Raw genomic sequence first — 56,985 nt, 5'->3', positions numbered from 1 at the left:
TAGTTTTCGATATAAGGTGCTTCGATCAATCTGTAATAGCTTAGCGGCCTGAGATATATTGGAGTTGCACCTGGTTAAGGCTTCAACAATCCTGTCTTTTTCCGAGTCAATGTCAGTGAGGTTTGTTACGTCATTGTTTACTAGGTCAAATTCGTTTCCCTCTAAATATTTTCCAATTTCATAGTCGGTGATGGCTTTTTCTTTCGCTATCACTGTAAGTCTTTCAATAAAATGGCCCAGCTCCCTGACATTTCCCGGCCACTGATATTCTTTGAGCTTTTCGAAACCTGATGGAGTGATAGTAATTTCTTTATTGTGTTGTGCAGAATAGGACGATAAGAAATGCTGGCAAAGGTCATTCACGTCAGTTTTTCTTTTCCGTAAAGAAGGTATATTTACAGTTAAAACTTTCAATCTATATAACAGGTCCTCTCTAAATTCCCCTTCGTTAATTAGTTTTCGTAAATTTTTATTAGTAGCTGCAATAATTCGTACATCAATAGGCAAGTACTTATTATCCCCCAGGCGCATGACCTGCTTTTCTTGAAGAACGCGGAGCAATCGACTTTGCCCGTACTGATCCATTTCAGAGATTTCATCAAGAAAGATCGTTCCCTGGTGAGCCATTTCAAACAAACCAGGCTTTCCTTTTTTGGAAGCTCCGGTAAAAGCCCCTTCTACATAACCAAACAGTTCACTTTCTAGCAAGTTTGGAGGCAGAGCAGCACAGTTTATGGCGACAAAAGGGCCGTTCTTTCGTGAGCTGCTATTATGAATACTTTGTGCAAATAACTCTTTTCCGGTCCCCGTTTCCCCTGAAATTAATACAGTAGTATCCACTGCAGCTATTTCTTTGGCAATTCTCTTTGTTTCTTTTATTTCCTTTGAACTTCCTATGATATCGGAAAAAACATACTTTGCATCAAGCTTTCTTTTTGTCACTTGATTTCTAATCTTTGCTTCCAGTTCTTGAACTTGCGTGATGTCCTGAAAGGTAATCATTGCCCCAACAATATGGTTATCTACAATAATCGGTGCCATATTGCACGTTATCCAGATATTTCTAAACTGGATTACCTGTCCGATGGATTCAGTCCCATTCGATAAACACTCATCAACATCATCTAGAAAGTTTAGGGAGCTATCAATTTCTTTTCCAAGGACGTTTTCTGAGGAAATATGTAGTAGGCGCTCTGCAGTAGGGTTAAATACGTTGACGATTTTCTTGCGATCGACACTGATAATTCCTTGTACTGAATAATCAATTAAGGCTTTAAACTTTTGGGAGCGTTCTTTTTCTATTTTTCTGGCCAGCAATATTTTTTCAGCTTCCAACAAAGCTGATTGAATGGAATAGTCGCCGGAAGTAATACGAATGGTCTTGAACCCTTGTTTTTCTGCCAAAATAGTAGATTTAATACCTCCCACGACGATATCAACATCGTTAGCAGGTATATTTTTAATCTTTAAGGGGATATCCTCTGGTTTTTCTATTGGATAGATAGACAATTTTATATCTAAAATGTCGGAGAGAATTTCAATGTCAAAAACCATATTTTGAAAGGCTAATATCGCCACTTTGGGTGTAAAGCTATTAGATAGTTGTTTTGCTTCATGAAAAACCTGGGCTAAATCCTGCCCTGTTATGGGCACTTCTACGACAGGTACATTGATGTTCATTTCTTTTAGTAAGCTTGCGGTTCCTCCTCTGCAAACAATTACGTCTGTTTCTTCGTGTTGAAGTTTCCTGGCAAGTCGGACTGCTCTATTTAGTCTGGCTAAGTATATAGTAGTCTTTTTTTCGATCCCAAGTTCACGGATAATTTTCCTCCCTTGAATATATAGATGCTTATCCGGTGCAATAAAAGCGATTTTCCCCACCCGAATGGCTCCCTTCCTAAAATTAGAATCATGCAACAATTGTAGCACATATTCCTACAATCGTTGTGGTGAGATAGTGGGGGCCGTTTTAAGAGGCCGATATAGCAGAGTTTCAAAGAATTGAAACTTGGCATAGTATTTGCATTATATCTAACTACACAATTTGAGCAGGGTTGTGAATGAAAAAATCTTGATAAGAGGTGCTGGTATGGCAGAAAGAAACAATAAGTTTCCGAAAGGAATTTTAGGGTTTCCTGTAACCCCTTTCAGAGAACGTCGATATGTGGATTTTCCTGCCTTGGAAAGAAACATTGAATTCTTAATTGACGAAAAAGTTTCGGCTGTTTTCGTGGCCTGCGGTGCTGGTGAATTTCAGTCCATAACAGAAGAAGAGTACTGTAACATGGTGGAATTGGCAGTGAAGACAGCCAAAGGAAGAGTGCCTGTGTACACAGGGGTAGGGGGGAACATCGAATTAGCATTAGATCATGCTAAGGTTTCAGAAGAATTGGGAGCGGATGGATATTTAATTCTTCCCCCATATTTAATTGATGGAGAACAGGAAGGCATGTACCAATACTATGAAACCATTATCAGTAGTACAAGCCTAAATGCCATCATGTACCAAAGAAATAACGCTGTCGCGAATTTGGATACGGTTACAAAGCTAGCTGAACTTCCACAGCTCGTTGGCTTGAAAGATGGGGTTGGCAATATGGAGCTGAATATTGAACTGACCCAGCACTTAGGGAACCGCCTCGAATGGATGAATGGCATGCCGCTCGCAGAAGTGACGATGCAGGCGTATTATCCCTTAGGATTTGACTCGTATTCATCTGCGATATCCAATTACATCCCGCACATTTCACGGTTGTACTTTGATTCCTTGGTAAAAGGTGATACGAAACAGGTTAATGCCTTGTACAAAGAAGTCATTCTTCCAATCAATGAGATCAGAAAACAAAAGAAAGGATATGCTGTTTCCTTAATCAAAGCAGGGATGGACATTGTTGGTTTTCCAGTAGGACAAAGTGTCAGGCCGCCAGTGATTCCTGTAGAAACAGAACATTACCAGCAATTAAAGAAGATTATTAACAAAGCCCTAGAGAAATATCCTAAAGAAGAACACCAGGGGCTCGTTTAAGAGTTACTATCATTAGTACTGTTTCTTTCATCTTGCAGTAAAAGCAACAAAAAAAGCTAAAAAGGAGACGATATTTATGTCTGAAAATATACACTCAACAGAAGCCCCTTTATATATAAAAGTAAACGATAAAGATAACGTGGCAATTATAGTGAATTCAGGCGGCTTGCGTGAAGGGGCATCTTTTTCCTGTGGTCTTGTATTAAAAGAATATGTCCCTGAAGGTCACAAAGTAGCCTTATCGAACTTAAATGAAGGGGAACCTATCATTCGGTACGGGGAAGTGATTGGTTATGCTGGGCAAATGATTGAAAAGGGAAGCTGGATCCAGGAATCACTCGTGGTGATGGCAACACCACCCAAGCTCGATGAGCTGCCTATATCCAACAATGTGCCAGACCCTATGGAGAAGCTTGAAGGATATACTTTTGAAGGGTATAGAAACGAAGATGGGTCAGTTGGGACAAAAAATGTGCTAGGAATTACGACCAGTGTCCAATGTGTAACTGGAGTGTTAAATTATGCTGTAAAGCGAGTGAAGGAAGAGATTCTTCCAACATACTCCAACGTCCATGATGTCGTCCCTTTAAACCATAACTATGGCTGCGGGGTTGCTATCAATGCACCTGAAGCAGACATTCCCATTCGAACGGTTCAAAACATTGCTATACACCCGAATTTTGGAGGAGAAGTTTTAGTTGTAGGTTTAGGATGCGAAAAACTTGCCCCAAACAGAATAACTCCAAATAGCAGCACTGATGATATCGTTTCTTTACAGGATCAAGCAGGATTTACCAATATGGTACAGACCATAATGGAAATGGCAGAAGAGCGTTTAGAGAAGTTAAATCAACGTAAACGAGTCACTTGCCCAGTATCAGATTTAGTTATTGGAATGCAATGCGGTGGAAGCGATGCATTTTCAGGTGTCACAGCAAATCCGGCTCTTGGATATGCTTCCGATTTGTTAGTCCGGGCGGGAGCTACTGTTCTATTTTCAGAAGTGACCGAAGTGCGCGATGCTGTTCACTTATTAACGCCTCGGGCGGCCAATAAAGAAGTAGGAGAAACATTGATAAAAGAAATGAAATGGTATGACGACTACTTGCAAAGAGGAGAATCAGATCGCAGTGCTAATCCATCACCCGGTAATAAGTTAGGTGGGCTTACCAACGTAGTGGAAAAATCACTTGGTTCGATCGCAAAATCAGGAAGCAGTCCTATCGTTGATGTGTTGTCCCCAGGTGAAAAAGCTACAAAAAAGGGATTAAATTTTGCTGCTACACCAGCGAGCGACTTTGTGTGTGGAACGCTCCAATTAGCTTCAGGAATGCATTTGCAGGTCTTTACAACAGGACGGGGAACGCCTTACGGTTTATCCATGGCACCTGTAATAAAAGTATCTACTCGAAATTCCTTAAAGGAGCAATGGAACGATTTAATGGATGTGAATGCAGGGACAATTGCTACGGGAGAGGCGACAATTGAAGAAGTAGGATGGGAAATTTTTAATCTCATCATCGATATTGCCAGCGGCCGCAAAGAAACATGGGCTGACCACTGGGGGATACACAATGATCTAGCATTGTTTAATCCAGCACCCGTTACTTGACTCATGTATTACTAAATTAAAACATTCATATAAGATAAAGAGAAAGGGGGGCTAAATTAGTACCCCTCTTTCTTCTGGTATAGGGATTATAAGTAGTAATTTTTAAAAATTACTACTTTATTAATTTTCCTCGTGGCTTTTTACTGAAGAAGTGAAACATATGTTGAAGGGGAAGGTAGTCTATGAAGAGCGTTCTACTGATGCAGAAACCGAATGGGCTTAAGTTGGTCATCTGTCCGGTGCAAAAAGTTGACATAAGATCAATTTTTGGAGCATATACTGTAGGTTTAGGATGGAAACTTTCATGGTTAAGCAGAATTGTCCAACGTCGTTCGATATAATAAATGTTTATTTAGTTCAGTACTCGGTCACAAAGAACCAACCGCTCGTAGAAAACTTTTTTGATAATGATTTTCATTTTCACTAACGTTCTCGTTCTCTTTTCTGCTATGATAAAACAGATAAAGGGGAGGAGATAAAAATGTTAAAAAGGTTTATCCGTTACTATAAGCCTTATAGAAAACTATTTACGGTTACCTTTATCTGTGCCATTTTAGTAGCTTTGCTTGAGCTGGCCTTTCCGCTAATTGTAAATTATGTCGTTGACACTCTGCTTCCTGGTGGTAATTTGTCAGTGATTTTGTGGGCCAGTGCAGCATTGTTTTTCATCTACATATTAAACTCGGGTGCTCATTATCTTGTCACCTATTGGGGACATCGCCTTGGTATTAATATTGAAACTGATATGCGTGCAGAATTGTTCGAGCATGTGCAGAAGTTATCGTTTACTTACCATGATAACAATAAAACCGGCCATCTTCTCTCAAACTTGACCAATGATCTCTTTGAGATTGGAGAGGTAGCTCATCATGGGCCTGAAGATATTTTCATTGCTCTAATGACACTTATTGGCTCTTTTTCTGTCATGCTTTATATCAATATAGAGCTTGCACTGCTGACATTTCTTGTCGTGCCGTTTCTCTTTTTCATTGTTGTGTATTGCAACCGGAAAATGTCTCGGGCAATGAAGTCTATGTTTGTCCGTATGGCAGACTTTAACGCCCGGGTGGAAGATACAATCGGAGGGATTCGTCTTGTTCAGGCTTTCGCCAATGAAAGGCATGAGCAAAAGCTGTTTGAAAAAGATAACTTGAAATTTAAGGAAGTCAAAGTCTTGTCCTATCGTATTATGGGAATCAACAATTCACTCAGCTATATGATGATGCGGATCATGACTCTGTTCGTTCTGTTGTGCGGCGCCTATTTTATTGTACAAGGAACTCTTTCGATTGGAGATTTCATGGCGTTTATACTACTGACGAACGTCTTTTTTCGTCCGATTGAAAAAATTAATGCCATTATTGAAAGTTATCCGAAAGGTTATTCCGGGTTCAAGCGGTTTCTCTCCTTAATGGACACTGAGCCGGATATACAAAACCATCCACACGCAAAGACGATGGAACAGGCCCATGGTGATATTACGTATGAAAACGTCGGCTTCGGTTATGATGAAAATCGTCCTATTTTGAGCGACATTGACCTTTCGATTCAAGCAGGAGAGACCGTTGCCTTTGTCGGTCCTTCTGGAGCGGGGAAAACAACGCTCTGCAGCCTGCTTCCGCGTTTCTATGAAATTCAGGAAGGCGGTATCCGGGTAGATGGAGTGGATATTCGTGATATCGAAATTTCTTCCCTTCGCCGGCAGATCGGAATTGTCCAGCAGGATGTATTTATGTTTTCCGGAACCCTCCGTGAAAACATCCGGTATGGGAAACTTGATGCCGAAGACTGGGAAGTATGGGAGGCTGCCCGGCGGGCGGAGCTTGAAAGCTTCATTCAGAGTCTGCCGGATGGGCTTGATACTGTTGTCGGCGAACGAGGAGTAAAGCTGTCTGGGGGGCAAAAACAGCGATTATCGATCGCACGGATGTTTTTAAAAAACCCGCCGATTTTAATTCTTGATGAAGCCACATCAGCACTTGATACAGAAACGGAAGCTTCGATTCAGCGCTCTCTATACGAACTGGCCGAAGGACGGACCACACTTGTTATTGCACACCGTCTTGCTACCATACGCCATGCAGACCGTATTATTGTCGTAACTGAGAAAGGAATCGAAGAACAGGGAACGCATGACGAGCTGCTCCTTTTAAACGGCCATTATGCTGGCCTGCATAAGGCACAGCATGTCTTTGCGTAAAGGGAGGCTTACCAGGAAGAAAAAGCCAGTTTACTAAAGTCTGGTGGGCGAAATGTATATATAGCGTAGTAGAAGATAGATTGACATACTGTAGGAAAAGAACTAAACTAAGAATGATTTTTTAAACTTTTGAATAGTTTTATAGTTTTTGTTGTCGATTTTTTAAGTGAATAGTGTACGGAAATAGGTGCAAGAGACGACCAGAGTCGTTGAATCTGCTTAAAAGGGAAGTCGGTTAGAATCCGGCACGGACCCGCCACTGTACTGGGTGTCAGCTATGATGTTGACTCCTTTCAGAAATACCACTGGGCACTTTGCCTGGGAAGGTTTGAAAGGGAGTACCCTAAGTCAGGAGACCTGCCTATTTCAACATCACTGTTAGACCTACGGGAGGATAGGGAGGTGGTTAGTATGCGTCAGTACGGCGTTTGTTGAGAACGTGTGACTCTTAACGAAACTGTGCTCAATGTTGAAGACAAGCATTTCTAACCCCTGTGTCGGGGATAGAAGTGCTTTTTTTGTTTAATAAGGGGGAATTTTATGAGAAAACATTTGACTTTCTTTTTTATAGTAATTAGTTTGCTGTTATTAGCGGCTTGCCAGAACACGACGGCAGAAGATAATAGATTCACAGTAGCATTTCCTTGGAGCCCTGCAAATTTGGATCCTCATGGGAGTGAGAACTGGGAAGTTATGCGAGCTGGAATTGCGGAAACACTTGTTGGTTTAGATGAAAATCTTGAACCGTTACCGTGGCTGGCAAAAGAATGGAAACAAGAAGACGACAATACGTGGATCTTCGATTTGCAGGAAAATGTCACTTTTCATAATGGAAAGGAAATGAATGCAGAACACGTGAAGGCTTCACTGGAACATTCCCTTGAAGTAAACCAGAGAGCGGCTGACTTGCTTCAACTAGAAACCATTGAAATCGTGGATGAATATACACTGAAGATGGTGACAAACGAGCCGAATGCTGCTTTAATTCCCCACTTGGCAGACCCCTCAACAATCATCGCTGATGTTTCTGTCGAGGGAGATGAAGCTTCTTTTCCTACGCTTACTGGCGCATTCAAGGTAAAAGAGTTTAACATCGATGAGTCATTGATTGTTGAGCGTTTTGATGAGTACTGGGGCGAACATGCAAAATTACCCGAAATAGAAATTCGTTATATTTCAGAGGGAGAAACGCGCTTAATGGCTTTACAATCCGGAGAAGTGGATGCAGCTGCCGATATTCCAATGGATAACATTCCTGTGCTGGAGAATGATTCAGCAATAGAAGTACATACCGCGCCATCGCTCCGAACTCATATGCTGCTTTATAACATGGAGTCTCCGTTCTTTAAAGAATTGCTTCACCGAAAGGCCGTAGAAGCATCCATTCCAAAAGAAGAGATTGTAAGGTCCGTTATGATGGACCAGGGTACAGTGGCCTATAGCCCATTTTCTGATGTATTGCTGTTTGGCGAGGTAGGAGTTGAGGAAGAAACAATACCTGTAAAAGATCTAATGGAGGAATCAGGTTGGTCAAAGAATGAAGAATCTGGCTTGTGGGAAAAAGATGGAGAGCCTGTGGAATTGACAATGCTCACTTTCCCACAACGGCCTGAACTAACGGTTATGGGTGAAATTATCCAAAGCGAACTGTTGAACGAGGGGATTACAGTTCATCTAAGACAGGTGGAAAACATTGATGAAGCTCTTACTACAGAAGAATGGGATTTCAGCATGTACAGCATGTTGACTGCTCACACAGGTGACCCTCAGTATTTCCTGAACATTTTTTACCACTCATCCAGCCCGTCCAACGTAAGCAGCTATAAATCAGATGAGATGGACCAAATGATTGAGAATCTTAATCGTACGACAGACATTGAAGAACGTCACGATTTGGCTGTGCAAATGCAGGAGAAGTTGAATGAGGATCTTCCACAGTCTTTTATTGTTTATCCAGAGACAGTTTTTGCGGCCAAAAGTGGTGTAGAAGGGTTTATACCGCACCCGATTGAATACTATTACATTCATTCTTCAATTGAAATGGAGTCATGAGATTTATTACCTTTTTAGGAGAACGGCTGGTTCATCTTTTGATTGTTGTGATGACAGTATCAACGCTGACGTTTCTTTTGTTGAGATTCACACCTGGCGACCCTGCTTACATTTTACTTCATACCAATGACATGCCTGTATCAGAAACAGCATTGCATGCATTAAGAGAGGAACTCGGGTTGACAAAGCCTTTATGGGTACAGTATAGCCAATGGCTCCTAGATGCTCTTACATGGCAATGGGGAGACTCGTACGTGTCACAGAACCCGGTTCTGACGGAGTTGCTTAGCAGATTCCCCGCAACATTAGAATTGGCGGTAGGAGGCTTGTTGGTTGCGCTGGTCGTTACGTTAGGGCTCGGAATGCTGACTGCTGTTTTTTCAAGCGGCTGGATAGAGTGGATGGGAAGAACGATGGCTCTTTTCGGAGCTGCCATTCCTTCCTTCTGGCTTGCTTTACTGATGATTTATTTTTTTTCTGTGAAACTTGGTTGGTTTCCAACGATGGGAAGAGGGGGATGGGAGCACCTCGTCTTGCCGTCTTTTACGCTTGGATTGGGGATTGGGGCAGTGTATGCCCGGGTACTTCGAAAAAACATGCTGGAAATGTTGGACCAAAATTTCATCAAAGCTTCAAAAGCTCGAGGTTTATCAACAACACGTATTCACGTGACACAAGTATTACGACATGCGAGTATGCCTGTGGTGACGATGCTTGGAACAAGTTTTGCCTTCATGGTAGGAGGAAGTATCATCGTTGAAAGGATTTTTGACTGGCCAGGGCTCGGAAACTATATCATTCAAGCCATCAATGCGAGAGATTACCCAGTAATCCAGGGATATGTTATTTTTGCTTCAGTTTTGTTTGTTACTATTCATATTCTAGTAGATTTAATCTTTTTTCTGATTGATCCGCGTCTACGAACATAGCAAGGGGGATACAGGATGCTTTATCAATGGCGAATGCCAGACCTTAAGGGCAGCACGTGGGTCGGGGTCACTGGGATTATTTTCATCTTATTAGCTGGCCTGTTTGCACCTGGTATCGCTCCTCACGATCCTCTTGCGGTGGATACGACAAATCGCTTGATGTCACCTAACCTGGCCTACCCGTTTGGAACAGATCATCTTGGGCGTTGCGTGCTTTCCCGCATTATTTATGGAATACGCGTAACAGTCATTGCTTCTTTTTGTATCATGTTTTTCACGATCACCGTCAGTTTGCCCATTGCACTTGTGACAGGCTACATACGAGGGAAGACGGATCATATGTTTATGCGGTTGATAGATGGTATTTTAGCAGTGCCTGATTTTGTGTTAACTCTTGCAATTATTGGGATGCTGGGACCAAGTTTGATGAATATGGTTATTGCCATTGTAATGGTGCGATGGGCTGAATATGTTCGCTTTATCCGCAGCTTGGTACTAAAAGAAGAAAGAGAAGATTACATCCTGTATTCACGTATGATGGGGAACTCTCTTTTGCGCGTCCTTTTCCGCTACATCCTGCCTCAAATCAGCTCTAGAGTACTTGTGTTTGCTGCTCTTGATTTAGGTCGAATCGTGCTTCTGGTTGCAGGGCTTTCATTTTTAGGGGTCGGTGTTCAGCCGCCGATTCCTGAGTGGGGTGTGATGCTGAAGGATGCAACCGCCTACTTTCAGGTAGCACCTCACCTCATGATTTTTCCAGGAATAGCAGTTGTGTTGTTTGTTCTTATCTGCCAACTTTTTAGTGATCGGTTTAGTGAATCAGGGATGAAAGAGGGGTAGTTAACGTATGTCTGATAGCCATGAACTTCTGCGAGTAAACAATGTGGAGGTTTCACATTATAAAAATGGGAGTTTCCAACCTCTAGTGAGGGAGATATCTTTTCAAGTCCGCACTGGCGAGCTAGTTGCACTTACAGGACCAAGCGGGTGCGGAAAAAGCTTGACTGCACAATCGATCGTCGGCCTTCTTGGGAAAGAGTTGAGAGTGACGGAAGGAGAGATCATATATCAGCAGAATAATGTAGTATCATTTAGTGAAAAACAGTGGCAGAAACTACGACGGTGTGAAATTTCGCTTTTAATACAGGATTCACTAAATGCTCTTAATCCACTGCGCACTATTAAACAACAAATGGTGGAAACTCTCAACCAAAATCGCAACTGGAAGAAAAAAGACCTCATACGCCGACTTCATACACTTCTTAAGGAAGTGGGGTTTACCCAACCAGATTATATATTACGAGCCTACCCATTTGAGTTAAGCGGAGGGATGAGACAACGTGTTCTTTTGGCCATGATGCTTAGTTTAGAGCCGAAACTTCTGATTGCAGATGAACCGACTACAGCGCTTGATGCTATTAACCGTGAAAAGATACTCACACTTATGAAAAAGCTGCAGCAAGACTACTCATTAGCTATTTTGCTGATTTCCCATGATCGAAAGAGTGTAAAGAGATATGCTGATCGTGTCATTGAAATGTGTTCAGGAGAGGTTGCTTTATGAGTCTGTTGGAACTTGATCAAGTGACGAAGGAATACCCGCTTTCGGGAAAAAAACGATTCTGGGAGAGGGGAGAACGATTTGACGCAGTCAAACAAGTATCCCTCCAATTGAATAGAGGAGAATCGCTGGGGATTGTCGGGGAAAACGGCAGCGGTAAAAGCACTCTGGCAAAGCTTATTATGAATCTAGAACCTGTAACGGCAGGCGATATACGCCTGGGGGGCTATTCTATTCAACAGATGAAAGATAGAAATGTGTTTAAACATATCCAGCTCGTTCTGCAGGATTCTCACTCCGTCCTTCATCCGAAAATGAGTATTCGAGAAATCATTCAAGAGCCTCTTTATAATTTTTACCCTAAGGATAAGAAGCAATGGGAATCAAAGTGGTTCTATTTTGCAGAAATGGTTGGCATCTCTAAAGATCTGCTGAACCGGTATCCTCATGAGTTAAGCGGAGGACAAAAGCAAAGGGTGTGCATCGCACGGTCCCTAGCTGTTCAACCTGATATTATCATTTTCGATGAATCCCTTGCCAGTATCGATCCAAGAGCCAGGCAATTCATTTTAAACAGCCTGGCTTGTATTCAGAAAACAGAGAAGGTGGCCTATGTGTTCATCACTCATGATTTAGAAACGATAAAAGGGGTTTGTCATCGAACAGCAGTCATGTATCAAGGGGAAATTGTCGATATCTTCGAAAGGTGGAACGTCAGTGAGCTGAATCATCCTTACTCTAGATTGCTGCTGGAAACCGTGGAAGTTGCAGAGTCCGTTTGAAATGCCTAACTCGGAATAAAGCGGAGTACTGGCAGCATTCTTCCAGAGCCAGGTTTTAAAGCCAAGAATCACTTATTCAATCATTCATTCTGTATGCGTTTTTAGAAATACGACAAGATAAGCTCTTTTCGTCAAAACTTACATTATGATATAGCTATATAGACCTTTTGCTGCAAAGTATGATAATACTAAAACAACCATGGCTTCTTACGGGCCATGGTTGTTTTATAGTAATCACATTAAAACTTAGCTTGGTATTTGCTGATCTCCCAATCATGAACCGTAGTCCGGAAATCATTCCATTCATCATGTTTTAACTGTAAATATTCGTTGAAAACATGCTCACCTAATGTATTTTTGCCGATTTCTCCTTCTTCTAGGGCAAGAAGGGCAGATTCAAGGTTTGTTGGCAAGTTGTCAATCCCTCGCTCTGAAAGTTCCTGTTCAGTCATGCTGAAAATATCGTCAACGGTTTCTTCCCCTGGGCTGAGCTCTTGCTCGACTCCGTCTAAACCAGCAGAGGCTACCACTGCAAAAGCAAGATACGGGTTTGCTGAAGGGTCCGGGCAACGGATTTCTACCCGTGTTCCAGCTCCGCGGGTTGCAGGGATGCGTACAAGGGCAGAGCGATTGGAAGCAGACCAGGCGATATAGCAAGGCGCTTCATAACCAGGAACAAGTCGCTTATAAGAGTTTACAAGAGGGTTAGTGATAGCCGCGAAATTTTTTACATTATGGATTAATCCGCCAATGAATTGATAAGCCGTTTCAGAGAGCCCTTGCTCAGCTTGAGCATCATAAAATGCATTTTCGCTCTTTTCTATATCAAAGAGAGAGAGGTTTATATGCATTCCGTTTCCGTTTGCCCCGCCAATTGGCTTTGGCATAAAGGATGCATGATAACCAAACTGCTTAGCAACTGTTTTTACCACCCATTTGTATGTAGTTGCTGCATCTGCTGAGCCAAGAGCATCAGCATATTTAAAGTTAATTTCGTGCTGTCCTTCAGCTACTTCATGATGAGAAGCTTCAATTGTAAAATCCATTTGTTTTAGTGTACGATAAATTTGAAGACGTACTTTTTCTCCCTCATCAAAAGGGGAAGGCTCAAAATAGCCGCCAACGTCCTGGGTCTGCATTGTTGGAAGTCCTCTTTCGTCAGTTTCAAACAGGAAGAACTCCAATTCCGGCCCGACACTGATCGAGTAACCACTATCAGCAGCTCGTTCTACTGTTTTTTTTAATACATTTCTTGGGTCTCCCTCAAAATCAGATCCGTCCGGATTCGTGATGCTGCACAAAAAGCGTGCTTCTGAATATCCTTCCTGTTCCGACCATGGTAACACCGCAAAGGTATTTAAGTCAGGCTGCAAATAAAGGTCAGATTTATTTATCGTAGAAAAACCAGTGATTGATGAGCCATCAAACATTGTTTTTCCTTCTACTACGTCATCAATTTTTTCCGCAGTTACTGTTACGTTTTTTAAAGACCCTTCGATATCCACAAATTGCAAGTGCAAAAGATCTACATTTTTCTTTTCAATTGTCTCTTTAATTGCTGCTACTGTTGGTTCTTGTGTTAAAACAATACTCATTTTATAACACTATCCTTTCACATATAATGTAAACTTAATTAACATCGGCTGTTATATGTAATCTTAAAGACTATGGAAAGTGTTTGCAATGACATTGTAAGATAATCTAACATAGGTTTTTCATTTTAGTTGGTTCAGGCTGCCTGGGGAAAGAATGTTTCGTGAGAAAGAAAGGGTCCATGAAAGTCGCCCGGTGATGTTCAGCAAGGGGATTCTCCCCTCGTCCATTTCGTCAACTGGGATATTACAAATAACTGTTCCTGGCTCCTGGCTTTCAAGAGGATATAGTATAAAAACTGATTGTTTGGGAAGAGCTGTAGGCAGGAGGTGGCGTATATGTTCCAAGTCATTAATGGTGAAGTGTATTTACATGGCGGGTCCTTAAAAAAAGGACCAGAAAGGCCTGATGTCACAGGAAAGCAGATCTTACCTGTCTTTTGTCTGGAGGCAGGAAAGCATGAATATATAGAAGTGGTTGACTTACCAGACCAAATTGGTTTTGAGTGGATTTATCCTGCCGACAGCACAACCATTCAAAAAGCAGATTCTTTATACTTTTATAAAAAAGCGAGAAGTTTATACGTGGTGTATGAAGAAACTTTCCGCAAAAAGGATTGGGATGGACCGATTAATATTTCACAGACTGTCCAGGAAGTATCAGAGCAGGTGCAGCATTCGGGTGAATTCCAAATGCTTATGCTGGATATTGATGAAGAAGATGATGAGACGTTATTAATCTTTCACACCATTCTTAAAGGAGAAGGGAACCTTATGAGAATTCGGGAAATGGTAGATAAAAGGATACAAAAAATGTTCTTTAAAGCGGAACGGAAAATAGCCATGCAGGTTATTGAAAAAGAAGAGAATACAGGTTGAAGAGACAGGGGAAACCTGTCTTTTTTCATTGAGAAACGTAATAACTGTTTCTTTTAACGAACGACTGTTTACTGGATCATGATAGCCATTTTTTACAATGGTGCGAGGAAGTCCTAGATAACACAGCTTAGTGTTAACCATAAAAAACCCCCTTGGAATCCAAGGGGTTGAGTAGTTTATGTATGGTGTCCCGTACTGGTCTCGAACCAGTGACCTCCACCCTGTCAAGGTGGCGCTCTCCCAACTGAGCTAACGGAACGTGTTAGGAATATCTGTGACTATTATAATTTACAATGTTCCTTAATTGTTGTCAATATGTAATAACTTTTTCATAAGAAAAAAGAAGAGGTGTGTATAATATCTATTTAGAAGAACGAAACACATTCCGAAAAGAAAGGCGTGATTTCATGAAAACGGCGTATACCAATGCTGTCATTATAAATGGTGAAGGAACAGTGGAGGGAAAAGATACACTAATTGTTAATGGAGAAATGGTCCAGGGTATAATTTCATCAGCAGAAATTCCTGCTGACTATGAAAGAGTTGATCTGAACGGACGTTACATAACACCAGGCTTAATAGATGTACATACACACCTGGGAGTGCATGAAGAAGGAGTAGGAAAGCCGGGAGCGGACTTTAATGAAACAAGCGATCCTGTGACACCGGCGGTGCGTGCTATCGATGGGATTAATCCGTTAGAAGAAGGGTTTGAGCAGGCAAGACAAAGCGGTGTGACCACTGTGCAGGTGATGCCCGGAAGTGCCAATGTCATTGGCGGTGAGATGTGTACGTTAAAGACGGCAGGAACGATTGTAGATAAAATGGTCATCCAAAGTCCTTCCGGAATGAAAGCTGCGTTTGGGGAAAACCCAAAAACTGTCTATGGCTCCCATGGCAAAAAGCCTGTAACACGAATGGGAATTGCTGCAGCCTTCAGAGAAGCATTTATTCAGGCGGATAATTATATTCGCAAACAGGATAAAAGTGAAGTAAGGGAGCGCAACCTTGGGATGGAGCAGCTGGCAAAAGTCCTCAAGAAAGAAATCCCTCTTCGGGTTCATGCTCATAGGGCAGATGATATTGTCACAGTACTCCGTTTAGCAAAGGAATTTGATATTAGCCTTACTCTTGAGCACTGTACTGATGGCCACAAGATTGCTGACTATATTGCCGAGCATGAAGTAATGGTATCTGTCGGTCCGACAATGTCTTCAAAATCAAAAGTGGAACTTGCAGATAAAGGCTGGCATACGTTATCTGAGCTTGATAAACATGGTATCTGCTATTCTATTACAACGGACCATCCAGTTGTAAACATCGAATATTTGATTACTTCAGCGGCCAAAGCAGCGGGAACAGGCCTCTCTGAAGAAAAAGTGTTTCAAAGCATCACAACAAATGCGGCAAGACACCTTGGAATTGAAGATCGGGTAGGTTCACTTGAGGCTGGGAAGGATGCAGACTTTGTTATTTGGAGCAATCATCCTTTTCATTACATGAGTCAGGTAGAAGCGACCTTCATTAATGGAGAAAAAGTGTATCAGCGAACCTAAAAAAAAGAATACTTACTTATTTTAAATTCAAAAAATATATGATGTTCCGCATAACAAAAAACAGCGACCCGCTTCTGGGTTCGCTGTTTTTTATTACATAATTATTCTTCTTTATATTTTCGTGAAGGCCACCAAACATAACGGCCAAGCAGGGAAAGGCTGGCCGGTACGAAGAGCTGCAGGGTAACCAGTGAGTAAAAGAGGAGTCCGGTAATTGTGAGAACACTAATTTGCAGAAGCGTCAGCACTCCAGAGGGGATCATGGAAGCAAATGTTCCAGCGAGAATCAATGCAGCGGATAGAACGGTTCCACTCACTCATACCTATAGAATGTCAAAAAAAGACTATTAACAAGATGAGAGAACTCTTTTTGTTAGTTATATGTAATCATTTTCGATTAGGAAAATTGAAGTGGGTATCAGTCTGTTGTAACAATCTGAAACCACTGCTCCTGGCCAGAGATTACCTGCAATAAATAACGGGAAAGGGAGAACGGGCTCATGATATATCAGAAATAGTAAAATTGTGGGTTAGCAAAGCTTAAATAAGCATGATACGATATACTATGCTTACAGGAATCACTGAATGGAAATAGGAGGAACACCAGTGAATGTATGGAATGATATACAATCGTTTTTTATAAATCTCCCATGGGTAGATATTGGGATTGCTGTGTTAATCTTTGTTCTTATCTATTTATTTAGGGATTTATTTACTAAATACTTATTTCGTTTGATTATCAAGCTCTTCAGCAAAACGCCGACGCCGTTATTTACAAATTTACTATTATCCTATGAAAAACCGCTGCGCTTTTTCTTTTCTGTGCTAGGGATATATGTAGCTTTGATATATCTTCCTCTATCACCAGGCTTAATGGAAACCGTAACTACCATTTACCGTTGTTTAGTGATCGTCACGATCGGATGGGGACTGTATAATTATTTTTCAACCAAGTCGTATTTGTTTACAAATATGGCAAAGAAAATTGATGTGGGCGAAGATAGTATGATGGTGCCCTTCCTGTCCAAGCTCTTTCGTTTTATCATTATTGCCTTGACACTTACTGTCGTGGCCTTTGAGCTGGATTACGATATTAACGGCTTTATTGCCGGTCTTGGTCTTGGAGGGCTTGCCTTTGCTCTTGCTGCTCAAGATACCATTGGAAACTTCTTTGGCGGTATCATAATTATTACCGAGCGTCCATTTAAAAAGGGCGATTGGATTCAAACACCAACCGTCGAAGGCTTTATCGAGGATATATCGTTCCGAAGTACCAAGGTACGAACCTTTGAAGATTCTCTTGTTACTGTTCCAAACTCCACTCTTGCCCATGAACCTATTACCAACTGGAACGAGATGGAGGTTCGGCGTATTGATTTCACAATTGGAGTAAAGTATTCTACTCCAAAAGGAAGACTGCAAAATTGTGTGGCTAGAATTGACAATTACCTTCAGGCTCACCCACAAATAGATAATGATCTGATTTTAGTCCGCTTTAGTGATTTCGGACAGTCTTCTTTAAATATCTTTATCTATTTCTATACCATTCCTACCGGATGGGTAGACTGGTATAATGTTAAAGAAGAAGTCAACTATAAGATTATGGATATACTAAAAGAAGAAGGAGTAGAAATTGCACTGCCCAGCCAAAATCTTTATATTAGCAGTGAAGAAGATGAGAAACTCCTTTTACACAATAAAAATAACACTGAAATTTATACATCAGACAGGTAAAAACCCGGTGACAGCACCGGGTTTTTTCTGCGATCATCATTTACAGACAGGAGTCGAACGTTTCCCATGGCTTTACTTTCAATTATCATGCTGGCGATAGCTGTCTCTTTGGACAACTTTACCGTTGGCACAGCTTATGGCATAAGGAAACTGCACATCCCGCCGTATTTTCTCGGGACCATCGGCCTTATGGCTTTTGGAGCCTGTTTGACAGCTGGCATATTTGGTGAAGGGCTTCGTATGCTGCTTCCCGATAGAGGCATTTCCATGCTGAGCGGTCTGTTATTTATTGTGATTGGTCTATTTAGTCTTCGTGACGTATACAGGAGTCATGCCAACGAGCATACAAAAGGTGAAAGTGAAGCACCAGAACACCAATTATCTGATTGGAAGGAAGGACTTTTTTTGGCCTTTGCATTATCTCTTGATGCATTGGGGGCAGGAATTACGGCGGCTATTTTTGAATATTCATTGCTGCTGACTTCAGCAGTTGTGGCGGTATGCAGTGTATTGTTTTTTGTACTAGGTGAAAAAGCTGGTTTTTTCCTCATTCGAATCAAATGGATGAAGCGGCTGAGCTTTTTGCCAGGAATACTTCTAATCGGCCTCGGAGTGTACCAATTTGTCTCATAGAAGTTCGGCTTTCCTAGATAGAAACTGAGGGCTCGATAACGGTTAGAGTGTTATTTATGGTATTAAGATTTACTGTGGCTCCAACTGGTATGGCCGCTTTATACGTACCATGAGCTGTAGCTAGGTTGGTCATTAATGGTTTTCCGTACGGAGCGATGATGCTGGTAATTAAATCATTGTAGGTCTCTCCATAGGAAACCGGGCAGTTTGTGCATTCTCCCATTACAATTCCTAAACAGTCGTTAAATTTACCTGCCATCGCAAGTTGAATGAGGTGCCGAAAAACGATAGTGGTAGGAGAATTTATTTCTTCCAGAAATAAAATTTTGCCGCTGGTATCTATTTCATAAGGGGTACCAAGAGTGTTGACAATCGAGGTTAAATTTCCACCAACCATTGGTCCTGTTACATTCCCGGGTATAAGGCTGGTCAGCGGCATGCCCGGAGGATTTATGATTGATCTTGGAGCTGTAAGAGTAGAAACGGCCTCAAAAAATTGATCATAATTATAGGCTGGAGTGCCCGGGCGAAAATCAATAAGGAGCAGGCTATGGAAGGTAACGAGATTGCTGAATTGATACAAGGCATTCAGCAAAACCGTTATATCACTATAGCCGCTTAAAATTTTGGGGTTATTTGCTATAAAGTTATAGTCGAGAAAAGGAAGAATTGTCTGTACGCCAGTCGTTCCTCTTGTAGGGAGGATCATATCCACCTCTGGATTAGCAAACATGTTCATGAGGTCTTCGGCTCGTGCTTCAGCAGGAGCAGCGGTGATCCCTTCAAAGCTATAGACATATTGTCCAAAGAGAACGTTAAAACCCATATCTGTGAGAAACTGTGCTCGTTCATTCGTTAAAGCAGCATCCTGAGGGCTGCCTAGGGTGACAAGACCGATTGTGTCACCCGCTTGTAGAAGGGGAGGTCTGATTGCCATTTGAATACTCCTTCCCATGACCCGTGATGAAACGTACCCTTTTCATCCTATTTTGTAAATATAGAAATCATTCATCAAAAGCTTCTTCAGCTTTATTAAAGAACTATATTAATTATTGATCAATTCGTAATAATTAGAATGTTTTTCTTCTGTGAACATTCCTTACGAAAGGGTAGAATTACCCAGAATTTAGGCTTATAATGGGTATGGATTTCATGGAAGGGAGAATGATCTCAATGGAGCGGCAGGAAAGTTTGTCGTTATTTAGAGGCTTGAGCGTTCATAAGGTGGTTGAATTTGTACATTTAAATGAGCAGTATGACAGTGAGTTGTTTTTTGAAAAGAAGGAAAAGATGGCTAACGGAAAAAGTATTCTAGGGATGATGTCTCTTTTAACCACTGTGCGTGTAGGAGAGATTGTGAACGTAAAAGCAAAGGGCGATGATGCTGACCAATTGGTGAATGCCATCGTTACGTTTGTAGAGCAGGCCGACCTTGGTGAGGAGCTTCTCGATTACTATGAAGAAGAAGGCGTGGAAACCGTGGAAAAAGCGATGACGTCTTCGTTGACATGCTGGTCTCCTGACGTGAGAAATCTTGCGAAATCATATTTAAAAACGACAAGACATTAATTATAGAGCGTAACGGCGTCCTGAAAAGGACGTCTTTTTCTTTACAGGCGTAAAATAATAAAGAGAAGAGGAGATTTATGACAGAGAGGGTAGTGCTTATTACCGGTAGTGGGAGAGGGATTGGAATGGAAACGGCTCTGCTGTTTGCGAGCAAGGGGTGGAAAGTCATTGCCGGCTTAAGAAATGAGAAAGCAAATTCACCACTGTATGTTCGGGCAAAGGACTTGAATGTGCTTGAATACATACATTTTAAAAAACTTGATGTTACCAGCGCGGATATTCAAGAAGAAGTCAAGGCTGTGATTAAGGAAGCAGGAAGAATCGATGTCCTTGTTAATAATGCAGGGTATGCTGCAGCAGGTTATATGGAGAATTTTCCAGTAGAGGAGTTAAGACAGCAATTTGAAACCAACGTATTTGGCGTGGCAGCAATTACGCAAGGTGCTCTTCCTTATATGCGAGAAAGTAAAGGTGGACGGATTATCAATATAAGCAGCGTAAGCGGTCTCATTCCTTTTCCTGTAATTGGCCCATATGCGGCCTCTAAGCATGCATTAGAGGCCATGACAGAGTCGCTAAGCTACGAGCTGGACGGTACCGGTATTGAAGCCTTTTTACTTGAGCTCGGCTCATTTCAAACCGATATTTGGGAAAAAGGATCAGTACAATGGTCTAAGAGAAAAGAAAAAAGCAGACTGAACAGAAAGGAAGAGGCTCTGGTTTCAGATATCCTGGCAAGAAAAGGTTCCTTTCAAGATCCTCACATGGTGGCAGAGGCAGTCTATAGAGCAGCAACAAGAAAGAAAGTTCCTTTCCGGATACAGGTTGGAAAAGGGATTCGAGGCATGATTCTTCTTCGAAGGTTTCTTCCTTTTTCTCTTTGGAAAAAGCTTGTCCTCAGGGAGCTTAGACAGCGAACGGGCGTGAAAAACTGACAACAAATGTTTCCATGGATAAGGAGGAAAGAAAGACAAATACTACCCAGGAGATATTATGAGCAAGAGAGGGGTAAGAGTGATGAAACATGAACTGACAACCAAAGAGCTTGCATTTATTGAAGATGAAATTCGGGCAGAGGAGATTATTGCAAAGACGATGAACTGGTGTGCTGCTCAATGCAGCGATCATGATCTTCGCTCCATGCTCGAGGACCTTGCTGAAGTGCATCAGTTCAATATTGCTGATTTGTCTCAGTATTTCAATAAATCCAGAATGGTTCAATAAAGGAGGCGTTCGTTATGCCTAATAATATTGAGGGCCGCGGGCTTACGGATCGTGAACTAGTGCAGCTTTGTTTAGAACTTGAAAAAGGCCGGTGCCGAAGCATCAGCAATACCCTATTAGAGACAAGCCACGGGGAGCTTCGGGAAATTTACCATCAATGGTTTGATACGTGCAGCGTGAATCAGTATAAATTGTTTGAGCAAATGGAAGGAAAAGGATGGTACAAGACAGCGGTGGCTACTCCTGCACAGATAGAAGAAGTGCAGGAATTTATGCAGAACAACCTCCATCCTGATGATCACTTTGATGCATAAGTTGCCAGGGGACTGCCAAAGAGCAGTCTCTTTTTAAGTTCGTCAGGGAGGCACGAAAAAACAGTTCTCCTTGCTGGAAGGGGAGAAAAAAGCTGCTTGCTGTGAATTCTTTTCTACACTTTGATATGATTAAAATAAGAAAACATACATATTTGTTACTTTCTCAGCTAAGGAAGAATTTAATTAAAAGGTGAGTAGATATGGAAAACATTTATTTAGATTATAATGCCAGCACTCCTCTTGACCCCGGTGTTAAAGAAGCAATGCTACCCTTAATGGACGCTCATTTCGGAAACCCGTCCGCTTCCCATTATGCATCCATTGGAGCAAAAAAGGCAGTAGAAACAGCAAGAAAGCAAGTGGCAGGGCTGATCAACAGTACAGCAGGCGAAATTATTTTTACAAGCGGCGGGACGGAGTCTAATAACCATGTATTAAAAGGGGTTCTGCAGTCTAGTAAAGATAAGGGCAATCACATTGTTACAACAAACATTGAACACCCGGCTATCGGAAATACGTGCAAGTTTCTTGAGGGTGAAGGGGCGGATGTAACCTATGTTTCTGTGGATGAAACGGGCAGAGTAGACCCTCTCGCCATTGAGGAAGCAATAACGGAGAATACGATACTTGTGACAGTAATGCATGCTAACAATGAAACTGGCATGATTCAACCTATCAAAGAAATCAGTGAGATCTGCAAGCAGAGTCAAGTATATTTTCATACTGACGCAGCCCAGTCGGCAGGAAAGGTTCCTATTGATGTACAGGATGTTCAAGTGGATTTTCTCAGTCTTGCAGGTCATAAGCTGTATGCTCCAAAAGGTATTGGAGCGTTATATATCAGGGAAGGCATTGAGATTGAGTCTTTAGTTCATGGAGCGGGCCATGAAATGGGCAAACGAGCCGGCACGGAGAATGTAATTTTTGCTGCCGGACTTGGTAAGGCATGTGAACTGGCCAAACGCAATGAGGGAGAACAGGACCGTATAAAGAAGCTTCGGAATTACTTTTGGGAAGAATTAAAAATCTCGTTTGGAGAAGACATATCGTTAAATGGAAAGCTCAATCACCTTCTTCCCAATACATTGAATGTGAACTTTCACCATCGTGCAGGCCAGGACGTTCTTCAGGCCGTGCCTGAAATTGCAGCTTCAACAGGTTCAGCCTGCCACGCGGGAAGTGTCGACCTTTCCCCTGTACTCCGGGCCATGGGAGTAGAAGAAGAAAGGGGGATGGGTGCCGTGCGCTTCAGCTTGGGAAGGTTTACAACAAAAGAAGAGATTGATCAGGCCCTATCCTTATTGAAAACACGAATTCAGTAATATCCTTAGTTCATACAAAAGAAGCAACGTAATATAAGGAAGCATATACTATAAGAACATGTTGAAAACAAGGAGACAGGAAGATGGTTACCTTAAAGTCAGAAAGAGAAATTAAGCAAATGGAAGAAGCAGGTAAGCTGTTAGCCTCCTGCCACAGAGAGCTTGCAAAGCTCATCAAGCCGGGGATTACTACACATGAGATTGACAAGTTTGTAGAAAAGTACTTAAAAAAACACGGGGCCACCCCAGAACAAAAAGGGTACCAGGGATATAAGTATGCTACGTGTGCCTCCATTAATGATGAAATCTGCCATGGTTTTCCCCGGAAGAAGTCTCTTCAAAATGGGGATATTGTGACAATAGACATGGTTGTGAACCTTAATGGGGGACTGGCTGATTCAGCGTGGACATATGAAGTGGGTGAGGTTTCTGAAGAAGTGAAGCACCTATTAGAAGTGACAAAAACTTCTTTATACAAAGGGATTGAAAAGGCTATATCAGGTAATCGGATTGGCGATATTGGCCATGCCATTCAATCATATGTGGAGGAACAAGGGTTTTCTGTTGTGAGGGATTTTACCGGTCACGGTATAGGGCCTACCATCCATGAAGGACCACAAATTCCCCACTTTGGTTCTCCAGACAAAGGTCAGAGATTGAAGGAAGGCATGGTTATAACGATTGAACCGATGGTTAATATGGGAAAGTGGATGAGCAAGCTCGATAAAAACGGCTGGACGGCAAGAACAACTGATGGATCCCTGTCAGCCCAGTATGAGCACACTCTTGCCGTCACGGCCAATGGTCCTCGAATACTGACGGAACAATGAATATGTGCCTTCTTTTCTCCTGAGGAAAGAGGGCACTTTTACTTAGACTGTATAGTGAAAGCCTGAGGTAAGTTTTTAAAATATCAATTAAGAAAACCAACAATAAGACGTAATTCATCCTAAAAATAAAAAATAGTTTAAATTAATTATTTATAACTTTTGGAATATTGTGTAAAATATAAATATGGATGTGGTTTAGGACCCTGGTGAAAAAATGGCATAAGAGGGGATGGAGAAAAGTGCGGGAATTGCAGGAAGCAGAGTTAAACTTGCAGCAGGCTGACAGTCATATTTTGTACGTGTTTCAAGATACTGAGAAGTATATTAACAATGCTCTTGCATTTATTAAGACAGGGATTGAAACGGGGGATTTCATCCTTGTCATCGAAAATGAGAGAATTACTGTGAAGCTGAATGAGAGGTTGAAAGCCTGTTTGTCACCGGAAGACTGGAAAGATGTAAGCTTTGTCAGCAACTTTGAGTTTTACTATATAAGTGATGACTTCCACGTGCCCTCTATTATATCTACATTTGCCAGAAAATTGTCTCCTCATTTGGATCAAAATCGGACAGTGCGAACCTGGGCTCATGTGGAATGGGGCGCAAGAGATGACATAGCTTCTAAGATTAATTCCTTTGAACATTTGGCAGATGAAGGGGTTAGGGAGATGAAAGTAGTCTCTGTCTGTGCTTATAATGAACGTGACGTTTGTGAAAGACTTGAAGAAAAATTATGTACAAGTCATCAGTTTAAAATGACAGATGATGAAATGAAACGTTCTCCGATTTACCTAAGGAAATAATAATGAATGTCAGACCAATAAAGACCACCTAATCATTAATTTTTTATAACTCTGTGAAAGGCAGGTGTTGGATGTAGGACGGTTAGGCCCTCCTTTTATCCCTCCCTTTTCAGATGGAAAGGAAGGGAGTGAAGCAAGGGAAAGCCGCCAGCAGATCAACTGCAGCCTTTTACAGAGTTTTTTTAAGCAAAACGATAATAAATAAGCAGAATGGTCGCCAGAACAAAGATGAAGTTTAAGAAAACAAAGATCATTTGTTCAATAACTGTTTTGTGAATCTTAACAGGCGGTCGGTAGAAAGAGGTCCCTTCGATAATAAAGAGAACGAGGATAATGTGGATCATCGCATGTCCAACTAATTCAAGAGCGCCAAACAGCATCGTTGTGGACATGAAAATTCCAGTAAGGACAATGGCAAGAAGCCTGTTTAAGATTCCGACTACAAGAAGATACCCCACGATAAATTCTATAAACGCAGCCATGACAATGAAGATTTCCGGCGGAAACCCAAAGGTCGGGACATTATGGTTAACAATAATATCAATCGTCATAGATGGGTATACAAGCTTTTCCACAGCTACCCAGCATAGAGACAATCCTGTAGCTAAATAAAGAAACGGAAAACTCCACTTTTCGTAATTTGTGCCTGCAATAAGAAAAATAATGAATATAGGCAGGTAGAAAGCATAGTCCAGCATGTGGAAGATCCCAAAGTCATATACTACGATACTGAACATTCCTAAAAGGATCACAGCGGCTGTTTTTGTTGCCAGGAAGTTTGGGACAAATAGGAGTATAATCGCAATCCAGGCAAGGACCGGGAACCAGTTCGGCTGGTGATGCAATTCAGGAGCAAACAATGACCCTGAAAGGACTTGAATAATTAGAACAATCGCTGTTCCGTACCGCAAAATACTCATGTTGTACTTTCTGTAATCATCCATCTTATTATCTATCTTCTGGACAATATCCCATTTCATCATTTTTGGGACGATTTGAGGGAGAATAGCAAGGACAAAGGCAGTAAAAATCGTCATAAACATAAAAAATGGAGTAATGATGTTTTCGATCGATTCTTTTACTGGCTCTTCGTTTGTGAACCATTTCACATGAGCGTCAGCAAAAAACGGTGTAAAAAAAAGACCTAACAGCACGATTGCTGTGATCCAGTATTTATTGATCATAATTCACCTCAATGAAATTGTTTTATTATTGAACTGCTTTTTCAGCATAACATACGAATTCATGTTTGTGATCTTCTTCACAAATAGTTCAAAAATCTATATTTTTCATGATTACATCCTCTGTCATCGTGAAATAGAAGTACTATTAATATTTTAAAAGAGGTGAGAGCCGTGAACCGGAAACTCGAATGGAGTGCTGAAAATATTCTTGCCTATGAAATTGACAGTAAGGTTACAGAAGATGAGTATAAAGAGCTTGTAGACGAGGTTGAAAAGAAAATGGATGAATATGAGAGTATCAGGATATTTGTCAGAGTGCCTGATTTGGAAGGGGCAGACGTTTCAACCTTTAATGACCGCGTTAAGTTTTTGAAAGATAATGATTTAAAACAAATTGAAAAGTATGCTCTTGTCGGAGATCAGAAGACACTAAAGGCAGCGGCAAAAGGTATGGATAAGCTCACAGGAGCCAATGTCCGTTCCTTTGATTTGGAAGAGGAACAAGAAGCAAAGAACTGGGTTGTTTCCTAGGAGAAAAAAGTAATAAAAGCGTGGTACGAGGAATCGTACCACGCTTATTTAAATTTAGTAAAAGAGAAGTGACAGATAAATGGCTACGACCATTTCAAACTTGAACCTTAAGGTCGTAAATGGCATCCAGGCGAAAAGCATCCATTTTTTCTAATTTAACTTGAAAGAAAGAATGCAAAAGAAAGAAGAGGTTGCCCGAAACTTAGGTAGTAACGAGAGAAACTACTGGCCCCGATCTTCGTTAAGGGTTTAAGCAGACGAGGAACGGGTAATTCCATTATTGTAGTTAAACTTAGGAGGTGGAAATGTGGCAAAATCATCCTACGCTAAACATGAAATCTTGGAAGTACATGAAATATTAACTGTTAAATCTGCTTGTGCAGCAAAGTCTTCCCTGATGCAAGGGCTTGCTTCTGATAAAAAGCTAAAACAACTATTAGAAGAAGATGCAAAAACGTCCCAAGATGCAATTAATGAATTAAAAGGTATTTTAGAAGAGGCAAAGTAAGGAGGGTGTTAAAATGGCAAGTATTTTAGATAAATTGAATAATAAAGAGTTAATGACAGATGAGGTGATTGCTACTGACATGCTTGTTTCTGCTAAGGCCGCAGTGAGAAGCTATTCTGTTGCAATCACGGAAACCGCCAGTCCTGAAATCCATAAAGTATTGAAAAAACAATTAAATGAGGCAATCGACCTTCACCATAAAATAGCCACTTATATGATCGAGAATGATATGTACCATGCGTATGATATTAAAGAGCAAGTAGAGCATGATCTCAAAAAAGCTGATGTAGCGTTGGACATGCCAACGAAATAAAAGGTGGTAGCATATAAGTTTACAAGCAGACTGTTGTCCTTTTTATATTCAACGGTCTGCTTGTTTTTATTGCGTAAAAGGATGCATGTCAGCTTTTTCTATTCTATTACATAAATACTTTGGCCAGATAGAGTTGAAAGGCTTACAGCAGGCGTCTACAGATTGGCGGTGGAGGAGAAAGAAATCCTTCTTTAGGAGCAGCTTTCCACAAAGCCGTTTCTATCCTGTGGCCTCCACAAAAGGGTATGGCTCCAGACTGATTGGATAATAACGCCGCAGCAACTGAATGAGAATTTATAATATCGACAAGACCGTTGTACACTTGCAAGAAGGAGCCTAAATTATCTCTTGGATCACGATACTTCTGGTTGATCTCTACCTGAACAGCAGGAGTCTCCAACTGTGCCCATGAAAAGTGGGTAATTGTATCAGGGTTTTCTGCAGGAAAAGTGTCATTTTCTCTGACATCAGTAATGCCATGCCTTGAAAAAAGATTCATAAACTCCTCTACTCTCCCGGAATGAAGAGATTTTCCATACACCGTTCCAAGATCAATAGCAAAATCATGATCCCGTCCTGCTCCGTGGAGGTCTATTACCAACTGGATATCATATTGGGAAATGATGCGTGTCATTGCTTCTTTAAATAAGCCGCCTTCAGCATAATTAGCATCCTCAGCCCTTTTTGTAGAATACAAGTAATGAACATCTGTTTTCTCATGAAGAAGAAAGCCTAAGGCACCTGTATAAATTTCAGCTGCTTTTTCCTCTCCTTCACGGAGGTGGACAACTGAATGGGGAGCCGTGACAAGTATTGGAGTGGAGCCTGGCCGGTATTCAAAGGGCAGAGAGTGATCTATGTTTCCGTTGTAGTCGTTTTCGGCAAACGGTTCTTCAAGGGAAAGTATATCTTCTAACGTAATATCCTGATCTTGAGCAGTGCTGGCATGGACCTGTTCAGGGGTAAGGAGAAGGTGCAATGCAATAAATAGCGCTACATATAAAGATTTCACTTCTGTCCTCCGTACGTATGAGTATTTTCTTTTATTGTAAACTGGAGAAAACCTTGCGTGCAAGGTTATAAAAAAGAAATAGAACAAGTAGAGGACTCAAGAGATTAACCGGATTTCCAGTCGTGTCCGAGCAGGAAAATAAGAGGTTACAGCGTATTTGTAAAGGGAGGGAACAGGGAAAGGAAGGGGATATGGAAGATGGTACAGGTCGGCGATGTTATTACGTTTCAAAAATCTTTTACAACGGAAGATGTACGTTTATTTACAAAAGTTTCAGGTGATGAAGGAAGCCACCATATTCATCCTGATGAAGAGGGACGCTTAATTGTCCAGGGTTTGTTAACTGCTACGCTGCCAACAAAAGTAGGAGGAGAACATAACGTGCTGGCCCGGAATATGAACTTTGAATTTATCAGGCCGGTTTATACAAATGATGTCATCGAATGTAAAGTGAAAATAGAACAATTATCAGAGGAAGAGAAGAAGTATGTTATTTCTTCCACGTTTTCATGCAGGAATCAGAGAAATGAAGTAGTCTTGAAAGGTGAATTTTCAGGAATTATCAGGAAATAAGCATCATCTGTTCACATGCTTTTAACATAATAAAGAGAATATTCATTGTTAAAAAACAGTTTTAATGTTGTAATAAAAATATAAAGGGTTAAATATGCATTTCAAATACATATTTAAATAGAGGGGGATTCTATGACTGCAAAAAACAAATTAAATGAGGAAACCATAGCAATTATTAAAAGCACAGTTCCTGTACTGGCAGAACATGGGGAGGCTATAACGAAACAATTCTATCATCTTCTTTTTACCAATCATCCTGAACTGTTACATATGTTTAATCACGTGAACCAATCAGAAGGCAAGCAGCAGAGAGCGCTGGCCCAATCGATTTATGCGGCGGCTGCCCATATAGACAAATTAGATGAAATCCTTCCAGTTGTGAAACAAATCGCCCATAAGCACCGAAGCCTGCAAGTAAAGGCAGAACATTACCCGATTGTGGGGAAGTATTTACTTATTGCAATGAAAGATGTGTTGCAAGAGGCAGCTACCGACGAAATTCTTGATGCCTGGGGAGAGGCGTACAGTGTGATTGCTGACGTTTTTATAGCAGTCGAGAAAGAAATGTATGAAGAGGCTGAAAATCAGGCAGGGGGCTGGGAAGGCTTTAGAAGTTTTCTGGTTATCGATAAGGTTAAAGAGAGCGAAGTCATTACCTCTTTCTATCTTCAGCCGGCCGATGGAGGACGTCTTGCTTCCTACAGGCCTGGCCAATATGTTTCCGTTAAGGCAATAATAGAGGAAGAAGAATATAATCATATTCGTCAGTACAGTTTATCTGAGGTGCCTGGCAGGGATTATTATCGTATCAGCGTGAAAAGAGAGGATGGAAGGGAAACACCTGCTGGCATTGTTTCCAATTACCTGCACCATTCGATTGAGCCTGGTGATAAGGTAGAGCTTACCGCCCCAGCTGGAGACTTTTTTTTCGACAAAGCAAGCAGCCGGCCAGCTGTTTTCTTAAGTGGTGGTGTAGGGCAGACGCCATTAGTAAGCATGTTCAAGACTGCAGCAGAAGATTCTTCAACAAAAGAGATTACCTATATCCATGCTGCCCTAAACAGCAGCGTCCATGCTTTTGATCAAGAAATCAGAGATACGGCTGATAGAAATGAGAAGATTTCATATTACATCTGCTATGAATTACCCAATGAATCAGACAAACAAAAGAAGGCATACGATAAAGAAGGCTTTATTGAGGAAGAATGGTTGAATTCTCTTGCAGTAAGCAAAGATGCAGAATTCTACTTTTGCGGACCTTTGCCTTTTATGAAAGCCCTGAATTCTATACTGAAAGAATGGGGAGTACCGGAAGAAAGAATTCACTTTGAATTTTTCGGACCTTCAGACAATTTGGAACGGGAAGATAACCCTAAGTAGATACAGACCATTGGAGCAGAAAACCACTGAATGCTTCTTCCCTCATGTCTTCCACTAGATCATTAGCGGCAAAAGCAAGATCATTCTTTTGAAGTTTACAGGCTGGGCCACCGGCAAAACGACTTGATTCTGGTTATAGATTTGGCTTTGCTTGTAGAAAAATCCGAGACGCCTGGTGGAAAGCAAGAGCTGAAGATCCAGCGGGTTAATCATCACCGGTTAGCTGAAGCCTTTAGAGGCATGCGAGTGTACCTTTGAACAACCAACCATTAGAATACTGAAACCAAAAAAGGGCTCTCACTGAGGTGAGGGCTCTTCTCTTTAGACTGGGTTGCAGTCTCTTTTTTCAATGATTTACATGCTGATTGACCAAGAACGATAAAAAAGCTTTATTTGCTTTAGAAAGGTATGTCCCTTTCTTGTGTGAGAGTGCAAGGGTAAGAGAAAAAGGGATTTTAAACGGTATTCCAACAAGGTCACGGTCTTCACTAATAACCATTTTTAAAAAAATCGTTATTCCTAACCCTTTGCGAGTTAATGATTTAGCCATTGAAATTTGATTGGTTTCAAAAGCGATATGAGGAGATCTGCCTGTTGCCTGCTCAATTTTATGGATAATGTTTCGCTGATAATATCCTTCTTTAAACAAAACAAGAGGCTCTGTAAGCAGTTGATCATATGAAATGGAAGATAACGAAGCAAAGGGATGAGAAGCAGGTACGACAACCATCATTTCCTCTCTTAAAAAGGGGTGTGTGATTAAATCTTTGGTCGCATCATCCATAACAATTGTCCCCAAATCGATATTTCCTTCTCTGATATCATCACGGATGCGAGTGGTTCCAGCCTCATAAATCGACAATTCTAATTGAGGATATTTTTTCTTAAAGGCAACAAATTGTTCAGGGAAATAAAAAGAACCCACCATGGAAGGAAGTCCAATCCTCACCCTTCCAGTTTTAAGCCCTTTCAATTCTTCCATTTCCAATACAGCCTGTTCCATTTGATTCAGAATGGAAGTAGCATGGACAAATAATCTCTTCCCTTCTTCGGTCAGCTGAATCGTCCGTTCCTCTCTCGCAAAAAGAGGTATCCCAATTTCATCTTCCAGGTTTTTTACAGATTTACTCACTGCTGGCTGGGCAATATGTAATTGCTGAGCAGCTTTCGTAAAGCTTTTTTGCACAGCGACTTCGACAAAATGACGCAGCTGCCTTGATTCCATGTTATCCCTCTTTCTTTTCATTCTTAAAAGTTATAGAAACTATAAATATTATATATTTTATTTATGGAAAATACCATGCTAGCATAAGAAGAGAGATATGAAGGAAGGGAATCAAATGATTGAATTAAAAACAAAAGCATTTTGGCAGGCAACACTTGCTTTAGGTCTGTCTTCTATTCTGATATTTGCTAATATCTATTATCCTCAGCCTCTTCTCCCATTGTTTTCCGAGGAGTTTCAAGTAACACCTGTTGTCTCAAGTTTAGCCATCTCCCTGGCGCTACTTGGTCTTGGAGTAAGTTTTTTTCTATACAGTGCGTTATCGGATGCGTACGGGAGAAAAATCATTATTATGGCTGCCATGACGCTTGGCACGCTTGCTACCTTTGCTATAGCTATTGCTCCAAGCTTTGAAGTGCTCCTTTTCATAAGAGTTATCCAGGCGATAGCATTGGCCGGGATACCTACAGCATGTATGGCGTATATAAGTGAAGAGTATTCCACAAAGGGTGTAGCAGTTGCAATTGGTATATTTATAAGCGCAAACAGCATTGGGGGAATGGGAGGAAGGCTTCTCAGTGGTGTAGTAACAGATTTCACCGATTGGCGCACAGCCTTTGCCGTAATGGGTGTACTCAGCGTCCTCATCCTATCCATTGTTGCTGTAACCTTGCCCTCCTCCAGGAACTTTCAGTCGAAGCCGTTAGAGCTGAAAGGACTCTTTCTAAACAATTGGGAGCATCTGAAAAATAAGCCGATGCGTTATGCATATATTATTGGCGGGTTACATTTCTTTGTTTTTATGGGGATCTTTAACTTTGTGACCTACTTATTAAGCGGACCGCCTTTTTACGTATCAACATCTGTTTTGGGCATTTTATATTTAACCTATATTGCCGGGACGGTCAGTTCAACACTAGCAGGAAAAGCAGCAGAGCGGCTGGAGCAGACAACCATTATGCTCATTGGCATTTCCTTGATGGTAATAAGCTTACTTGTTACTTTAGTACCGAGCTTTCCAATGATTGTAGTTGCACTCTTAATCTTAAGCTTCGGGTTTTTCTTTGTTCATTCAACCTCCAGTTCCTGGGTGACAAAGCATGCGGACTTCGCTAAAGCCAGTGCATCGGGATTATATCTTACCTCTTATTATTTAGGAGGAGGAATTGGCAGTTTTTATTATGGATGGTTATGGAGCCAGTTTGCATGGAACGGTGTCATAGCAGGGTCACTCGTGATTTTGTGCATTACAAGCTTTTACACAAGAAGGTTAAAGCAAATTGAAAAAAAGGAAAGGTCCATTGATTCTGCTGAACACGCAGTGAATCATGGGTAAATAACAGAAGAGGGGTCGCAAAAGTTTACCTTTTGGCGACACCCTCTTTTTTTGGCTTTTTTTATAGTGTGAGGATAATCACTGTATTAAAACAGAAGGTATTATAAAATGGTTGTGTAATATGGAAATGTCTTGTAAATGCCTTTAAATAAGGGGTTAAAAAAACAGAAAATTTAAACTTTTAGTAAATCGCTAAAAATTAGAAAATAAAGGTTGCCAAATTTTATGGTCTGTTATAACATAAAGACATCAAATAATAACTGTATTAAAACAGATTGACACACAGGATTTACCAGCTTTTCAGCTTTGTTATTTGTGTTAAGACAGGGATTGGTCATCACTGCAAAGATCATTCTCTTTCTATAAAATCTTACTAATTAAGGGAGATGAGAGTTATGGGGAACTTAAAAGAGCAAGCACAGCAGCTGCAGCAACAGTGGGAGAATGAAGAGAGATGGAAAGGGATTGAGCGTCCTTATTCTGCTGAAGAAGTAGTCAAATTAAGAGGTTCATTGCAAATTGAACATACATTAGCAAAAAAAGGTTCTGAAAAGCTTTGGGATCTTATGCATAATGAGCCATATGTAAACGCTTTAGGAGCTCTTACTGGCGGGCAGGCAGTTCAGCAGGTAAAAGCAGGCTTAAAAGCAATCTACTTAAGCGGATGGCAAGTAGCAGCGGATGCTAACCTTGCAGGACAAATGTACCCGGATCAAAGCTTATACCCTGCAAACAGTGTGCCAAACGTAGTGAAGAGAATTAACCAATCCCTTCAGCGTGCAGACCAAATCCAGCACATGGAAGGCGAAGGTGACATCGATTACTTCGCTCCGATCGTGGCAGATGCCGAAGCAGGATTCGGTGGACAGCTTAACGTATTTGAACTAATGAAAGGTATGATTGAGGCCGGGGCATCTGGTGTACACTTTGAAGATCAGCTTGCATCTGAGAAGAAATGCGGTCACTTAGGCGGTAAGGTTCTTCTTCCTACACAAAATGCTGTGAGAAACTTAATCTCTGCTCGTCTTGCTGCAGATGTAAGCGGTGTACCAACTGTACTAATCGCACGTACAGACGCTGATGCAGCCGACCTTATTACAAGTGATATCGACCCTGCAGACAAAGAATTCATTACTGGTGAACGTACTCCAGAAGGATTCTACCGTACGAATGCAGGAATTGACCAAGCGATCGCTCGTGGTCTTGCTTATGCCCCGTATGCAGACTTAATCTGGTGCGAAACATCCAAACCAAGTCTTGAAGAAGCTCAAAAGTTCGCGGATGCGATCCATGAGAAATTCCCTGGGAAAATGCTTGCATATAACTGCTCTCCATCATTCAACTGGGAAGCTAACCTTGATAAAGAAACAATCGAGAAGTACCAGGTTGAACTTGGTAAAATGGGATACAAATTCCAATTTGTTACTCTTGCCGGCTTCCATGCTCTTAACCACAGCATGTTCGAACTTGCTAGAGGCTACAAAGAGCGCGGTATGGGTGCTTATTCAGAGCTTCAGCAAGCTGAGTTTGCGAGCGAAGAGAAAGGATACACTGCTACTCGCCATCAGCGTGAAGTAGGTACAGGTTACTTTGATGAAGTTTCTCAAGTAATCTCAGGCGGTACTTCTTCTACAACTGCTTTAAAAGGTTCAACTGAAGAATCACAATTCCAAAAGAACTAATTATATGTTTAGAAGAGGCTCCTTTCCTGGAAAGGAGCCTCAACTTTTAAGGAGTCCCGTGTTGAAAAACAAGGGATTTTCTTATTTCTTTGTAATCACAAATTTACATAAAAGGTCATTAACATTCGTTGTGATAAAAGTGGTTGGTGATTTCCTTATACGTTATTACGAACAGTCAGGTTATCATACGTATTCGTTTGCCTGTATATGTTTCATATTGCCCCCCATCTGCGTGAAGATTTGTCTTTTAAACAGATTAGATTGGACTTTAAAACACTAAAGAATGGTTTTCTAACGGCCACAAGGGAAAAGTGGCAGTTAGATGAAAGAAAGTAAAGCCGCGTAAAAGATCAGGCCAACGGCAAATGCCCAGAAGTTGCTTTCTTTTTCCTCTGGCAGCTCTTCTTTTAACACATTTAAAATGATGCCCCCAGCTAAAAAAGAAAAGAGCAATGTTACTATTTTTTCATCCATAGAAAAAATGAATCCCACTGTCCATCCAACGAGAACAGCAGCAGCTAACAGCCAGCGGCCATAATGATCATACATCCTTTGGTGATCCTGTCTTAATCCTTGATCATTAGATAAAAAATGAAGAGAAAGGGCGAAAAAGTACAAGGTCAACTCAGTAACATTGTTGGATTCCTCTTGAATTAACAAATAACCTATTAAAAAGTTATAAGTGAAAAAAGAAAACATATGAATCCAAAATAGCCATGGGAAAGGGTGTTTCTTAGCTTTTGAAGGTGTATTTCTAACGACTTTTCCCATTTTTTCTAATCCGTAAAAAACAGCAAGCCCAATCATTGCTACAAAATAAACAGGGTTGTCCATAAAAAGCCCGGAAGTGTCCCCGGAACCGAGTTCATATTGAAAGGCATTCAGCTCTGGCAGGATATGAATAAAGATATATGCCACTGAAACGCCGCCCATTCCGGATAAAAGTTTACTCCTGGGAATGACATGTAAAAAGGTTAGATACTTAGAAGCTATGTGAACGGCCACAAAACCAAGGGCGCAAAGAAAGCTTAGTAGTAGAATCATCATTTCCACCTCAATTACAACTTCCCTACCCCAATGGAAGTGAATTTAAAAGCAAAACAAGAAGGAAAAAATAGGAGCCATATGGAAAATAACTTAGAAAGAAGGCTCTGCCAAAGCTGATTTTTATGAGTAATTGCTTGTACAAAAGCGAGCAAGAAGCCTTCGGGAATTGCTTGAGACGAAAATCAAGCATTGTAGTTTTCACAAAAAGAAGCTGTGGTAATGCCCTTGGCATAGGAAACAGCGGGAGTGCGAGTGTAGGGAAATTAGAATGACTGGAGATAACTTGGAAATATACTGTTTTTATTTGTAATATTGGCACAACAATGATAGGTTATCTAATAAGAAGGAGGGGTTACTATCAAAAAATTAACGGTTGGCTCCTTGAAGAAAGATGCTTCTGCAAGAAAAGACCGCTTCCCGTCAGCCCCTATTGAAAAGAAAAAGCCTCAAAAAAGGCCGGTGAAGTCTGTCAGGCCTGATGTTAAAAATCAAAGAATAGTTTTATCTCAAAAAGGGAATAAATACTATGTTCAACCCGAAAAAGGGAAAGTTCTTCTGGACGCTGCCCTTAAACAAAGCCAGGCTGTTGATTACAAATGCCGAAAGGGAACTTGCGGTAAGTGTGCTGTTACGGTAGAAAGCGGAAAGGATTTGTTTATGCCGCCTTCTGAAAGAGAGCAGTCCAAGCTTAAAGAACAAATGAACAAAGGGGTTCGCCTTGCATGTCAGGCAGTAACCAGATGATTAACTTTTACTTCAAATACCCTTTATTTCAGGTAATGTGCAAAGGAGGATGTTATGACTACATATTTTCCACAGCTTTTAGAGATGTTTAAGCGAACAAAAGCCGCTTTGACTGATTTCATGGGCATTTTAGAGCCGGTCATTGAGAACGCGAAAGATGATCATGAGCGCCTTTACTATCATCATATCTATGAAGAAGAAGAGCATAGATTCGACCGATTAGAATATTTAATGCCAAAACTTGAGCACTACATTGAAAATCCAGAATCATATGTTCCAAATAACAATGATGCTATCCACCTTCTTCAGGATATAAGCCTGGAGAAGTTTGGCCTTCATAACTTTTTAGAGCATCTGGATCTGGCTTTGTTTTCATTTAAAGGAACAGAGTATGAAGAAAAGCTTCAAGAAATGAGAAACGTAACGGCCAGTGATTATCAAACAATCAAAGAATTGATGACAGAGTTAAATGAACAGGCCGGGGGAAGTCCGAGCCTTGCAGCCTCTGTCCCTACAGATGAAAAAGAAAATGGAAAAGATAACCTGAAAATTGAGATGTACACTCAGCAGCCTTCAGACAATGGGCCAAGTGCAGAGAAGGATAGCATAGAGGTGGAAGGCTCTCCTGAGGAGACTCAAGAAAAAACAAGCTATAAAAAAAGACTTACCGTAGGAAGCCTAAAGAAATAAGGAGTGGATGTGGATGAATAAACTAACTAAATTTTCTGATTCCCCATTGGTAGGGAAAGATTGGGAAAACTTGGATGAAACAGTTATTGAAAGCGCCAAACGTCAATTGATCGGACGCCGATTTATTGATATATACGGCCCATTAGGTGAAGGGATTCAAACCGTAACAAATGATGTGTACGGCGATCCTGGACTAGGGACACTTGGTTATCATGGGGAAAGCCTCCAAATGTCCGAACCGACAAAACGAGTTAATTTAACAATTCCTCTGCTTTACAAAGATTTTATGCTCTATTGGAGAGACTTGCAGCAGGCAAAGTCTTTGGATGTTCCTGTTGATTTTTCTGCTGCTGCCAATGCAGCAGCGCAGTGTGCTCTCCTTGAAGACGATATGATTTTTAACGGAGCAGAACAGTTTGACCTGGAAGGTCTTTTGAACGTAAAAGGAAGAGTTACACACATTAGAGAGGATTGGAAGAAATCAGGGAATGCCTTTTCTGATGTCGTGGAAGCGCGAAATAAGCTTTTGAGAATGGGACACAGTGGCCCTTATTCACTTATTTTATCTCCGGAACTCTATGCTCTCGCTCACAGGGTGCATGAAGGAACAAATGTCTTGGAAATTGACCATATTAGAGAATTGGTAACTGATGGCATCTATCAGTCTCCAGTTATTAAAGGAGAAACAGGAGTTCTTGTTGCAACCGGAAGAGAGAATCTTGATTTAGTTATTGCCGAGGATATTGATACAGCATATATGGATACAGAAAATATGAATTACCTTTTCAGGGTATATGAAAGCACAGTACTCCGAATCAAAAGGCCAAGCGCAATTTGCACTCTAGAATCTATGGAGTAGACAAACAAGGGATTATCGTACATCCTTTTTATAAAAAAATGGGTTCTAAGTCAAATGTTGGGGTGGGAGCTTTTTGCTCCTGCCCCTTTATCCTACTTGAATGGTCTTTCCTTTTACCTGATGATGTAATAGGACTCTCATACGCAGACGGTCGTAACGCTTAAAACCAAACGCATTTCGTTTGATTACCTTGGTTTGGTTGTTTAATCCTTCGATTGGCCCGTTGGTATACCCAAACGTAAAACTGTTTAGGATTTCCGTTTGCCAATTTTGGAGGGTTTGAACCACCTTTATAAATTCTTTCATGCCAGAAGCCTTTACCTCACGGTAAAAAGCATAGAGTCCTTCTTTTATGATCCTCCCATTGGAAGAACCAACAGCTTTCGCTTGATCAAACCAGCCCCGAAACATTTCTTTCAGCCGGTAGGCGCTCCGTAACTCCTCGGATAAACCCAAGTATCTCTCCAAATACCAGTGCTGCTTCTCGCTCAGAGCTTCGTACCGTTTGTTAAACACGTGTTTCATTCGTTTACATTTCTTTCGATCATACTCATGAAAGTCTTTCTGCACTCTTCTTCTCACACGATCCAAAGCCCAAAAGACATACCGGCAAAAGTGAAAACGGTCCGCGATGATCACAGGGTTTCCTAAGGCTTTCTGTACGGCAGATTTGAAGGGATAACTCATATCCATCACCACCATTTCCACCTTGTTTCCTTTTTGGCGTAAATACTGTTTCACCGTCTCCACCTTACGGTCAGGAAGAATATCCAAAGGTTCAGCGGTCTTCCCATTGGCAATGATGACCTGAAACTTCCCTTGATCGGTATCTCCTTTATATTCATCGATCGCAATGACTTCAGGAAGTTCTGTGACTTCTCGAAACATGGGAGAAGAAATGGCATCAAATCGCCTCATGGCAGTAGAAGCAGACGTTCGAAACTGTTGCGCTGTATCCTTGAAGTTTTTCCCCTGAATGATGCGCAGCCCAAACGCTTGATTCCATTCCACGCTGTGACGCTGATATCGTTGGACAAAGCGAGTGGACTCGGCAAACCGTTTCCCGCAGGAACAGGCGTAACGACGCTTTCGATAAAATACATACGTGTTTCTCTCAAACATCTTCAAGTGCTGTACTTTTTGAGTGCGGTAATCATGAACACGTTTCGTCCGCTTTCCACAATCGGGGCAGCGTTGGGCTTTTCGTTCCATCTCCACGTGGAGATGGAACGAATCCCCTATCGTTTCTGTTTTCTTTATGATCATTTCTTCAAACCCGGGAATATTCATGATAAAATGCATGTACACGCAACTCCTATCCTTATTCTTGTTTCTCGACAATTCAAGTGTAAAGGATATCGGAGCTTGCGTGTTTTTTAATAGCTAATTTTTCTAAAACCCCAACAAATAGTGTAGAGCCAAAAAATGGGCCAGGATTAAAATCCTGGCTCATTTTTTTGAGGTATCAGTTCATTGAAGTTCCCGAAAAAGGCAGATAAGAAAATTTCACCAGGAATTTGCTGTGTATTCGGGCTGTGTACGTGTCTCCCAACATTCAAATTCACGGTGTTTGTAATGGTTACTGCCTGCATTGCTTGTACAAGAAAGTAGAGGCAAGCAGCAATCAACACTCCGTTTCCATACCTATAACCTAATCTACCTAGAAAGAATAGAAGAGATGAGACCAACAAAAAAGCTGTTGAAACATTCAACAGCTTAGAATTATGCGATTTGAATAACATTATTTTCTGTATAGTCAATGTGGGCAGCAATTGGAGTGGAACGTAAAGCCTCTTTCCCAATATCTTTAATAAGAGCAGCCGCTTCTTCCCGGAAAATCTTTGTATAGGACCCTTCATTAATTTCACATAGCTTTTTTAAATAACGAATACGCTGTTCTGTTTTAATTGGTCTATAATAAGTATTTTTCATTTCATGGACTCTGCAGTGAGTTAAAGATTGCATCATGCTGATATCCTGAACATTTACTACATAACTTTCTCCTTGGTCTGTAACAAAGGAGACTGAATAAAAAGTTGATCCAGAGAAATCAATGTTAGTAATAACAGGGTTGGTAAATTCTTCTCCGGTTCTTAAGCGGATTCGCTTTGCTTCAATTGCCCCTCCCACTTTTCTTTCGTTAGAAAGAATTGTATGAATGTCTGCGAACCCATCTACACTGTACCCCATAAAAAACCCTCCTGTTAGGCAATGTCTCTGAAATTGAAAGTCATTATCATTGTTATTAAGTTCAGTTTACCTGAGAACCATTATCAAGTCAACAAGAATTCGAAAGATTTTGGAATTATTTTGAATATTGTAAAAGTGTCCTTGCACGCTTGTTACGACTATGAGTAAGTGTATTGCCCTAACAGTGGTCAATATCTAAAAAGGTTGAAAAACGGAACACACCCATTCAGAATGAAAGGAACATGAGGAAAGCTTTTAGGAGATACTAGCAAGGGAAGGAGGAATGGTATGATAAACGAGAACGGAAAAAACAGTAACCAGTCAACGGAATACGCTGTGTTTGGTATGGGGTGATTCTGGGGACCTGATGCCCGGTTCGGGCATATACCTGGAGTGCGCAGTACCACGGTCGGATATGCGGGGGGTACAACCAAAGATCCGACTTACAGGAGAATGGGGGACCATACAGAAACCCTTCTTATTGAATATGATCCTAAACAGGTTTCTTACCAGCAATTAGTACGTTTATTCTGGGCCCATCATAAATCTTCTCTTGTTTATAGGAGTTCAAGGCAATATATGTCGTTGCTCCTATATTACAATGAAGAGCAGTATCAGACTGCCAATGCTGTAAAAGAAGAAATAGAAAATGCGGAAGGGGAATCGATACAGACAGAAATCGCATCTTTTCAAGGATTCACAAAAGCGGAGGATTACCATCAGAAATATTATTTGAAAAGGTTCCCGCAAGCGATCGCTCATCTGTCAAGACTCTTTACTGACCATCAGGAAATGGTAAACTCTACACTTGCTGCGAGATTAAATGGATTGGTTAAAGGATATGGAACCATGGAGGATATAAAAAGGGACCTTACGAATTGGGAGCTGACAAGAGAAGAAGAAAATAAGGTTATTGAATGTATAAATACGATACGCTGGTAATAAATAATGAGAGGCTGTTTGCTAGGTATGACAAGTAAACAGCCTCTTTGCGCGTTTATTTTAATTTTTCCTTTGCCAGGACAATTCCGTCTTCATCTGCATACACCCATTCACCGGGCTTCCATTCCACTCCTGCAAATTCTACAGGTACATCGGTTTCTCCTTTTCCTTCTTTAATGGATTTAAATGGGTTGGTGCCAAGGGAGAAAATACCTATGTTCATTTCATTGATCTCTTGGGAGTCACGGATCATTCCGTGGATAATAATTCCTGCAAGGTTTCTATTTACAGCAATTTCTGCAAGCATGTCTCCCATTAAAGCACAACGCATGGAACCACCGCCGTCTACCACCAGGACAGAGCCTTCCGGTATGGTTTCAAGAGCTTTCTTAACGAGGACATTGTCTTCAAAAACTTTTACTGTTTTGATAGAACCGGCAAACGTTCGCTTTAGTCCGAACTGTCGAAAGATAGGTTTCGCCAGTGTTAGTTGGTCTCTAAATTCATCACATAAATCAGTCGTCGGTATCATATGTATTCCTCCTTTTATTCGTCTCTTTTTGTATTCTTTTTTTAGAAGAGAAATCCTCTTCCTTCTCGTAAATTGTTTGTTTTTTATACTCTTTACACCTTTCTTGTCGAGGAAGAAAGAAAAACATGATAAAATGATTAAGTATGCCAATAATAGAACAGCAGGCAACCATTTCCCTTTTGATATAGTAAATCCTATGATAATCTATTGGCGTAAAAGACTTTTAAGGAGGAAACGTGACATGAAACAAATGGATGCAAACGAAATTATTAAGTTTATATCAGAAAGTGAAAAATCAACCCCGGTTAAAGTACATATTAAAGGCCAGCTGGACGGTATTGATTTTGGTGAAGAAACCAAATCATTTATCACCGGTGATACAGGAGTTCTTTTCGGAGAGTGGAAACAAATTGAGAAGGCTCTAAAAGAAAATGAAGAAAAAGTAGAAGACTATGTTGTGGAAAATGACCGCAGAAATTCTGCTATCCCTCTTCTTGATCTTAAAGGCATTCAAGCGCGGATTGAGCCAGGAGCTATTATCCGCGACCAAGTAGAAATCGGTAAAAATGCTGTTATTATGATGGGAGCGTCCATCAACATTGGTTCTGTAGTCGGTGAAGGAACAATGATCGACATGAACGTTGTCATGGGCGGCCGTGCAACGGTCGGAAACAACTGCCATATTGGAGCGGGTGCTGTTCTTGCGGGAGTTATTGAGCCTCCATCTGCTAAGCCGGTTGTTGTAGAAGACGGCGTAGTTGTTGGAGCCAATGCTGTAATACTTGAAGGTGTTACTGTTGGAGAAGGGGCTGTAGTAGCAGCAGGAGCCATTGTAACGGAAGATGTCCCTCCAAACACTGTGGTTGCCGGAACTCCAGCACGAGTAATTAAAGAAATCGACGAGCAGACAAAAGGAAAAACAGAAATTAAACAAGAGCTTCGTCAGTTAAAAGAAGACTAATAAATAGTAGGTACCATGTTAAGACTCCCGTGCTCTCTTGCGGGAGTCTTAAAAGCATAAAGGGGGAACAGAAGGTGGCAAACTGGCAGGAGCTAGACGAGAAATATTTAATGAATACCTATCAACGGCTGCCTATCGTGATAGAAAGAGGCGAAGGAAATTACTTATATGATAACGAGGGAAAGGAATACATGGATTTATTTACAGGACTGGCTGTAAATGTTCTCGGTCATTCCCACCCTACTATCATCCAGGCTTTAAAGGATCAAAGTGAGAAGTATCTGCATATTTCTAACGTGTTTTTAAACCAACAGGCAATTAAGCTTGGGAAGAGACTAATTGAGGTTTCTATCCCTGGAAAAGTGTTTTTTGTTAATTCTGGAGCCGAGGCAACAGAAGCGGCAGTAAAGCTGATCCATAAGTGGAGAACTAGACAGGAGGAAGATCGTTCTGGCGTGGTGGTGCTTGAAAAGAGTTTCCATGGAAGGACGTTAGGAGCGATAAAATTAACAAGGCAGCCTGGCATTTATCAGGATTTTCCTGCAGCAGATTATCCCGTCTATGAAGCTGAACCTGAGAATCTTAAGGATCTTGAAGACGTACTGAAAACGAAAAAGCCGGCAGCTCTATTAATGGAGCCGGTTCTTGGTTCAGGAGGAATTCTTCCATTAAGCAAGGAGTTTATGGAAGGGGCGGCATCGTTATGTGAAAAATACAATGTCCTTTTTTGTATAGATGAAATTCAAACAGGTGTTGGAAGAACCGGTGAATTTTTTGCATACCAGCACTCTAACGTAACCCCTGACCTTGTTCTATTTGCCAAAGGTATTGGTGGAGGTCTTCCTTTAGGCGGCATCATTGCGGGAGAAAAACTGGAGTCATTGTTTGAGCCTGGCGATCACGGCACCACCTTTGCCCCGTCACCTTTGAGTTCAGCGTTGGGGAACGCGGTAATAGATGTTCTTTACGAGGAAAAAGGCCTTGAATACGGAAAAGAAAATGCAGCCTACTTATGGCAGCGTCTTGAAGGACTTCAAGGGAAATATCCTGAGCATGTGGAAGGGATTCGAGGGATCGGTATGATGCTTGGGGTAGTCATGAAAGAGGATGCTGCTACAATAAAAGCTCTCCAAAAAAACCTGCTTTCCAAAGGCTTTATGGTAAATGTCACACAAGGAAATATTGTCCGTCTGCTGCCGCCGTTGACCTTGCGAAAAGAAGATACTGATCGTTTTGTTACTGCCTTCGAAGATGAAATTGCCGTAATTAGAAAGGGCGTCTCCTCATGAGTCTAATGGATAGGTATCAGACCATAAGAAAAGACCTTCATAGAATACCGGAGCTAGGATTTCAGGAGTACAAAACACAGCAATATTTACTTGACCGTATCAGCGAATTTCCACAAAACCATTTAATCATTGAAACATGGAAGACTGGAATTTTTGTATTTGTTACAGGCAGCAGTCCGGAGAAAACCTTTGGTTACCGAACGGATATAGATGGCCTTCCAATGAATGAGCAAACGACTTATGATTTTAAATCAGAGCATGAAGGATGTATGCATGCTTGCGGTCACGATCTTCATATGACAATTGCTCTGGGAATCCTCAGTTATTTTTCTGAAAATCAGCCAAAGCATAATCTCCTTTTCATTTTCCAGCCTGCAGAAGAAGGTCCTGGTGGAGCAGAACCGATGATGAACACAGAGACTTTCAAAAAGTGGAAGCCAGATGAAATGGCTGCCCTGCATATTGCTCCAGAATACCCGGTCGGCACCATTGCCACCCGTGAAGGGCTTCTGTTTGCCAACACTTCTGAGCTTTTTATTGATTTAAAAGGAAGAGGAGGACATGCAGCACGACCTCATTTAGCCAATGACATGGTTGTGGCAGGCAGTCATTTGGTGACACAGCTTCAGAGCATTGTAGCAAGAAATGTAGATCCTTTGGATTCAGCGGTGGTGACGATTGGAAAAATAACAGGAGGGACTAAGCAAAATATTATTGCTGAGACTTCCAGGCTAGAAGGAACAATCCGAACGTTATCGATTGAAAGCATGCACAAAGTAAAAGACAGAATTCAAGCATTAGTCAGTGGGATTGAAGCTAGCTTTGAATGTGAAGGTGCTATCGATTGGGGCGCAAACTACAGGCAGGTATATAATGAATCAGAAACGACCAAGCGATTCATGGATTTTACCCGCTCAAAAGAGGATATCCATCTTGTCGAGTGCAGTGAAGCTATGACAGGAGAGGACTTTGGTTATTTTCTTGATGATATTCCCGGGTTTATGTTCTGGCTGGGAGTGGATACACCATACGGGCTTCATGATGCCAGAATCGAACCTCAAATAGAGGCTGTCGAAGTGGCTGTGAAGCACATGATTGATTACTATAATCGTTTTTAATAAAGCAACCGTCACTTGGTATTTTTTAGATGAAGGCAAAAGCTTGGCTTGCCCTGTAAATGGGAAGCCAAGTTTTTTCTGTTTCTTTTGCATGAATCACCTATTCAACGTACATATTAACAGAGAAAACACGTGAAGGAGGTAGTAAAATGGCTCGAATTGGTGTAGAAGAATCATTAACAGATGTACAGCAGCAGCTTCAGGAATTTGGACATGAAGTGGTTACTTTGAGACAACAGCAGGACGCTAAGGGCTGTGATTGTTGTGTCATTACCGGTCAGGATGAGAATATGATGGACATTCAGCAGACTGCAATGGAAGGGTCTGTAATTAATGCTCATGGCTTTAGTTCAAACGAAGTGTGCAGTCAGGTTGAGGAAAAGCTTAATCAAAGATAGTCTCGTCAATACACATATACATGAAACAGTGACCTTTCTGAGGTCTCTTTGGCCGTTGAGATGATTAGTATTCTCAACGGCTTGTTCTTTTGGACGAGGAAAGTAAGCCAGGCTGATAAAGGTTGGTATATTACCCCCTTTCACTACTATGGCATGTGTTAGATGCTTCTTTTTCATCCACATCAAGATATATAATAAAAAGACCGACTGTCTCTTAACAGACAGCCGGTTTTTAAGGTCATTAATTTTTTTGGATATTAACTTGGTGAGGGAACGGAATTTCAATTCCATTAGCGTCTAGTGCTTCTTTGCAGGCTTTTCTAAGCTTGCGCTCAATACCCCATTGTTCCATATTTTCAGTTTGTCCAATAATACGAATAATTACATCAGAATCTCCGAAGCTTGCTACACCTAAGACGTGAGGACCGTCTTTAATCACTTCTTCTTCTGCTGCTACTTTGTCACAAGCATCCTGAAGAACTTTCATAGCTCGGTCAATGTCGTCATCATAGGAAATGCTAATATCTATCATTGCCTGCATGTTTCCTTTTGAATGATTGCTGACGGAGCTGATTTCCCGGTTTGGAATATAGTGGAGTGTGCCGTCAAAGGCGCGAATTTGAGTTGTTCGCAGTCCGACTTCTTCAACTACTCCATCCAGCCCGGCAATTGTCACATAATCATCCACATCAATCTGCTTTTCTAAAAGAAGGAAAAAACCGGTGACTACATCGCTCACAAGACCCTGGGCACCAAAGCCGACAGCTAGCCCTATAATTCCGGCTCCAGCTATAATTGGAGCGATATTTAAATCAAAAATACCTACAATAATTGTTATTAAAACGAAGATTAGAGCATAAGCAAACACGTTTAGAGAAAGGTTCTTTAAGGTCTTCACTCTTCCCGGATGCATGTTTCGCTGTGCAGCCATTCTTTCAAAACTTCGGCTGATAATTCTTTTTCCTATGCTGCGCGCAATAAAGTAGCCGATAATCACCAGGATAATCTGCAGGGTGATCATTACCGCCCCGCCTACTAACACGCCTAAAAACGTATCATTTAAAAGCTCTTCCATTAATAAGGCTCCCTTCTGATGGATCTACTTCATAAAAGGATACCCGGCCTTTAAAGGCAAAGGGTACGTGTCGAAGTATAACACATTATGACAACCTGTAAAAAAATTAACCTTTCCCGATGGACTTTCTAGATAACGGGGAGCCGACTGAATAAAAAACAGAAACTAAGCAAAAATATAAAAGGTCTTTTATGAGCATTTTATTTTACAAGCTTCCACTTGTTGGGTAGAGTAAATGTCAGACAGGCTATTTAATTTCTTTCTCATTGCTTTCTCAATTTCATTATCTTTTTTCCTTGTCATTGATAAAAATGTGTTTGTTTTTTCTTCGATAGGGAATGTTACATAAGGGATAAATGGCGTTTTAGCAATCAATTTAAATTAATTACAATTTAATATTGACTTTAAATAACAAGCCATTTATAATATATTTTGTAATCAGAGATCATTTCAATTCATTTAGGAGGTAATTATTGATGACTGATAAGCGTATGGTAGCCAAGCAAGCACCACGATTTGAAATGGATGCGGTAATGCCAAACAAAGAGTTTGGTAAAGTAAGCCTTGAGCAAAACATGAAAGAAGATAAGTGGACGGTACTTTTCTGGTATCCAATGGACTTCACGTTCGTATGTCCTACTGAGATCACAGCTCTTAGCGATCGTTACGATGAGTTTGAAGACCTTGATGCAGAAGTGATCGGTGTATCTACTGATACAATCCACACTCATAAAGCATGGATTAATACACACCGTGATGATAATGGTCTTGGTGACTTGAACTATCCACTAGCTGCTGACACAAACCATGAAGTATCTCGTGAGTACGGCGTACTTATTGAAGAAGAAGGGGTTGCTCTTCGCGGACTATTCATCATCAGCCCTGAGGGCGAACTCATGTACTCTGTTGTTAACCATAACAACATTGGCCGTGATGTAGATGAAACACTACGTGTGCTTCAAGCTCTTCAAACTGGCGGTCTTTGCCCAGCTAACTGGAAGCCAGGCCAAGCTACTTTGTAATTCACTAACAACTATAGTGGAAAAGGTCTAGCAGCAATGTTAGGCCTTTTTCTTACTCATATAAAAAGGAGGAAATAAATATGGCACTTAAACTACGCTCGGAGATGCCTGAAATTAAAGGAGCTACGACTTGGTATAATGGAGAGGTCACAAAGGAAGATCTAATTGGAGACAAGCCTACATTAATCCACTTTTGGTCAGTCAGCTGCGGACTTTGTAAAGAAGCGATGCCAAACGTGAATGAGTTCCGTGATAATTATAAGGATGATTTAAATGTGATTGCTGTTCACATGCCACGTTCTGAAAAAGATCTGGATCTGGATCAAATTAAAGAAGTAGCAGCTGAGCATGACATCACGCAGCCTATCTTTGTCGATAATGAGCATAAGCTTACTGATGCCTTTGAAAATGAATATGTTCCTTCTTATTACGTATTTGATAAAGATGGAACGCTTCGTCACTTTCAAGCTGGCGGAGGCGGAATGAAGATGCTTACTAAGCGTGTTAACCGCGTACTTGGCATTAAAGATAAATAAATATAAAAAGGTGTCTCAGAAGGTTACATTAACAGTGACCGGTGGAGACACCTTTTTTTATCGCATTTTACCGCAAAAAATTGATTGGTTTGATGTTATGTACATAGAATGAAGAGATTGAGAAAGACCTGACTGAGCTCTCTGTAAAATGAATGAATCCTTTTTTTAGCAGTGCGGGATACAGAAAGCTTCATTATTTCCTCCTTTTTTTGACTGAAAAGCTATGTCAAAAGAAGGAGGTGTTACTTTTGCAGATACACATTATTGATAAGCGAAGGCAATTGCCACGACATCCCAATAAAAAATACAGAAGAAGAACGAGGGAAGCCATCAAGCAAATTATCATACACCATAGCGGCACCAAGGAAGGCTCACCTGAGAGCTTTGCAAGGTATCATGTGAATCACCATGGCTGGCCAGGCATAGGGTACCATTATGTGATTGACAAAAAGGGCAGGGTATTTCATTGTCAGTCTCAGGAAGAGATCACGTATCATACAGCCAACCATAATCAACAATCTATTGGGGTCTGTCTGATTGGCGACTTCACCAAAGAGTCTCTCACAGACTTTCAGAAAAAAGCGGTCCTTGCTTTCATTCGCTCTCTTTCAAAAGAAAGAAAAATCCCCATTGCAAATGTCCGGGGACATAACGAATATAAAGGGCACAGATCGTCCTTATGCCCAGGTATTTCTATGGAAGGGTTTCGTGGACAATTAAGAAAGAAACGTCTCCTTCCCTTATTAAAAAGAGGGGCAAGAGGGGAGGAAGTGAAGTTTCTTCAGCAAGCATTAGTTAAAAAAGGGTTTGATCCAAAAGGAATAGACGGAATGTTTGGTCCTCTTACAGAAAAAGCAGTTGTAGATTTTCAAAGAGCAAACAACCTGTTTATTGATGGGATTGTCGGTTCAAATACATGGTCCTCTTTGGGATTGTAATAATATTTTGCCAAGCAATTTAGCATAAGTTAAAATAAACTAGCAAAGGTCTATTGCCCAATTAATTATTTGGATTGTATTTGGAGGAAGAACGAGTGAAAAAACAATTTGCTGTAATCGGCCTCGGACGTTTTGGGGGAAGTATTTGTAAAGCGTTGTCTGCTGAAGGGATGGACGTATTAGCCATTGATATGGATGAACATAAAGTAAACGAGCTTGCTCCCATTGTCACTCAGGCGGTAATTGCTGATGGAACAGATGAAAAAGCGTTGAAAAGTCTTGGGATACGTAATTTCGATCAAGTGGTTGTTGCAATAGGAGATGACATTCAAGCAAGCATTTTAACTACCTTGATATTGGATGATATGGGGGTCAAAAATATTATCGCTAAAGCACAAAATGATTACCACGCAAAAGTGCTTGCCAAGATCGGAGCCGATGAAATTGTGCATCCTGAACGAGACATTGGGGTTCGTATCGCTCACAACGTCGTATCGGAGAACGTACTGGATTACTTGGAGCTTTCTGATGAATACAGCATCGTTGAGCTCGTAGCAGGACCCACCATCAATAATAAGAGCATTGTCGACTTGGATTTACGAACACGGTACGGCTGTAACATTCTTGCGATCAAAAGGGGAGAGGAGATTAAAGTGTCTCCGTATCCTGAAGAAAAGATCCTTACTCAGGACGTGTTGATTGTGATTGGGGCTGACAAAGACATTAATCGTCTGGAAAACAGGTGGATTGATGAAGAAGGAAACGCTTAAGAAGACACGTCTCCGCAGAAACTGAGGGAGACAAAGGTAGAGAGAGGCCTGGTGTGATCAGTTACTATACCATTTCCTCTCTCATTAAAACATTTCTCTCCTTAGATTCTTCTTAAAAAACGATTTTCCAATAATAAAAAAGCTGCCTGCTGGCAGCTTTTTTATTATACTTCCATAATTATCGGAAGGATCATTGGCTTCCTCTTTGTTTTTTCATAAAGATACGGAGACAATAAGTCAATGATTTCATTTTTTATTTCAGACCACTGTGTTGTTTTCTTATTCATCACTTCTTGCAGGTGTTTTGCGAGCATACTTTGAGCGTCATTAATTAAATCACTGGATTCACGCATGTAAACAAACCCGCGGGAAATTATGTCTGGTCCAGCGGAAACCTTAAAGTTTTTCATATCAAGGCTAACAACCACAACTACTAATCCTTCTTCGGAAAGGATACGTCGGTCGCGAAGGACAATATTTCCAATATCTCCTATTCCGTGCCCATCTACGTAAACGGCTCCAGATGGCACTTTACCGACAACGGAGGCTTCATCTCTTGTTAAAGCTAAAACTTCTCCATTATCCATGACAAAGGAATTCTCTTTTTCGATGCCGCAGTCACTGGCAAGAACTGTGTGCATCTTCAGCATGCGATATTCTCCATGAATAGGCATGAAAAATTTCGGTTTCATCAACCTGAGCATTAGTTTTTGTTCTTCCTGGCCGCCATGACCGGATGTATGAATGTCATTTAACGAACCATGGATGACATTTGCACCTGCGCGATAAAGCTGGTTAATAATTTTATTTACAGATAGCGTATTCCCTGGAATTGGAGAACTTGAGAAAATGACTGTATCTCCAGGAATGACTTGAATTTGGCGATGTGTACCAAAAGCAATTCTAGAAAGAGCAGCCATCGGTTCTCCCTGGCTTCCCGTACATATAATAGCCACTTGATTATCAGGAATACGATTGAGTTGTGAATGATCAATAAACGTTCCTTTTGGGGCCTGAATATATCCTAGTTCTTGGCCGATGGTCATCGCATTTTCCATGCTGCGCCCAAAAATTGCAATCTTTCTTCCGTGCTTTACCGCTGCATTTACAGCCTGCTGAAGACGATAAATATTAGAAGCAAAAGTTGCAAAAATAATACGGCCATCTACTTGGTTGAAAATATTCTCGATGCTTTTGCCGACTTTTTTTTCGGACATTGTAAATCCTGGGATTTCGGCATTGGTGCTGTCAGAAAGAAGACAAAGCACTCCTTCTTCACCAATTTGAGCCATCTTAGTTAAATTGGCTGGGGCGCCTACTGGTGTAAAATCAAACTTGAAATCACCGGTATGGACAATATTTCCTTCAGGTGTGTGTACGACAATCCCTAAGGAATCTGGAATACTGTGTGTTGTACGGAAAAAAGAAACCTGTGTATGGGCAAATCTAATCACATGATCTTCTTCAATTGGAATCATCTTGGCCCGGCGTAAAAGACCATGCTCTTCAAGTTTTCCTTTGATTAGGCCCAATGCTAATTTTCCGCCATAAATAGGGACGTTAACCTCTCGTAAAAGGTAAGGAATTCCTCCGATATGATCCTCATGTCCGTGTGTAACGAAAAGTCCTTTGATCTTTTCTTTGTTTCTAATAATATACGTATAGTCAGGTATGACATAGTCGATACCTAGAAGCTCGTCTTCAGGAAACATAATTCCGGCATCAATAAGAATAATTTCATCTTTGTACTCAATGGCATACGTGTTTTTGCCGATTTCCCCAAGGCCTCCAAGGGCGAAAACGGCAACTTGATTCTCTTTAATTTGTTTCATTTCTCTAGATGTTCTCCACTTTGAAATCTTCTCTTTGTTTTTCGTATTCCAAGAAATCTCCTGAAACTTCCTGGACTAATTCAATATTGTACTTTCTGTCTGCCAGTTTCTGCCGTACTTCTCTTTCACTTTCTGCTTCAACGAAAAGTGAATGAGTATTTTCCCGGACAGGAGCTTCTTCAATATTCTCCTGATAAAATACTTTAAAAATCATCTTCGACCTCTCCTTGTTCTGTTAAATAATGCTTATCCTATTATAAAACATTGGACTGTGTTTTTCATGCTTTTGGTATGCATGAAAGGTAAAGCCTTTGATTCCGTACATGCCAGTCTAGAAATTGTAAGGTATTTTTCATTATTTTTCAATAGAGAAAGAGGCCGAATGTTAAATTCAGGCATTCAATAAGCGTTGTTTTGGTAAAAGATTCCGGCATCCCTTCAGTAATCTTTTTCTCCATTTCCTCATCATTGACTATCCCTCCTTGTATTTGGTTTGCCCTTATTATGTGCGGCCTGCCGGAATTCTTGCCCTGAAATACTTGGAAGAAAAGAAGCTGCCTTTTTCTTTTCAATCTTATCTGTTTGCTTCATAATGGTAGGAAATCAGGTAACAGTGGAATTTTCAGTATAAAAGCAGATGCTTTACATAAAAGTAAGCTGCGGTAAGAGAAAAAAGGAGTGGAGAAATTGAAGAAGCCAGGCATTGTATTTTTTGATATTGACGGTACGCTTTATACAAAGGAAATGATTGTACCCCCTTCGACTAAGGAGGCAATTGCTGAGCTGAAAAATAAAGGAGTCTATGTTGCTATTGCTACGGGACGCGCCCCTTTTATGTTTGAAGAGCTTAGAGAAGAATTAGGAATCGAAACGTTTGTCAGCTTTAACGGTTCATACGTAGTGGCAGAAGGAGAAGTAATTGAAAAGAAGCCTTTGAATTTTAACTACCTAACCCGTCTGAAGGAGCATGCAGAATCTCAGAATCATCCCATGGTTTTTGTCGATCATGAAGATTTTCGTTCTACGGTAAGCAACCACCCTCATATTGTTGAAAGTGTAGGCGGACTCCAATTACCGTATCCTTCTGAGGATCCTGACTATTTTAAAGAAAGAGAAATTTATCAGGCATTGCTTTTTTGCAGCGGACACGAGGAACATGTATATTTACACTCCCATCCGAAGTTTGATTTTGTTCGCTGGCATAATCTTGCTGTGGATGTGCTTCCTCAGGGAGGGTCGAAGGCAGAAGGTATCAAAACAGTTGCTCGACACCTCGGGTTTTCCATTGAAGAAGCTGCTGCCTTTGGAGATGCGTTAAATGACATTCAAATGCTGGAAATGGTTGGTACTGGAGTGGCTATGGGAAATGCTTTAGATAAGACAAAAGCTTCAGCTGATTTTGTTACGGCATCCGTGGATGAAGGGGGCATACGGGCAGGCCTGGAGAGACTCGGTCTCCTTGAAGGTAATAAGGTATAATGAAAAAAGGCTCCGTTTTCCGGAGCCTTTTGCAAGGAAATAAATTACAGGTCGGGCAGTGACCTTTTCATTTTGTCATCATAGTCTTCGATTCGGTCATAAAACATTATACCGTCAAGATGATCAATTTCATGCTGGAACACGATAGCAGCAAGACCACGGAGTCGAAGCTGAACCTCTTCTCCGTCTTCTGTGGCAGCCTTAACAGTAATCCGGGAATACCTCGGTACAAGCCCAGGTACATCTCTGTCAACGGATAAACACCCTTCACCGTTATCAAGGTGTGTTGTTTCAACCGAATGACTTACGATACGTGGGTTAAATAGTCCATAGCTGTATTCCCTTTCCTTTTCATCTATAAGATGCACAGCAAAGAATCGTTTGCTGATTCCAAGTTGAGGGGCTGCGATACCTACTCCAGAGCGGAGGCCGTATTTCTCAGCGATCTCTGGATCCTGGCTGTTTTTTAAGAATTCAAGCATTTTTTGCACTGTTGCTTTATCTTCTTCCGAAGGAGGCAGAGGAACTTCTTTTGCTACCTGTCTCAGTACAGGATCTCCTTCTCTAACAATATCCTTCATTGTAATCATTGAATTCACTCCTTTCTTACTCGTGGTGGTTATTATTAATTCATATAACAATACCGGTAAATTCAATACTAAGGTCCAAAGTATATTATAAGCAAAAAACTACAGTATGTAAAAGTAAAAGCTCCTGCCGGAATTGGCACGGAGCCTTTACAAAACCAATTATTTGCTTGGTGTGTGATGAGGGAAACGAGAAGCTCCAACAATGATTAACAAAATGAAAAGAACTACAATCAAAGCAAAGCCTCTTCCTGGTCCGTGTCCTACACCTGCTACTTGAGTAGGATATCCATATCCGCAAGGATCATAACATCCACCGTGGCCCCACATTATTCATTCCTCCTTCAAAAATCCGCTCTCTTGAGCGTTTCTATATCACTGTATGTAAAAGAAACCATAACGGATGGTCAAATGCCCATTAATTATCAGCTTTTTTATTCCAGGATTAATATGGAAGATTAATTGATTTAAGAGAAATATTGCTATATCATTGGGGAAGCGAATAACATTTTTTGGTTATTTGTGGTTTTGTGTAGAAATAAACCTTTTTATGATTGAATCTGGGGGACGAGACATATGAAAAAAATAATACTTAGCAGCATAGCTGCATCCAGCCTTTTAGTCATTTCAGCCTGTGGGGAAAGTAGCTCTGAAGCAATTTATAATCATTTGGAAGAAGCAGTGGAGCTTGAAGAGGGATTTCAGCAGCAGCAGGAACCATTAATGGAGGCTGAACAACAGGAATATGAAATTTATGAAGAAATTTTATCCCTGGGTCTTACTGAATTAGAGGAAATACAGGCTCTTTCAAATGAAGCCCTTGAGCTGGTAGATGAAAGAGAAGAGCGGTTGGAAATGGAAAGAGAAAGTATTGAAGCCAGCTATGAAGAGTACCAGCAAGCAGAAGAGGAAATGGAGAACCTTGAGGAAGACGAGGAAATTGCTGCTGCCGAGGATATTAGAGACACAATGAACGAGAGGTATGCCTCATATGAGGAGCTCTATACAAATTATTCGGAAGCCATTGAGTTAGATCGTGAATTGTACCATATGTTCCAGGATGAAGAACTTGAAATCGACGAACTTCAGGATCATATTGATACGATAAATGAAAGGTACCGCTCTGTGGTAGACAGTAAAGAGCGATTTAATGAATATACAGACAGATACAATGAAGCTAAATCTTCTTTTTATCAAGCAGCAGGGCTGAATGTAGAAGAAACAGAAGCCCCTGAAGCAGAAGGTCCAGATGAAGATGATGAAGAGGAAGACAATGGTGAAGAAGAGGAAGAACCAGAAGCAGAAGAACCTGGCGATGTAGTCGATAACGGGTAAAAAGTCGCCATTCCTACTGGAACATTCCGGTTTATAAATAAAGAAGGTTCCGATTATCAGATTGATAATTGGAACCTTTTTTGGTTGTGTATGAAACGGAATGAGTGTTTTGTGTGTGTGTTACATCTAACTAGGTAATGGCTCAACCACCTTCTGACCGGTATACCAACCTCAAAAGGCGGGACTGTTTTCTCAAAGACATCTGATATGTTAGTGGTTTACCTTTTAATCTTTCTCATTTTTGGCCATTCTTTTTTTATGTTATATAAAGTGTTACATTTTTCCTTAGCCGTATTAGAAGGGTTTGATGTAAAGCTGTTTAGTATAAACTTTAAAATGATATATAACAGTTTAGTGGATTTTCACTATGTGCAAATTTTTAACAAAGCAGTGAAATAGTAATTGCAAAAGGATTGACGAACCTTTTTGGATTAGTATAGACTAAGTGTTGGATAAAGGTTGTATTACTTTTTTAAGAAAAATCGTGATACAGAAAGAAATATGAAAAAATGGGTGGACAGTGATTATAGAGGATGAGAAAAGGGAATAAGGATTTTTAGGCTTATTCTTAATGAGTTTGATCACTTATGGTTACCCTACGTTTAGGTGTTTTTATCCAGCTAGGTAAGAGGCGAGGGCACTCCTCTTCTCTTATATATAGTTTGTCACCCTTTACAATGGAAACAATGATTTCTTATTTAGAGGAAAGGAAGAGGTGAACATGGTGGCTACTAATACAATTGAGCAAGTCGAAGGTCACTTTGAAACATTTCAGATTTTAAATGAAGATGGAGAAGTAGTGAACAAAGACGCTATGCCTGATCTTTCAGATGAGGAGCTCCAGGAATTAATGAAGCGTATGGTCTATACAAGAATTTGGGACCAGCGTGCCATTTCTTTAAATCGTCAAGGCCGTCTTGGCTTTTATGCACCAGTAGCTGGGCAGGAGGCTTCTGCGTTAGGTTCGCAATTTGCACTAGATAAGGAGGACTGGATTCTTCCTGGTTATCGTGATATTCCACAGATTGTTTGGCACGGTCTACCTTTGTATCAGGCCTTCCTATGGTCCCGAGGACACTTTCATGGCGGTCAGTACCCTGAGGATTTAAATGTAATCATGCCGCAGATCATTATTGGTGCTCAAATCGTTCAAACAGCAGGGGTTGCCCTTGGTTTAAAACGAAAAGGAAAAGAAAACGTTGCAATTACTTACACGGGAGATGGCGGTGCTTCCCAAGGTGACTTCTACGAGGGCATGAACTTTGCCGGAGCTTATGATGCACCAGCTATCTTTATTGTCCAAAACAACCGTTTTGCGATCTCTGTTCCGGTTGAAAAGCAGTCTGCTGCAAGCACGATTGCCCAAAAAGCAGTAGCGGCAGGAATTCATGGTGTACAAGTTGATGGCATGGATGTACTAGCGGTCTACGCAGCGACAAAAACAGCCCGGGAAAACGCGTTAAAAGGTGAGCCTACCCTTATTGAAACGCTAACCTACCGTTATGGTCCTCATACGATGGCAGGGGATGATCCAACGCGCTATCGTACATCTGACCTTGATAATGAATGGGAAAAGAAGGACCCTCTTATCCGCTTCCGGAAGTATCTTGAAAGCAAGGATCTTTGGACTGAGGAAAGAGAAAATGAAATTGTAGAACAAGCAAAAGAAGATATTAAAGCTGCGATTAAACAAGCAGACGAAACACCAAAGCAGAAGGTCACTGACCTTATCGGATTTATGTTCGAAACATTGCCAGCTAACCTTCAAGAGCAATTGGAAGAATATAGAGCGAAGGAGTCGAAGTAAGCTATGGCGCAAATGACCATGATTCAAGCAATTACAGATGCCATGCGTACTGAGCTGAACAACGACGAGAATGTGCTCGTTTTCGGTGAAGACGTAGGACAAAATGGCGGAGTATTCCGTGCAACAGAAGGGCTTCAAAAAGAATTTGGCGAAGAGCGTGTGTTTGATACACCACTTGCCGAATCAGGTATCGGTGGACTTGCCATCGGACTTGGTGTGACAGGATTCCGTCCTGTTATGGAGATTCAGTTCTTTGGTTTTGTATTTGAGGTAATGGATTCCATTGCAGGCCAAATGACACGTATGCGTTACCGTTCCGGAGGGAACTACCACTCTCCAATCACTGTTCGTTCTCCTTTTGGAGGAGGGGTTAAGACACCTGAAATGCATGCGGACAGCCTGGAAGGCCTTATGGCTCAGACTCCAGGATTAAAAGTGGTTATTCCATCTACTCCGTACGATGCGAAAGGCCT

58 protein-coding genes, 1 tRNA gene, 1 pseudogene and 1 riboswitch (2 of these 61 running past the window's edge) are annotated in these 56,985 nt (G+C 41.1%); of the genes and pseudogenes, 43 read left to right on the top strand and 17 right to left on the bottom strand.

Translation table 11 applies throughout. The annotated features are described in order from the left end of the window. A protein-coding gene (locus CEF17_RS10980; RefSeq protein ID WP_100399561.1) for a sigma-54-dependent Fis family transcriptional regulator crosses the window boundary here: on the bottom strand, positions 1 to 1,881 show its 5' portion. 36 nt of this gene lie to the left of the window's left edge; only the first 1,881 of its 1,917 coding nucleotides appear in the window; the start codon lies at positions 1,879 to 1,881; its stop codon lies off the left edge, out of view. A gap of 208 nt (positions 1,882 to 2,089) precedes the next feature. On the opposite strand from CEF17_RS10980, the gene kdgD reads away from it, so the two are divergent. The 8 genes from kdgD (at position 2,090) to CEF17_RS10940 (ending at position 12,161) form a co-directional block, all read left to right on the top strand. Beyond that, positions 2,090 to 3,025 (top strand): 5-dehydro-4-deoxyglucarate dehydratase, encoded by a 936-nt coding sequence (gene kdgD / locus CEF17_RS10975; protein ID WP_100399560.1) that lies wholly within the window; start codon positions 2,090 to 2,092, stop codon positions 3,023 to 3,025. Positions 3,026 to 3,101: 76 nt separating this feature from the next. Next, complete coding sequence (gene garD, locus CEF17_RS10970) at positions 3,102 to 4,637, top strand: galactarate dehydratase (protein ID WP_100399559.1); 1,536 nt, start codon at positions 3,102 to 3,104, stop codon at positions 4,635 to 4,637. A 481-nt stretch (positions 4,638 to 5,118) separates the two neighbouring features. Further along, positions 5,119 to 6,837: an ABC transporter ATP-binding protein gene (locus tag CEF17_RS10965; protein ID WP_100399558.1), complete on the top strand. Its 1,719-nt coding sequence runs from the start codon at positions 5,119 to 5,121 to the stop codon at positions 6,835 to 6,837. Positions 6,838 to 7,005: 168 nt separating this feature from the next. Then, positions 7,006 to 7,216, top strand: a riboswitch (cobalamin riboswitch). Positions 7,217 to 7,377: 161 nt separating this feature from the next. Next, positions 7,378 to 8,889, top strand: coding sequence for an ABC transporter substrate-binding protein (locus tag CEF17_RS10960; RefSeq protein WP_100399557.1), 1,512 nt, complete (start codon positions 7,378 to 7,380; stop codon positions 8,887 to 8,889). Then, a complete protein-coding gene (nikB, locus tag CEF17_RS10955) occupies positions 8,886 to 9,818 on the top strand; it encodes a nickel ABC transporter permease (protein ID WP_100399556.1) in 933 nt (310 codons plus the stop codon). Before CEF17_RS10960 ends, nikB begins: the two co-directional genes overlap by 4 nt. 15 nt (positions 9,819 to 9,833) lie before the next feature. Next, positions 9,834 to 10,658, top strand: coding sequence for an ABC transporter permease (locus CEF17_RS10950; RefSeq protein ID WP_232725492.1), 825 nt, complete (start codon positions 9,834 to 9,836; stop codon positions 10,656 to 10,658). 7 nt (positions 10,659 to 10,665) lie between these two features. After that, positions 10,666 to 11,382 carry an ATP-binding cassette domain-containing protein gene (locus CEF17_RS10945; protein WP_100399555.1) on the top strand — a complete coding sequence of 239 codons (717 nt, stop codon included), beginning with the start codon at positions 10,666 to 10,668 and terminating at the stop codon, positions 11,380 to 11,382. After that, positions 11,379 to 12,161 (top strand): ABC transporter ATP-binding protein, encoded by a 783-nt coding sequence (locus CEF17_RS10940; RefSeq protein WP_100399554.1) that lies wholly within the window; start codon positions 11,379 to 11,381, stop codon positions 12,159 to 12,161. The genes CEF17_RS10945 and CEF17_RS10940 overlap by 4 nt, the downstream gene beginning before the upstream one ends. Before the next feature lie 239 nt (positions 12,162 to 12,400). Here the strand turns inward: CEF17_RS10940 and glnA are convergent, their stop codons facing one another. Then, positions 12,401 to 13,756, bottom strand: a complete 1,356-nt coding sequence (glnA, locus tag CEF17_RS10935; RefSeq protein ID WP_100399553.1) for a type I glutamate--ammonia ligase — start codon at positions 13,754 to 13,756, stop codon at positions 12,401 to 12,403. 336 nt (positions 13,757 to 14,092) lie between these two features. Here glnA and CEF17_RS10930 point away from each other — a divergent pair, with 336 nt between their 5' ends. After that, positions 14,093 to 14,632 (top strand): hypothetical protein, encoded by a 540-nt coding sequence (locus CEF17_RS10930; RefSeq protein ID WP_100399552.1) that lies wholly within the window; start codon positions 14,093 to 14,095, stop codon positions 14,630 to 14,632. A 183-nt stretch (positions 14,633 to 14,815) separates the two neighbouring features. On the opposite strand, the gene CEF17_RS10925 is transcribed toward CEF17_RS10930, so the two are convergent. Next, a tRNA-Val gene (locus tag CEF17_RS10925) sits at positions 14,816 to 14,891 on the bottom strand. Positions 14,892 to 15,039: 148 nt separating this feature from the next. On the opposite strand from CEF17_RS10925, the gene CEF17_RS10920 reads away from it, so the two are divergent. Next, positions 15,040 to 16,188 carry an amidohydrolase gene (locus tag CEF17_RS10920; protein ID WP_100400879.1) on the top strand — a complete coding sequence of 383 codons (1,149 nt, stop codon included), beginning with the start codon at positions 15,040 to 15,042 and terminating at the stop codon, positions 16,186 to 16,188. Between the two features lie 101 nt (positions 16,189 to 16,289). Here CEF17_RS10920 and CEF17_RS20015 read toward each other — a convergent pair whose 3' ends face one another. Next, a complete protein-coding gene (locus tag CEF17_RS20015; RefSeq protein WP_442857454.1) occupies positions 16,290 to 16,451 on the bottom strand; it encodes a hypothetical protein in 162 nt (53 codons plus the stop codon). Between CEF17_RS20015 and CEF17_RS21050 the strand changes: the two genes are divergently transcribed. The 3 genes from CEF17_RS21050 to CEF17_RS10910 all read left to right on the top strand — a co-directional run bounded on the left by CEF17_RS21050 (position 16,405) and on the right by CEF17_RS10910 (position 18,555). Further along, positions 16,405 to 16,539 (top strand): hypothetical protein, encoded by a 135-nt coding sequence (locus tag CEF17_RS21050; protein WP_442857464.1) that lies wholly within the window; start codon positions 16,405 to 16,407, stop codon positions 16,537 to 16,539. The two genes, CEF17_RS20015 and CEF17_RS21050, sit on opposite strands and share 47 nt — an antisense overlap. A gap of 255 nt (positions 16,540 to 16,794) precedes the next feature. Further along, complete coding sequence (locus CEF17_RS10915; protein ID WP_232725491.1) at positions 16,795 to 17,922, top strand: mechanosensitive ion channel family protein; 1,128 nt, start codon at positions 16,795 to 16,797, stop codon at positions 17,920 to 17,922. A 66-nt stretch (positions 17,923 to 17,988) separates the two neighbouring features. Beyond that, on the top strand, positions 17,989 to 18,555 hold the full coding sequence (locus CEF17_RS10910; protein ID WP_100399550.1) for a manganese efflux pump: 567 nt from the start codon (positions 17,989 to 17,991) through the stop codon (positions 18,553 to 18,555). 13 nt (positions 18,556 to 18,568) lie between these two features. On the opposite strand, the gene CEF17_RS10905 is transcribed toward CEF17_RS10910, so the two are convergent. After that, on the bottom strand, positions 18,569 to 19,492 hold the full coding sequence (locus CEF17_RS10905) for a S66 peptidase family protein (RefSeq protein WP_100399549.1): 924 nt from the start codon (positions 19,490 to 19,492) through the stop codon (positions 18,569 to 18,571). Positions 19,493 to 19,728: 236 nt separating this feature from the next. Here CEF17_RS10905 and CEF17_RS10900 point away from each other — a divergent pair, with 236 nt between their 5' ends. From CEF17_RS10900 to CEF17_RS10870, 7 genes are all read left to right on the top strand, one after another. Then, positions 19,729 to 20,124, top strand: a complete 396-nt coding sequence (locus tag CEF17_RS10900) for an HPr family phosphocarrier protein (RefSeq protein WP_157843008.1) — start codon at positions 19,729 to 19,731, stop codon at positions 20,122 to 20,124. A 77-nt stretch (positions 20,125 to 20,201) separates the two neighbouring features. After that, the gene (locus tag CEF17_RS10895) at positions 20,202 to 21,059 is read left to right on the top strand and encodes an SDR family NAD(P)-dependent oxidoreductase (RefSeq protein ID WP_100399547.1); all 858 of its coding nucleotides are present in this window, start codon (positions 20,202 to 20,204) and stop codon (positions 21,057 to 21,059) included. Positions 21,060 to 21,117: 58 nt separating this feature from the next. After that, entirely contained in the window at positions 21,118 to 21,348 is a 231-nt protein-coding gene (locus CEF17_RS10890; RefSeq protein ID WP_232725490.1) for a hypothetical protein, read from the top strand. Positions 21,349 to 21,362: 14 nt separating this feature from the next. Further along, complete coding sequence (locus CEF17_RS10885; protein WP_100399546.1) at positions 21,363 to 21,662, top strand: spore coat protein; 300 nt, start codon at positions 21,363 to 21,365, stop codon at positions 21,660 to 21,662. Between the two features lie 200 nt (positions 21,663 to 21,862). Beyond that, on the top strand, positions 21,863 to 22,984 hold the full coding sequence (locus tag CEF17_RS10880) for a cysteine desulfurase family protein (RefSeq protein WP_100399545.1): 1,122 nt from the start codon (positions 21,863 to 21,865) through the stop codon (positions 22,982 to 22,984). 83 nt (positions 22,985 to 23,067) lie between these two features. Further along, a complete protein-coding gene (map, locus tag CEF17_RS10875) occupies positions 23,068 to 23,814 on the top strand; it encodes a type I methionyl aminopeptidase (protein WP_100399544.1) in 747 nt (248 codons plus the stop codon). Between the two features lie 239 nt (positions 23,815 to 24,053). Next, positions 24,054 to 24,617: an MEDS domain-containing protein gene (locus CEF17_RS10870; protein WP_157843007.1), complete on the top strand. Its 564-nt coding sequence runs from the start codon at positions 24,054 to 24,056 to the stop codon at positions 24,615 to 24,617. 182 nt (positions 24,618 to 24,799) lie between these two features. Here the strand turns inward: CEF17_RS10870 and CEF17_RS10865 are convergent, their stop codons facing one another. Further along, the gene (locus CEF17_RS10865) at positions 24,800 to 25,801 is read right to left on the bottom strand and encodes a DoxX family membrane protein (RefSeq protein ID WP_054635171.1); all 1,002 of its coding nucleotides are present in this window, start codon (positions 25,799 to 25,801) and stop codon (positions 24,800 to 24,802) included. A gap of 171 nt (positions 25,802 to 25,972) precedes the next feature. Between CEF17_RS10865 and CEF17_RS10860 the strand changes: the two genes are divergently transcribed. The 3 genes from CEF17_RS10860 to CEF17_RS10850 all read left to right on the top strand — a co-directional run bounded on the left by CEF17_RS10860 (position 25,973) and on the right by CEF17_RS10850 (position 27,153). Beyond that, positions 25,973 to 26,332, top strand: coding sequence for a SpoIIAA family protein (locus CEF17_RS10860; RefSeq protein ID WP_157843006.1), 360 nt, complete (start codon positions 25,973 to 25,975; stop codon positions 26,330 to 26,332). A gap of 307 nt (positions 26,333 to 26,639) precedes the next feature. Continuing rightward, positions 26,640 to 26,840, top strand: a complete 201-nt coding sequence (locus CEF17_RS10855) for a hypothetical protein (protein ID WP_100399541.1) — start codon at positions 26,640 to 26,642, stop codon at positions 26,838 to 26,840. A 13-nt stretch (positions 26,841 to 26,853) separates the two neighbouring features. Further along, the gene (locus CEF17_RS10850; RefSeq protein ID WP_100399540.1) at positions 26,854 to 27,153 is read left to right on the top strand and encodes a spore coat protein; all 300 of its coding nucleotides are present in this window, start codon (positions 26,854 to 26,856) and stop codon (positions 27,151 to 27,153) included. A gap of 142 nt (positions 27,154 to 27,295) precedes the next feature. Here the strand turns inward: CEF17_RS10850 and CEF17_RS10845 are convergent, their stop codons facing one another. Beyond that, on the bottom strand, positions 27,296 to 28,165 hold the full coding sequence (locus tag CEF17_RS10845; RefSeq protein ID WP_100399539.1) for an N-formylglutamate amidohydrolase: 870 nt from the start codon (positions 28,163 to 28,165) through the stop codon (positions 27,296 to 27,298). A 198-nt stretch (positions 28,166 to 28,363) separates the two neighbouring features. Between CEF17_RS10845 and CEF17_RS10840 the strand changes: the two genes are divergently transcribed. Then, positions 28,364 to 28,738: a hotdog family protein gene (locus CEF17_RS10840; RefSeq protein ID WP_100399538.1), complete on the top strand. Its 375-nt coding sequence runs from the start codon at positions 28,364 to 28,366 to the stop codon at positions 28,736 to 28,738. Positions 28,739 to 28,870: 132 nt separating this feature from the next. Beyond that, the gene (gene hmpA, locus CEF17_RS10835) at positions 28,871 to 30,118 is read left to right on the top strand and encodes an NO-inducible flavohemoprotein (protein ID WP_100399537.1); all 1,248 of its coding nucleotides are present in this window, start codon (positions 28,871 to 28,873) and stop codon (positions 30,116 to 30,118) included. Positions 30,119 to 30,464: 346 nt separating this feature from the next. Here the strand turns inward: hmpA and CEF17_RS10830 are convergent, their stop codons facing one another. Further along, entirely contained in the window at positions 30,465 to 31,343 is an 879-nt protein-coding gene (locus CEF17_RS10830) for a LysR family transcriptional regulator (RefSeq protein WP_198508947.1), read from the bottom strand. Between the two features lie 115 nt (positions 31,344 to 31,458). Here CEF17_RS10830 and CEF17_RS10825 point away from each other — a divergent pair, with 115 nt between their 5' ends. After that, the gene (locus CEF17_RS10825; RefSeq protein ID WP_054635405.1) at positions 31,459 to 32,679 is read left to right on the top strand and encodes an MFS transporter; all 1,221 of its coding nucleotides are present in this window, start codon (positions 31,459 to 31,461) and stop codon (positions 32,677 to 32,679) included. A 395-nt stretch (positions 32,680 to 33,074) separates the two neighbouring features. Continuing rightward, positions 33,075 to 34,361, top strand: coding sequence for an isocitrate lyase (aceA, locus tag CEF17_RS10820; protein WP_100399535.1), 1,287 nt, complete (start codon positions 33,075 to 33,077; stop codon positions 34,359 to 34,361). 318 nt (positions 34,362 to 34,679) lie between these two features. Here the strand turns inward: aceA and CEF17_RS10815 are convergent, their stop codons facing one another. After that, positions 34,680 to 35,405, bottom strand: coding sequence for a hypothetical protein (locus tag CEF17_RS10815; RefSeq protein WP_232725489.1), 726 nt, complete (start codon positions 35,403 to 35,405; stop codon positions 34,680 to 34,682). A 384-nt stretch (positions 35,406 to 35,789) separates the two neighbouring features. Between CEF17_RS10815 and CEF17_RS10810 the strand changes: the two genes are divergently transcribed. Genes CEF17_RS10810 through CEF17_RS10800 form a run of 3 tightly spaced genes read left to right on the top strand, consistent with a single transcriptional unit; the run spans position 35,790 to position 37,701 of the window. Beyond that, the gene (locus tag CEF17_RS10810; protein ID WP_157843005.1) at positions 35,790 to 36,152 is read left to right on the top strand and encodes a 2Fe-2S iron-sulfur cluster-binding protein; all 363 of its coding nucleotides are present in this window, start codon (positions 35,790 to 35,792) and stop codon (positions 36,150 to 36,152) included. A 54-nt stretch (positions 36,153 to 36,206) separates the two neighbouring features. Next, positions 36,207 to 36,842, top strand: a complete 636-nt coding sequence (locus CEF17_RS10805) for an IMEF encapsulin system ferritin-like cargo protein (RefSeq protein ID WP_100399532.1) — start codon at positions 36,207 to 36,209, stop codon at positions 36,840 to 36,842. A gap of 13 nt (positions 36,843 to 36,855) precedes the next feature. Then, positions 36,856 to 37,701: a family 1 encapsulin nanocompartment shell protein gene (locus CEF17_RS10800; protein WP_100399531.1), complete on the top strand. Its 846-nt coding sequence runs from the start codon at positions 36,856 to 36,858 to the stop codon at positions 37,699 to 37,701. 87 nt (positions 37,702 to 37,788) lie between these two features. Here the strand turns inward: CEF17_RS10800 and CEF17_RS10795 are convergent, their stop codons facing one another. Continuing rightward, positions 37,789 to 39,009: an ISL3 family transposase gene (locus CEF17_RS10795; RefSeq protein ID WP_100398974.1), complete on the bottom strand. Its 1,221-nt coding sequence runs from the start codon at positions 39,007 to 39,009 to the stop codon at positions 37,789 to 37,791. Positions 39,010 to 39,423: 414 nt separating this feature from the next. Then, the gene (locus CEF17_RS10785; RefSeq protein ID WP_100399529.1) at positions 39,424 to 39,891 is read right to left on the bottom strand and encodes a hypothetical protein; all 468 of its coding nucleotides are present in this window, start codon (positions 39,889 to 39,891) and stop codon (positions 39,424 to 39,426) included. A gap of 366 nt (positions 39,892 to 40,257) precedes the next feature. On the opposite strand from CEF17_RS10785, the pseudogene CEF17_RS10780 reads away from it, so the two are divergent. Next, a pseudogene (locus tag CEF17_RS10780) lies at positions 40,258 to 40,833 on the top strand (peptide-methionine (S)-S-oxide reductase MsrA); the annotation flags it as partial. 55 nt (positions 40,834 to 40,888) lie between these two features. Here the strand turns inward: CEF17_RS10780 and rraA are convergent. Then, complete coding sequence (gene rraA / locus CEF17_RS10775) at positions 40,889 to 41,365, bottom strand: ribonuclease E activity regulator RraA (protein ID WP_100399527.1); 477 nt, start codon at positions 41,363 to 41,365, stop codon at positions 40,889 to 40,891. A gap of 241 nt (positions 41,366 to 41,606) precedes the next feature. Between rraA and dapD the strand changes: the two genes are divergently transcribed. The 4 genes from dapD (at position 41,607) to CEF17_RS10755 (ending at position 45,131) form a co-directional block, all read left to right on the top strand. Beyond that, positions 41,607 to 42,326: a 2,3,4,5-tetrahydropyridine-2,6-dicarboxylate N-acetyltransferase gene (gene dapD / locus CEF17_RS10770; RefSeq protein ID WP_100399526.1), complete on the top strand. Its 720-nt coding sequence runs from the start codon at positions 41,607 to 41,609 to the stop codon at positions 42,324 to 42,326. A 74-nt stretch (positions 42,327 to 42,400) separates the two neighbouring features. Continuing rightward, positions 42,401 to 43,615: an aspartate aminotransferase family protein gene (locus CEF17_RS10765; RefSeq protein WP_232725488.1), complete on the top strand. Its 1,215-nt coding sequence runs from the start codon at positions 42,401 to 42,403 to the stop codon at positions 43,613 to 43,615. Then, positions 43,612 to 44,733, top strand: coding sequence for an N-acetyldiaminopimelate deacetylase (locus CEF17_RS10760; RefSeq protein WP_100399525.1), 1,122 nt, complete (start codon positions 43,612 to 43,614; stop codon positions 44,731 to 44,733). The genes CEF17_RS10765 and CEF17_RS10760 overlap by 4 nt, the downstream gene beginning before the upstream one ends. A 149-nt stretch (positions 44,734 to 44,882) precedes the next feature. After that, the gene (locus CEF17_RS10755) at positions 44,883 to 45,131 is read left to right on the top strand and encodes a YkuS family protein (RefSeq protein WP_100399524.1); all 249 of its coding nucleotides are present in this window, start codon (positions 44,883 to 44,885) and stop codon (positions 45,129 to 45,131) included. A gap of 241 nt (positions 45,132 to 45,372) precedes the next feature. Here the strand turns inward: CEF17_RS10755 and CEF17_RS10750 are convergent, their stop codons facing one another. After that, positions 45,373 to 46,206: a mechanosensitive ion channel family protein gene (locus CEF17_RS10750; RefSeq protein WP_100399523.1), complete on the bottom strand. Its 834-nt coding sequence runs from the start codon at positions 46,204 to 46,206 to the stop codon at positions 45,373 to 45,375. 476 nt (positions 46,207 to 46,682) lie between these two features. Between CEF17_RS10750 and CEF17_RS10745 the strand changes: the two genes are divergently transcribed. The 4 genes from CEF17_RS10745 (at position 46,683) to CEF17_RS10730 (ending at position 49,472) form a co-directional block, all read left to right on the top strand. Beyond that, entirely contained in the window at positions 46,683 to 47,228 is a 546-nt protein-coding gene (locus tag CEF17_RS10745; protein WP_100399522.1) for a peroxiredoxin, read from the top strand. Positions 47,229 to 47,308: 80 nt separating this feature from the next. Further along, on the top strand, positions 47,309 to 47,764 hold the full coding sequence (locus CEF17_RS10740; RefSeq protein ID WP_100399521.1) for a TlpA disulfide reductase family protein: 456 nt from the start codon (positions 47,309 to 47,311) through the stop codon (positions 47,762 to 47,764). A gap of 248 nt (positions 47,765 to 48,012) precedes the next feature. After that, entirely contained in the window at positions 48,013 to 48,702 is a 690-nt protein-coding gene (locus CEF17_RS10735) for a peptidoglycan recognition protein family protein (RefSeq protein WP_198508946.1), read from the top strand. Positions 48,703 to 48,797: 95 nt separating this feature from the next. Continuing rightward, positions 48,798 to 49,472: a potassium channel family protein gene (locus tag CEF17_RS10730; protein WP_100399519.1), complete on the top strand. Its 675-nt coding sequence runs from the start codon at positions 48,798 to 48,800 to the stop codon at positions 49,470 to 49,472. Between the two features lie 164 nt (positions 49,473 to 49,636). Here CEF17_RS10730 and rnjA read toward each other — a convergent pair whose 3' ends face one another. Both rnjA and CEF17_RS10720 read right to left on the bottom strand, forming a co-directional pair. Beyond that, positions 49,637 to 51,304: a ribonuclease J1 gene (gene rnjA / locus CEF17_RS10725; protein WP_100399518.1), complete on the bottom strand. Its 1,668-nt coding sequence runs from the start codon at positions 51,302 to 51,304 to the stop codon at positions 49,637 to 49,639. A gap of 4 nt (positions 51,305 to 51,308) precedes the next feature. Beyond that, positions 51,309 to 51,518 (bottom strand): DNA-dependent RNA polymerase subunit epsilon, encoded by a 210-nt coding sequence (locus CEF17_RS10720; RefSeq protein ID WP_100399517.1) that lies wholly within the window; start codon positions 51,516 to 51,518, stop codon positions 51,309 to 51,311. Positions 51,519 to 51,991: 473 nt separating this feature from the next. Between CEF17_RS10720 and CEF17_RS10710 the strand changes: the two genes are divergently transcribed. After that, positions 51,992 to 52,783, top strand: coding sequence for a Cof-type HAD-IIB family hydrolase (locus CEF17_RS10710; protein WP_100399515.1), 792 nt, complete (start codon positions 51,992 to 51,994; stop codon positions 52,781 to 52,783). Positions 52,784 to 52,827: 44 nt separating this feature from the next. Here the strand turns inward: CEF17_RS10710 and def are convergent, their stop codons facing one another. Beyond that, positions 52,828 to 53,373: a peptide deformylase gene (gene def, locus CEF17_RS10705; RefSeq protein ID WP_100399514.1), complete on the bottom strand. Its 546-nt coding sequence runs from the start codon at positions 53,371 to 53,373 to the stop codon at positions 52,828 to 52,830. Positions 53,374 to 53,532: 159 nt separating this feature from the next. Continuing rightward, positions 53,533 to 53,700: a YjcZ family sporulation protein gene (locus CEF17_RS10700; protein ID WP_100399513.1), complete on the bottom strand. Its 168-nt coding sequence runs from the start codon at positions 53,698 to 53,700 to the stop codon at positions 53,533 to 53,535. Between the two features lie 246 nt (positions 53,701 to 53,946). On the opposite strand from CEF17_RS10700, the gene CEF17_RS10695 reads away from it, so the two are divergent. The 3 genes from CEF17_RS10695 to CEF17_RS10680 all read left to right on the top strand — a co-directional run. After that, positions 53,947 to 54,705 (top strand): YkyA family protein, encoded by a 759-nt coding sequence (locus CEF17_RS10695; RefSeq protein WP_100399512.1) that lies wholly within the window; start codon positions 53,947 to 53,949, stop codon positions 54,703 to 54,705. A gap of 721 nt (positions 54,706 to 55,426) precedes the next feature. After that, on the top strand, positions 55,427 to 56,512 hold the full coding sequence (gene pdhA / locus CEF17_RS10685; protein WP_100399510.1) for a pyruvate dehydrogenase (acetyl-transferring) E1 component subunit alpha: 1,086 nt from the start codon (positions 55,427 to 55,429) through the stop codon (positions 56,510 to 56,512). 3 nt (positions 56,513 to 56,515) lie between these two features. Next, a protein-coding gene (locus CEF17_RS10680) for an alpha-ketoacid dehydrogenase subunit beta (RefSeq protein ID WP_100399509.1) crosses the window boundary here: on the top strand, positions 56,516 to 56,985 show its 5' end (the start). 508 nt of this gene lie beyond the right edge of the window; the window shows 470 of its 978 coding nt (coding positions 1-470); it begins with the start codon at positions 56,516 to 56,518; the stop codon falls past the right edge of the window.

Origin of the sequence: Bacillus sp. FJAT-44742 (genome assembly GCF_002797315.1) — a bacterium.
In the GTDB taxonomy this organism is placed as follows: domain Bacteria; phylum Bacillota; class Bacilli; order Bacillales; family Marinococcaceae; genus Thalassorhabdus; species Thalassorhabdus alkalitolerans.
The sequence above is the reverse complement of the archived record's forward strand: the minus strand, read 5'-3'. Positions and strand labels throughout refer to the sequence as shown.

Excerpts from the sequence above, each read along its gene's own strand:
- kdgD (WP_100399560.1), top strand. The coding sequence starts at position 2,090 with ATGGCAGAAAGAAACAATAAGTTTCCGAAAGGAATTTTAGGGTTTCCT.
- garD (WP_100399559.1), top strand. The coding sequence starts at position 3,102 with ATGTCTGAAAATATACACTCAACAGAAGCCCCTTTATATATAAAAGTA.
- CEF17_RS10965 (WP_100399558.1), top strand. The coding sequence starts at position 5,119 with ATGTTAAAAAGGTTTATCCGTTACTATAAGCCTTATAGAAAACTATTT.
- CEF17_RS10960 (WP_100399557.1), top strand. The coding sequence starts at position 7,378 with ATGAGAAAACATTTGACTTTCTTTTTTATAGTAATTAGTTTGCTGTTA.
- nikB (WP_100399556.1), top strand. The coding sequence starts at position 8,886 with ATGAGATTTATTACCTTTTTAGGAGAACGGCTGGTTCATCTTTTGATT.
- CEF17_RS10950 (WP_232725492.1), top strand. The coding sequence starts at position 9,834 with ATGCTTTATCAATGGCGAATGCCAGACCTTAAGGGCAGCACGTGGGTC.
- CEF17_RS10945 (WP_100399555.1), top strand. The coding sequence starts at position 10,666 with ATGTCTGATAGCCATGAACTTCTGCGAGTAAACAATGTGGAGGTTTCA.
- CEF17_RS10940 (WP_100399554.1), top strand. The coding sequence starts at position 11,379 with ATGAGTCTGTTGGAACTTGATCAAGTGACGAAGGAATACCCGCTTTCG.
- glnA (WP_100399553.1), bottom strand. The coding sequence starts at position 13,756 with ATGAGTATTGTTTTAACACAAGAACCAACAGTAGCAGCAATTAAAGAG.
- CEF17_RS10930 (WP_100399552.1), top strand. The coding sequence starts at position 14,093 with ATGTTCCAAGTCATTAATGGTGAAGTGTATTTACATGGCGGGTCCTTA.
- CEF17_RS10920 (WP_100400879.1), top strand. The coding sequence starts at position 15,040 with ATGAAAACGGCGTATACCAATGCTGTCATTATAAATGGTGAAGGAACA.
- CEF17_RS20015 (WP_442857454.1), bottom strand. The coding sequence starts at position 16,451 with ATGATCCCCTCTGGAGTGCTGACGCTTCTGCAAATTAGTGTTCTCACA.
- CEF17_RS10910 (WP_100399550.1), top strand. The coding sequence starts at position 17,989 with ATGGCTTTACTTTCAATTATCATGCTGGCGATAGCTGTCTCTTTGGAC.
- CEF17_RS10905 (WP_100399549.1), bottom strand. The coding sequence starts at position 19,492 with ATGGCAATCAGACCTCCCCTTCTACAAGCGGGTGACACAATCGGTCTT.
- CEF17_RS10900 (WP_157843008.1), top strand. The coding sequence starts at position 19,729 with ATGGAGCGGCAGGAAAGTTTGTCGTTATTTAGAGGCTTGAGCGTTCAT.
- CEF17_RS10895 (WP_100399547.1), top strand. The coding sequence starts at position 20,202 with ATGACAGAGAGGGTAGTGCTTATTACCGGTAGTGGGAGAGGGATTGGA.
- CEF17_RS10890 (WP_232725490.1), top strand. The coding sequence starts at position 21,118 with ATGAGCAAGAGAGGGGTAAGAGTGATGAAACATGAACTGACAACCAAA.
- CEF17_RS10885 (WP_100399546.1), top strand. The coding sequence starts at position 21,363 with ATGCCTAATAATATTGAGGGCCGCGGGCTTACGGATCGTGAACTAGTG.
- CEF17_RS10880 (WP_100399545.1), top strand. The coding sequence starts at position 21,863 with ATGGAAAACATTTATTTAGATTATAATGCCAGCACTCCTCTTGACCCC.
- map (WP_100399544.1), top strand. The coding sequence starts at position 23,068 with ATGGTTACCTTAAAGTCAGAAAGAGAAATTAAGCAAATGGAAGAAGCA.
- CEF17_RS10865 (WP_054635171.1), bottom strand. The coding sequence starts at position 25,801 with ATGATCAATAAATACTGGATCACAGCAATCGTGCTGTTAGGTCTTTTT.
- CEF17_RS10850 (WP_100399540.1), top strand. The coding sequence starts at position 26,854 with ATGGCAAGTATTTTAGATAAATTGAATAATAAAGAGTTAATGACAGAT.
- CEF17_RS10840 (WP_100399538.1), top strand. The coding sequence starts at position 28,364 with ATGGTACAGGTCGGCGATGTTATTACGTTTCAAAAATCTTTTACAACG.
- hmpA (WP_100399537.1), top strand. The coding sequence starts at position 28,871 with ATGACTGCAAAAAACAAATTAAATGAGGAAACCATAGCAATTATTAAA.
- CEF17_RS10830 (WP_198508947.1), bottom strand. The coding sequence starts at position 31,343 with ATGGAATCAAGGCAGCTGCGTCATTTTGTCGAAGTCGCTGTGCAAAAA.
- CEF17_RS10825 (WP_054635405.1), top strand. The coding sequence starts at position 31,459 with ATGATTGAATTAAAAACAAAAGCATTTTGGCAGGCAACACTTGCTTTA.
- aceA (WP_100399535.1), top strand. The coding sequence starts at position 33,075 with ATGGGGAACTTAAAAGAGCAAGCACAGCAGCTGCAGCAACAGTGGGAG.
- CEF17_RS10815 (WP_232725489.1), bottom strand. The coding sequence starts at position 35,405 with ATGATTCTACTACTAAGCTTTCTTTGCGCCCTTGGTTTTGTGGCCGTT.
- CEF17_RS10805 (WP_100399532.1), top strand. The coding sequence starts at position 36,207 with ATGACTACATATTTTCCACAGCTTTTAGAGATGTTTAAGCGAACAAAA.
- CEF17_RS10800 (WP_100399531.1), top strand. The coding sequence starts at position 36,856 with ATGAATAAACTAACTAAATTTTCTGATTCCCCATTGGTAGGGAAAGAT.
- CEF17_RS10785 (WP_100399529.1), bottom strand. The coding sequence starts at position 39,891 with ATGGGGTACAGTGTAGATGGGTTCGCAGACATTCATACAATTCTTTCT.
- rraA (WP_100399527.1), bottom strand. The coding sequence starts at position 41,365 with ATGATACCGACGACTGATTTATGTGATGAATTTAGAGACCAACTAACA.
- dapD (WP_100399526.1), top strand. The coding sequence starts at position 41,607 with ATGAAACAAATGGATGCAAACGAAATTATTAAGTTTATATCAGAAAGT.
- CEF17_RS10760 (WP_100399525.1), top strand. The coding sequence starts at position 43,612 with ATGAGTCTAATGGATAGGTATCAGACCATAAGAAAAGACCTTCATAGA.
- CEF17_RS10755 (WP_100399524.1), top strand. The coding sequence starts at position 44,883 with ATGGCTCGAATTGGTGTAGAAGAATCATTAACAGATGTACAGCAGCAG.
- CEF17_RS10750 (WP_100399523.1), bottom strand. The coding sequence starts at position 46,206 with ATGGAAGAGCTTTTAAATGATACGTTTTTAGGCGTGTTAGTAGGCGGG.
- CEF17_RS10745 (WP_100399522.1), top strand. The coding sequence starts at position 46,683 with ATGACTGATAAGCGTATGGTAGCCAAGCAAGCACCACGATTTGAAATG.
- CEF17_RS10740 (WP_100399521.1), top strand. The coding sequence starts at position 47,309 with ATGGCACTTAAACTACGCTCGGAGATGCCTGAAATTAAAGGAGCTACG.
- rnjA (WP_100399518.1), bottom strand. The coding sequence starts at position 51,304 with ATGAAACAAATTAAAGAGAATCAAGTTGCCGTTTTCGCCCTTGGAGGC.
- CEF17_RS10720 (WP_100399517.1), bottom strand. The coding sequence starts at position 51,518 with ATGATTTTTAAAGTATTTTATCAGGAGAATATTGAAGAAGCTCCTGTC.
- def (WP_100399514.1), bottom strand. The coding sequence starts at position 53,373 with ATGATTACAATGAAGGATATTGTTAGAGAAGGAGATCCTGTACTGAGA.
- CEF17_RS10700 (WP_100399513.1), bottom strand. The coding sequence starts at position 53,700 with ATGTGGGGCCACGGTGGATGTTATGATCCTTGCGGATATGGATATCCT.
- CEF17_RS10695 (WP_100399512.1), top strand. The coding sequence starts at position 53,947 with ATGAAAAAAATAATACTTAGCAGCATAGCTGCATCCAGCCTTTTAGTC.
- pdhA (WP_100399510.1), top strand. The coding sequence starts at position 55,427 with ATGGTGGCTACTAATACAATTGAGCAAGTCGAAGGTCACTTTGAAACA.